Source organism: Leptospira paudalimensis, assembly GCF_026151345.1.
In the GTDB taxonomy this organism is placed as follows: Bacteria; Spirochaetota; Leptospiria; order Leptospirales; family Leptospiraceae; genus Leptospira_A; species Leptospira_A paudalimensis.
The window spans coordinates 230,915-288,585 of sequence record NZ_JAMQPR010000001.1 but is presented as its reverse complement, the minus strand read 5'-3'; the positions used below and the strand labels follow the sequence as shown (position 1 = coordinate 288,585).

Genomic DNA, 57,671 nt, shown 5'->3' with positions numbered 1-57,671 from the left:
AGAAAATTGGATGTTTTAAACTTTCGTTTGTGAATTTAACAAAACTGTAAAGATACAAAAAGAATACAAAGTGATTAATCGATAACAATAAGTAGTATGAGTGTGTGAAAAGATTGTTTCCGTTCCCTAATAGGGAGGACAATTCCTTTCCGTGGACTGAATAAACTAAAAAGAAAAACAATAAAAAATGAAAAAGAATCAGAAGGTATATTTTTTCTTTGGATTTAATGAATTCAGAAATTGCCCAACCAGTAGAAACAATCCCAACCATCAAAAAAAACAAAAAGGTTAAAAATCGAAAGAGTACGATGAAACGATAACTTGAATTGGATACTGTTCGAATGGGAAAATTTAGATTCTCATTGGATACCAGGAATAGATAAAAATCACGGGTTTCCTTTGCGTTTAAGGAAACATTAAAATGTGGGAAAGGAGACAAAAGTCCATGCCAATTTTCCCAAACATAACCATTGTATGTATTGGAAAATTCCCCTTTTTGGTTTTCCGAACAGATTTCAGCAGTGGGAATGTTGATCCATTGGATGAGAATGCTAAAATCGGAAGCCGTATCCATTTGGTTTTTCAATTGAAAATGGAGCCATTGACCATTTAGCGCCCGTTTGCTTCTCAATGAATCCTCAGATTCATTTTGGATCCAAAACATTTGTTTTAAAGTTTGGATTGAGTTTTTGGTACAGGAAGTAGGCAATTCACCTTTTACAGGTGCCAAAAATTCTACCGCATGACTGATATTTGTTCCGTAAAACGCTTCCGGTTTCCATAAACACCCTTCCATTCCTAGTAGAATGACTAAGGAGAAATAAACCCGAAAAAGAATGCGCATGGATTTCACCAATGTGCAAATAAATCATAAGCAAGAAAGCGAATTCAAGGTTGATGAATTTCGAATTGAAAGTATTTTTTGTCCAGTTTTATGATATTGGACAAATTGGGTGTCTAAAATCATGGAGAAAAAGAGGGACAAAAATGGATTTGCACAACGCTCTGAATAATATTTTAAACCCACCCGTACTATTTTTCTTTTTAGGAATGGGTGTTGTATTCTTTAAATCGGATCTCCGCATAACAGAAGGAGTATCAAAATTTCTCTCATTGTACTTGTTGTTCTCCATTGGTTTTAAAGGTGGTCATGAATTATTTAAATCACCTTTCGCTGAAGAACACTTACTCACACTCATAGCATGTATGTTTATGGCATGTTTTGTTCCCGTGTATTCATACTTCATCTTTCGATTGAAGTTAGACCATGCCAATTCTGCAGCACTTGCTGGAAGTTTCGGTTCTATTAGTGCAGTAACCTTTGTAACAGCGGGAGCTTTTTTACACAGTTACGGATTTGAATACCAAGGATTCATTGTTGCTGGAATGGCTCTTATGGAATCACCTGCCATTGTCATCGCTGTTATCATCGATCGCCTCGGTAAGAAAAAACAAAATGGAAATCCCTCTGAAAAAATCCAATGGAAACAATTGTTACATGAAGCTTTTTTTAGTTCATCTGTTTATATCTTAATTGGTGCTCTAATCGTAGGTTATCTATCAGGTGAGTCTGGATGGAATACAACAAAACCATTTACAGAAGATATCTTTAAAGGACTTCTTACATTTTTCCTTTTGGACAAAGGGATTGATGCCGCTAAACAAATGCGTGAGTTAAAAAAAGTTGGTTTTTTCTTAGTTGGATCAACTGTCATCATTATGTTTATCAATGTTGTGATTGCGATCTTTTTGACAAAAATCATTCAGATGCCAATTGGTGATGCATTAATGTTCGTTGTGCTATGTGCATCTGCTTCTTATATTGCTGTTCCTGCTGCGATGAAAGATTCAATTCCGGAAGCAAGTCCTAGTATATACTTAACTGTTGCTTTATCGATTGTTTTCCCAATCAATATCATCATCGGAATACCAGTTTATTTTTATTTATTGAAAGGATTATAAGAAAGAGTTAAATTCACCAAACAAATCGTTAGGAGAGATCAAAATGTGTCTGCCCCAAAATAGAGTTATCTTATTTTGTTTCATTTTGGTCTTTTCTAATGGTTTCCTTCTCTCAGAACCCGTAGAAGAAAAAACTCCCGAAATCCAATCAGAATCAAAACCATATGTTTCTCCTATGAAAGAGAAAGGATTGGATCCTGAATTCAATCGACATATGTTTGTGGAACCAACCTTATCGAAACATTCTGCAAATTCTTCCCAATTTTGGTTGAATGATGTTTTACGATTTGGATTGTACCTTCGCCCGCGCCAAGAGAGCCGTTATAATTTAGATTTTAATGCTTCTGACAAAGGTTATGTCGACCGAACCCTACAAACCTCATCTTTGTACTTTCTATTTGATCCAAGTCCGTATGTCCAAGCCAAGGTGACTTTACAAGATGCAAGAGTTTGGGGTGGAGAGTCTCCAGCGTCGACTGGTGACATTCGAGCCAATTTTTTCAATAATACTGCAGACGTTTATTCCCGTAACCAAACAAATGCAGTCTCAGTCAACCAAACGAGCGTTAGAGAGGCATTTGTAATAATCAACAAATTACCTTTTCAATCCAAATTCCAAGTGGGAAGACAAATTTGGGCTTATGGAGACCAAAGATTGATTGGTGGTGGTAACTGGACAGTGAATGGTTTATCCTTTGATGGTGCCAGACTCATGTTTCAATTTGAAAATGCCAAAATCCATTTTTTAATGGCTAGACCCTATTGGACACAAAGTGGACCCAATGGGGTTGTCTCTGCCAATGATCCAAAACTCAATTCAGCGGCAAATGGAACCGACACAACACTATTAGGAACTTATAATAGTTATACGATTCCTGACTGGGTGACATTCGATTTTTATAGTATAGGTATTGTTCGAAAATGGAAAAAAAATAATACAAATGTTATCACTGGTCTGCCTGAAACTTCTCCAGACGACCCCTTGGCATCAAATCGTAGCCGCCAAAACCAAAATCTGATCACAACTGGATTTCGAATCACAAATCGTACAAAAGGAAATTTTTTGCCAGAAGGTAAGTCTTGGGACTTTACTTGGGAATCAGCATTCCAATCAGGAACTTCTGGACGCAGAATCCAAGATCCTTACTTAAAAGAATACCTTCCAAATGAATGGGATAATACCAGAACCGAAAGAGAAAAATATACAGGACAAATGCACGTTTTCCAAACTGGATACACATTCTTTAGGAAACTAAGATTAGGTGGGCAAGTTTTATTTGCCTCCGGAGATAAAAATAGATCCGATGCCTCCGTCTCCACCTTCCAAATGCTTGCAAATCCAAGATTTGGAGTGATTCCTTATTTTAATAACGTGGCAGGAATTTCAGAAAATATCAATGCTCAAAATTTATATTCTAAATCTGTGAGTGTAACTTACACAACAGAAGGGTATGGAGAATTCCAAATCACCTATTTCCAAAATGATAAGGCTGAAAAACAAGATGCATGGTATGCAATCAGTGGTGCACCAAACTCTTCTTCTACGATTGGTGAAAAAAATCCAACCCCAGTGTCGTTTGAAAAAGGGAGTACAGAAAATTTCTCCAATCAATCGTATACTTCTCCCTATGCTTTAGGCAAACGAATTTACACAGAAGTGGATTTGACTTGGCACGGACAAATGAATGATTTTGTCTCACTTTGGTTAGGTGTAGGTTATCTGGAAGCTGGTGATGCGGTTAAAAATTACAGAAATAGCAAAATCCAATACAATCGCACCACCCAGTCCTTTGAATGGAACCAAAACTATTTACAGGGAAAAAACCAACTCGCAAGAGAAGCCTACATGGTCTATGCCCAGATCAATGCTGCATTTTAGGAAAAACGTTCGATTTTTCGCTGGATTATCATAGCATGGAAGCAAAACTGAGATTCGTCCATGTTGGAAGCCCACCACAAACAAAGAAGGATTCGCAATAGCCTCTCTCGCGAGGAAATTAGAGATGTATCCCTCCTCATTTTAAAAGAAGAAGGACTCGATGGGCTTTCCATGCGTAAAATTGCGAACCGGCTCGGTTGTAGCGTTGCAAGCCCCTATTCTTATTATGAAAGCCAAATTGACCTTGTCCAAGATTTGATCCGAACGGGAGAGGATGAGCTTCTCTCCATGTTAAAAAAAGCGAGTGCTGATGTCAAAACGGGATCTGCCTTTGACCAATTGGCCGCGATTGCACGTGCTTATTTCCATTTTGCCAGTAACAACCGAGAACTCCACAAAGTGATGTTTGTTACCGACTATGGTGGAGTTCATAGAAAGGCATTCCCTCAACTTCCCAAAAGTTATCGGTTTTTTTTAGAAACAGTTAGAATTGGTTTTGATTCTGGCGAGATTCCATACCCCAAAAACGAATACCCTGCCATTGCAAGGTTGATGTGGAGTTGGATGTATGGAGTAATCGTTTTGGATATGACAGGTATGCTCCGAAAAAGAAAAGGAGCAGGGAATCCGATTGAAGAAGGAATTTCCTACTTTCAGAAACTACTTAGCAAAAAACCAACCTAGCCAATGCTAGGTGATACTTCCATACCTTCTTCATCAGTGTCCAAAACATTTTGGACGACTTCTGTCTGAATGATTTGATTTTTTCCAACTTGGTTGAGTCTGATCAATTCCGTTTTGATAAATGCCATTGTTTCATTATTATCATTCACTTGCCAGACAGGATTTCCAACAGTTAACCGAATTGGTTTGTTTAAGTTGTATGCATCTAAATACAAAGGAACAATTGGCAAATTGTAACGTTTACTCAATACCACCATTCCTGGAAATAATTTTCGAGACTTACGAAATCCTCGGTACCAAGATCCTTCAGGAAAAATTCCAATTCCCAAATTCCCTTTTTTAATCCTTCTTTGGAAATCTTTGATTGTCACTGGGTCCGATTCATTTCGGTTTAAGGGGATTAAGTCGATTGATTTAACAATCCCTTTGACAATTTGTTCTTTTCGTTTGAGCCATTTTGACTTTCTGCCTTTCTTCCCCATTCCTGAATCATAACTTGTTAACGCAGTTGTATAAATTCCATATCGTTTGAGAACTCCACGAATGACAAATGCATCGTAAGGCATTGTGATGATTTTTAAAAATTTATTTCGTGGTTTGATATGATTTGAAATCAGAATCATAGATTTGCCGTTTAACTGGCGCAAAATGAAGTCGTTCTGAATTTCTACTTTTTTGTTTCCGTATTTTAATCTCATGGGTTTCACCACAATCCACATCAATACAAAACCAATAGACCTTCCGACATAATAAAACATATCTTTTCCTCTTAATTGGTATGTGTCTAAAATTCCTATTTGGTTGCAAAAGATTCACAAAATCTTTGGCTACAATTTGAATACATTTCTGTTTCAAATTGTACGAGGTTTGTTAGTAGAAATCCTGGATTTAAAAATTTGACAATCCTTGCCTTCACAAAAACCTGGAAAATACCTTCAGGGAGGAAACAGGTGTAAATCCTGTGCTGACCCGCAACTGTAATCCAAACAACTGTTTGGTGAGCCAGATCTTCCCCGTAAAGAATTCCTCGCGGAAATGGAACTTTACACACTGAATCCAAATGCCCACCATTTGGAGGATAGGGGCCCCGAAGGCATCGGGGCACCCGAAACAAGATTTACAAGGATAACTTTTCTATTTGGAGATTCACTCCAAAGGAATCACTCATTGTCTTTCATTGCCAAGGAGTTCCCTAAACTTTTAAAAATTTAGGAAACGTTTATGAAACGAACACACTTACAAACAACAGTCTTAATCGGACTACTCTTCTCTTTTTCCTTTTGCCAAATGGAAAAACAAGTTCCGGAATCTGAATCACAAACAAATCTTTTGGTTGGACTACTTGCAGGAAGTGCTTTATCAACTTCGTTTTTATTAGAATACAATGGACAATGGAACGCTGGTTATACGTATGATGCAAACAAACAAGTGACACAAGCTTCCTTAACAGGAAGGCTCATCATCGCAACAAATCCTGATGGTTCCGGTAGTATCATTTCAGGGTTTGAAAAAAACTCTGATTACTTTGGTGGTGGGGATACAACCTATCGCATTTTATCCTTCGACAAATCCACACGTAGAATGTATTACCAAAATACACCAGGAGGAAATAACTTTTCCAATTCCACTTTTGGTAGAATCGATTATACTCCAGTGACTACCACTGGTTGTGAACTAGGTGCCTCCAAATGTTTTTATTTTTGTGAAGCAGTTTCTGGTAAAACGACACTTGCAGAAGTGCAAGCAAGCACAGTAACAAGTAATGCAACGAATTTTGCATCCAATGGTTGTGGTGGTTTTACATTCAGCCGATCACTTTCTAGAACCCAAAACTCAACTTGGACTGGACTTTAAACAGATTTTTTTTTACACTGGAATAGACACCACAACCAAGATGAAAACTAAACTAATTCATTTCCTTCTCATTTTCTCCTGTTTGTGGACTTTCCATTGCAAACCTTCTCAGTCGTCCTCATCGGAGGAGACTCTTGCGGCACTCATTCCTTTACTTGGTGCAAGTGCCAATGCTTCTGTTTGTCCTAAATCAACACTCCCTTCCGACATTTTCCTTGCCAATACAGTGGTCAGTGCCTCCGCCAATGTATCTGGATTTTCTGATCCGAAAAAAGCCATCAATGGTGTTTGTGGTGCAGGAGAACTGGTTGGGTCACTCGATGTGTATGCTTTGGAGACCACTGGAGCCGGCGCTTCGATGGTCCTCAGTTGGGGTGGTCGGATTGTAAAAAACGTACAGGACAACGACTTCATTGTGTATGACAATAGCTTTCGGATCTCGGGGGAAACCAATACCTATGCTATGGATCCCTCTGTGATCCAAGTCTCCCTAGATGGAACCAAATACTGCGGTTTTAATCCAAGTTATACGGAAGGAAATATCAACCTGATTGCCAGCTGGACAAAGTTTGGTGGCTTAAGACCAGTGTATTACAATATGACCACCAATCCCTTGTCAAACGAGGATTTATTCAGTGACGTTGGAAGTGGCTTTTTATTGGGTGGTGGGGACGGATTTGATTTGAATGATTTAGATCCAAATGATCCAAACGATGTGAATTGTGATACAACTGCAGCCAATGATATCAAATCGAATGGATTTAAATTCATAAAAATCACATCTGCAAGTAACGTAGTCAACCCAGCAACCAGTTCCAATTTCCCTTGGCCACCAGGTAGTTATAATGGAAGTGATATCGATGGAGTGGTTGCACGCGAAGTCCAGTGATCCACACACCATTATGTCAGATGGGTTCATAGTTCTGAACCAATTGTAAAAAACAGTTCAAAATAGTTCGTATTTCAGTTGACCAATTTGGAAAAAGAGTTCTTTTTTTAGAACCACTCCTCTGGCGTATTCACTTTGAGCGAAAACCTATATACACAAAAAATATCCATTCAGGATGAGATGCCCAGGTTATCGGCACAGGCCAACCTCCTGAAGCTCCTGCTTGAGCCATATTTAGATTCCATCGAATATGAAAAAGAAGTGGGAACGGCTCTGGATGCGGGAGCAGGTCCAGGGGTACTCACCAGTTTTCTCATGAAGAAAAATCCAAACCTCAAATGGTCTGCTTGTGACATCTCCGAGGATATGGTCCAATATTGTAAGTTGGTGTATCCAAAAGTAGACTGGAAGGTCTCGGATGTTCGTTCATTGGATTACCCAGACAATCATTTTGATTTTATTTTTAATTCGATGGTGCTCATCCACATCAAAGAACCAGAAAAAGCTCTAAAGGAATTCTACCGAGTGCTAAAACCAGGTGGAAAGGTTCTCATCCATTGTCCAAATGACAAAACCTTCACAGGCCCACAGGTACTTTTGGATATGGTAGCCAAACATGCAACCATCCATCCAGCCGACAGGTTTGTGATGGAAAAAATTCCCGGAATGATGGAATCTTTGGGGTTCCAATTGAAACACCGAACAGACTTCATTGCGTCCAATGATGGCAATGATGACAAACCAACAGTCGATTACCCAAAAATTCATTTGGGAATGATGACAGGATGGTCTATGATGTCTTTTATGGGACATCCAGAAGGGATGCAGGATTTATATTCCAAATTACAATCCGAATACATGTCCAATCGTGTGAAATTCACGATCAAATTAGAAACACATTTGTACCAAAAATAAACGGAGGCAAAATTGAACCAAAAGGCACCCATCATCATCGGTGAATACCACATCATTCCAGAGAATTTGCCTGCGGATGGCCAACTGAGATTGGTATTCCAACCGATCGATATGACCACCTATTGGCGCCGATGTGGTCTCACAGCCAATTTCGTTGCGGGATTTTATTCGTATTGTTACGAAGCAAGTGAAACCAAAGCCAATTCACTTTCCACGATCATCAATGAACTTTTAGAAAATGCTTCTAAATTCTCTAAAGCAAGAGAAGGTAGAATCAATGTAGAATTAAAACAATATGGAAATCTTTTAAGAATTGATGTTTTAAATGTGGCGTCAAAAACCTTAAGAGATAGTTTTGAGCTTTTTGTGAACAAACTCATATCAGAAAACGTGGAGGAGATGTATTTTTCTACACTCGAAACCAAAGAAGATGGAGATACCAAGTCTGGACTTGGTCTTCTCATGATGTTAAAAGACTATCCGGTTCGTTTTGGTTATAGTTTCACTGAGATCGATGCCGATACTCATGAAATCACGGTAAGAGCAATTATCAACGTAGAAGAGATATAATAGGCGAAGCTTCATGGAAATCAAAGACTTAGATTACAATATTCAATACGACGAAGCCACTAAGACTGTCAAATTCACTGGATCCATCCGCTTGCAGAACTTACCCGCTTATGAACCTATTAAATTATTTTTAAGAGATGTTGCCAAACAATGCCAAGGGGCACTACTCACGATGGACTTTCGTGAACTTCAATTTGTGAACAGTTCGGGGATCACTACCCTTTCCATGTTCATTATTGATTCTAGAAAAAGTGCTACTTACCAAATCAAAATCCAAGGATCCCTCAATGTTTCTTGGCAGTCAAAATCTCTCTCTAACTTCAAAAAACTTTGGGACCAAGTGGTTTTGGAAATTTCCTAAACCACTAACGTTTCACGATTTACCTCGAACTTCCGCCCATCTCGTACAACCTTCTAAATTCGAGCATGCGGCGGGACATTTCGTTGAACCTCTGCGCTAAAATCACAAACAAATTGGTAAGTAATTTTACCGCTAATGTGGGACTTTGGATTTCCAATTTTTGAAATTCATTGGGTGTAAGGATGAGAAGTTTCGCATGATCTCTTACAATGATATCTGCGTTTCGGTTGGACTTCGCTACAAAACCAAGTTCTCCAAAGATCTCCCCTTGGTTTAAGATGGAAATGGTAGATCTAACTCCATCTTCTCTATTCACCACAACTTCTACACTTCCATCCAATACACAAAACAAACCTTGGCTTTCTTGGTTTTGGTGGAACACGACATCACCATCTTCATAATCAATTAAATCAAGCATGGAGAGAAGTTTTTTAGACTCTTCCTCCGTAAACCCTCGTAAAAACGAGAGAAACTGGCTTGGGGGAAGCATCATATCATGAACAATATTTTGCCAAACTTCATCTCCTTCCATTGAGAAGAGAGGTCGAATATCTTTATATTCAGGGAATTTGGTTTCAAACAAATGAGCAAGTTCTGTTCCGGCAGGAAACCTTTTCGCCAAACGAAGGAATGGTGAATGAATTTGTTTTAAGTATTCATTGTCGTCTAACAAGAATACCATGGGAATCACAATGCCATATTCAGGGTGGTGGATGTTTTTTTTGTACATCCGATATCCAACTTGGTTGTACAATCGCACCAAATGTGGATTGGTATCAATAAAATCGATGACGATTCCATTTTCCCTAGCATGTTCATAAATCTTCATACAAAGCATACTCGCAGCTGCCGTATGACGGTATTCACGTTTCACCATAAGTTTGGTCGACATGGAAACTTGGTCAGGGTAAAAGGGGCGGAAAAGATCCATTTCATATAAGTCTTCGCATTCCAAAATTCCATCCCTGCGGAAGTTGATACGAACGGTGCCGATGATCTCACCCTCTTCCGTTTCAGCGAGGAAAAGGTGGCCCGTTTCATCAAACGGTTCTTTGATCATTTTGGTGGTATGGTCCGCATATTCCTGGACCCTGTTCATTTCTTGAACATATATGTCGTAGCGGAGGTGGTAAATTTTATTACGATCTTCTTCCGTTGTTGCTAAATGGACTTTGATATGACTCATACGCGCCGTCCTCCTTAAAAATTTGAAAAATCATTTGCAATTTATGCAAAATGTATGACGTTATCAGTTAATTTTCCGCATTCTCTAGAACGAAATATAAAGAAAGAAACCTTTACTCTATGCCGCAATCCTCTTCCAACGAAAATCGCTTCGTCCTCTCGGACTACTACAAGAAACAACTTAAAGAGATTGCCTTCCAGGGGGAATTTAGGGCCGAAACCTTCGCCACAAAATTCCGATTTTTTTTCCTGGGGTTTTTGGTTATCTTTGCCACTCTCGGACTCCTATCGGGTCGTCCTCCTGTAGAGTTTTATTACCAAATCTCTGCCATCTTAGTTTTACTCTGTTACAACTTCGTTGTACTGTATTCATTAAAGAAGTCGGGTAAATATCTCAATATATTTAAATTCTCTTCTTCTTTTTTAGAGATCACTCTCCTTACATTTGTTACAGGGTATACGGCTTACTCCCAAAAAAACCCAAGTCTTGTGTATGCAGCACCGATGATTTATGTCTTCTTCATCCTCATCGCTCTTGCATCCATACGTAATAATACTAAGACTATCATCTTTGCAGTGATTGTACTCATTGTTGAGTATGCATCACTCACCATTTATTTTTATCCTGAGATGACTGACCTCAATGCAAAACTCATGGAGTTGTCACAATATCTCAAACCAAACTTCTTAGAAGAAAATAGTTCCTTCTTCCTTGTCAGTGCAGTACCGATGGGAATTTTTCTCATCTTACTGTACATGATCGTTACAGGTGGTTTGATTTTATACGCCATCCTCAATACATCCCGAACCACACAAGAACAAGCTGACTTAATTTTTAACACCGAAAAACAAGCCATCCTTGAAGAGAACATGCGTCTCGGTATGGAATTAGACGTAGCAAGGCAAATCCAAGCCATGGTACTTCCCCGCAATGAGGAATTAAAACAAATTGGAGAGTTAGAAATTTCAGCTAGGATGGACTCTGCAAACGAAGTGGGTGGAGACTATTATGATGTTGTCCACCATGAAGACGGAACGGTATACATAGGTATTGGAGACGTAACAGACCATGGACTTGCTTCTGGTGTTGTGATGCTCATGACACAGTCCGCATTTATCACAACCTTACGATCTCAAGTGATTTCTTTGCGCGAATCACTTCGGTCAATTAATTCTATTTTGTTTTCCAACATCCACATGAGGATGAATGACATTCGTAACCTAACACTCTCTTTGTTTTCTTACAAAAACGGAGTGTTTACGACAGCTGGACAACACGAAACCATCATGGTTTACCGCCATGCTTCGAAAAAAACAGAAATCATTGATACTGTCGACAATGGAATGTTAGTTGGTCTAACAGAATCCATTGATGAATTCATCCATGAAAAACCCATTCCTTTACAACCTAAGGATATCATCTTACTCTATACAGATGGGGCAACAGAAGCAGAAAATCCAAAACGAGAACAGTTCGGATCCCATCGATTGATTGAATCCTTGGAAAAACATGCGGACCTTCCATCAACGGATGAAATTTTAGCAGCTATCTTCCAAGACATTTATGTATTCATTGATGGAATGGATGTATACGATGACATCACTATCATGATCATGAGGAAACGAGGCTAAGACATTATGGAGAATGAAAAAGTTTTGGAAGAGGAACGAGCCAAATATGCGGAGTTGGAAGTTCTTTACCAAAACATCATTGATCATTCTACAGAAATTGAGAACGAACTCTTAGAGAATAACAAAAAGATCCAAATGTATTTGGATCGTATGCGCCGTTACCTTTCACCTCAATTGTATGAGATGATCACAGGTGCAGAAGTGGAAACATCGATTTCCCACCAAAGGCGAAAACTCACTATCTTTTTCTCTGACATTGTTGGTTTTACTACCATTACAGACTCAATTGAACCAGAAATCCTTTCTGATTGTCTCAACCAATACTTGGATGTAATGTCAAGTATCGCTATTAAATACGGTGGAACCATCGATAAATTCATTGGTGATGCCATAATGATTTTTTTTGGTGCACCAACATTTGAAAACGACAAAGCTCATGCATTAAACTGTGTTAAAATGGCAATTGAAATGCGTGATAGTTTGCCTGCGTTAGACGAGTATTGGAGAAAATCTGGTATCAACCACAACCTAACATGTCGAATCGGAATCAATACAGGTTATGTGACTGTTGGTAATTTTGGAACAAATGAAAGGATGGATTACACCATCATTGGTGGTCCTGTGAATGTTGCTTCTCGTTTAGAACATGCATCTGAGGCAGGAGAAATTTTGATTTCAAATGCAACCAAATCCTTGATAGACGAATATATTGATACCATTCCCAAGGGAGAAATTGTTGTAAAAGGTGTACACACTCCAATTGAAACGTTTCAAGTGATTGGACTCAAAGATGAAAAAGATAAAAAGGACAATCCATTCTTAAAATTTGATGGAAAAGGTTTCCTTCTCAAACCATTACACTTTGACAAACTCAGCACAAACCCCGAAGAACGCCGATTAATGCAAAATGCATTAGAAAAAGCGCTTGCGGCATTGAAGTAATTCCGCTACATTTCTTAGTTGAACTACGAATATGCGAAAATATGGCAATCTAACTCACACTGCTTTTTCTGAAAAAGAACCAGAATCCATCATTGAAATCCATTTAAAACCTTTGGATCTGATGCGTTACTGGCGACGTATTGGAATTCTCTCCGATTTTATCGGTTATTTCTATGGGTTTTCATTTTTACCCAATGTACCTACCGATTCGATGGACATGAAAAATTCGGAGATTGTCAATTCGATCTCCACTGTGTTTAACGAACTTTTGGAAAATGCAGCAAAGTATTCTTATGATAAAAAAGCAGATATTGAAATTTCTCTAATCCATCGTGGAAAATCCTTTGAGATGTTAGTCCGAAACAAAACGAATGAATCAAATGTATCGGCTTATGAATCTAGTTTAAAAGAAATTTTCTCTGCAAAAGACTTAGAAAAATTGTACTTCCAAAAAATAGAATCCAATGACCCTGATTCCAGTCGTTCGGGAATTGGTCTTATAATGGTATTAAAAGATTATCCTGTGGAAATGGAAGTGACTTTAGAATCGGAAGGTGATTCCACCATCATCACAAGCCGAATTGTTTACTTTACAGACGTGTCCCTTCAATCATAATTTCCAATATCTGTAAAACTTCCTTTTGAAAGGTCTTTTTTTCTTCCTCAGAAGATTGGATCGATTTCCATTTCCGTTCATTCAGTACGGCAAATCCATGAACACCACTCCAAAAACTCATCATGAGTGTTGCTGTTGGTACTGATTTTTTTAAGACCAATTGGTTTTGTCCATATTCAACTATTCGAAACATACCCATGTATGCTTCATTTCCACATTCTCGTAAATCATCAGACAATGGATCTCCAGAAACATAAATTTCACCACCAAACATAAGTTCTGTTCTACGTGGGTTATTGAGTAATAAATAAATGTACTCTTCTCCGGCCTTTCGGATTTTTGTTAACGGATCCTCTGAACTGTCCCAAGCCCGTTTCATCGCAAGTGCCAGTTCTCGAAAACCTTCTGCAACTAATGCTTGGAGCAGGTCCATTTTTTTGGGAAAATGCCTGTAGGGGGCCGTATGGCTCACACCTAAATCAGAAGCAATGTCCCTAAGGCTAAGCGACGAAACTCCTGTTTTTTCCAAAACCTTCCGAGAGTGTTCCAAAACCTCTTCTCGTAAATTCCCGTGGTGGTACCCAGCAGTTTGGGACATAGAAGGTTTTGGTGTGGGAGTTTTCGATTTTTTGGGAGTTGTTTGTTTTTTGAGTGGTTTCATAAAATGTTTACAATGTATACTTTTTATGTTGACAGAGCCTACATGCAGGTTTACACTGTCTACATTATGGAATACACCAACATCAAAAAACAACCACTTTTTTGGAATGGAATCTCAATGGCAGTGCTCACGATAACCATGATTCCCCTGCTTTTATTAGATACAAGAACCCTTTTGGGAGTAAATCTTTGGATCAAACCTATCAAGTTCTCTTTATCTCTTGGGATTTATTCGTTTTCAACCCTTTGGGTTTTGGAACGATTTTTGGCAGATTGGAAGTTCAATCGAAAAACTCAAATAACACTCACCATCACCTCCGCCATTGAAATTATCCTCATCACAATGCAGGCAGCTAGAGGAGAAAATAGCCATTTTAATGTTTCCAATACTTGGAACCAAATTGTGTTTTCTGTTATGGGAACCAGTATTTCCATTTTTTGGCTTTTCCACTTAGGTATGATCCTACCCATCTTCAAACAAAAACAGATTCCAAAGGCAGTGAAAGAAAGCCTACTTTGGGGACTTTTCATCGCTGGTTTTGGAATGATTATTGGTTTTTTTATGACAACTCCACGCCCAGAACAATTGGAACTGATGAAACAAGGAATTTACCAAACAAGTGGATCACATAACTTTGGAAAGGGGGAAGCAGGACAAGGCCTCTATTTTTTTGGTTGGAGTACGGTGATTGGTGACATGCGAGTCCCTCATTTTTTCGGAATGCATGTGATGCAGGTTTTCTTTGTATTGGCGGCTTTTCTAATGCCACTTCTGGAAAGGAAAGAACATAGGATGATCATTCGATTGATTGGATTTTTTTTACTCATGATGAATGGATTGATGGTGGTTCAAACATTGATGGGATACTCGATTTTCGGTTTCCATCGTTATTTTACAGGTAGTTATGGTTTAATTGTTTTAGTTCTGACGACACTCTTCATTCGTCTATTTTCCTCTCCAAAATTCTTTGTAACAAAGGTAACCACATGAACTCATCTCTTATGTTTACGATTGCAAATTCGATTGCACTCCTTTCCTGGTTTGTATTAATCATTACACCAAACCAAAATAAGGTGATACCATACCTTCGCGTTATGATTTCGGGTCTATTTCTTGGAGGGTTATACATTTTTGCCCTGTCTCTAGGTTTTGGGAAGGCAGAAGGCAATTTTTCAAGTTTGGAATCGGTGCGTTCTTTATTTACAAACGATGAATTTCTGTTAGCTGGATGGGTGCATTATCTATCATTTGATTTGTTTATCGGAACTTGGGAAGCAGAAGATGGAAAGTCAATTGGAATCCATCGATTGTACCTTGTTCCCATTCATTTCCTCACTTTCTATTATGGTCCAGTGGGACTCGTTTTGTACTTGATCGTTAAGGTGATCAAAACAAAACGATTTGGATTTTAACCACCATACACATCAAGGAGAGAAAGAACCCTTTGGTAACGGTTCTTTTTCTCTTCGTCTGATTCCAGTTCGGCAATTTCTAAATTTTCAAAGGCTAAATCACGGCCTGTTTTTTCCTCCAAGGTTTTCCCATTTGCTTTCGCTCCCGATTCGAGTAATAAAGCAAGGACAGAAGAATTTCCAAATTTACAAGCTTCGTGTAGAGCAGTACTGCCAATTTGATCCGTTATGTGAATGTCAACACCTGCTTGGATGAGTCGTTTTGCCAAACTTGGTTCTCCAAAAACAGAACACCAATGGAGAGGTGACATTCCATTTACCGATTGTAAGTTTACCATAGCTCCACGTTTGATGAGTTCATCCATGAGTGCAGTTTTTTCTTGCAAACGAAGTTTGTTGTCTTGGCATAATTTGAAGATGGCAGATTCTCCATTAGCATCTAAAATATTGGGGTTTGCACCTCTTTCCAATAATCGCATACAAGATTTGAATTTAGAACGTACAAAAGCCTCTTGTAATAAAGTAAAACCAAGAGGATTGCGAATGGAATCTTTAATGATATAATCTAAGGATCCAACTGTTCTTACAAAAGAATCTAATAAATAAACATCATCTTCATCTAACCAATCTAAAGTTTTATCTTCATTTTTAGTTTCTAATTGATTTCCTAAGTTTTGGTGGTATTCCTCTGGAAATTTTGATTTGAGAATGGGGATGAAGATTGGTTCGGATTCTGAATGGCAAACAACATCATGAATGATATGCCAATGGTTTGCATTTGGTTTTAATTGATTGGAAATTAAAAAAATAAAAGTTTCGTTCAGTTTTCTCTGAGTGAGTTGGAATTTTGCTTGGATGTTTGTTTCTTTGAAATGTACTTCCGAAACAGTTGTTTGGTTTTCGGGCCAGTGATACATCACAAGTGTGAGTAATTCATCTTTTTCTTTTTCTGTTAATGATGGATAATGTTTTTGTAATAATAATATATTACCAGACAACGCATAAATTTTGGATGCTAAATAACTTGAGATAAAATCGGGAAGTTCTTTGTTTGCTACTCCATATTCATCAAACTCAATTTTATAAATATGAGTAGCTGTAAAACTACCGTGTAAAAACGTATTCCACTCATCGGAAATTGCCAAATACAATTTTCCATTCACAAGTGCATGGTCATAATCTTCTACCGTTAAGGAAAGTCTAACAGGAGAAATGTTGACATTATGATTGATGATGATACTGAGAGTTTTGGAAGGTGTCGTTGTTGTGATATCATAATCAAAATTTTTTAAACGAACAATTTCAGGAAGTCCAGAGATAGAAATCCGAACATCATCATCGTTTCCCTCCTCATCTTTCAAAAAAACTAACTCTTCATTTGACCACTCGGATACAAAGTTTGTGGTATACCTTCCAAAAATTTGTCCTTGAAGGGTATGGTTGGGAATTTGACCTATAAAATTTAGATCAAATAACACGAGTGAGTCGGATCTTTCACCAGTGAGGTTCTTTCGAAAATCAAAATGGTTCCAAATGGAACATTTTTTACATCGGTATTTTCCTTTTTTGCCTTCCAGTTTGGATGAGGAAATGGAATGACCGCTGAGACAATTGGAGCAGGATAAAATCGTTTTCATATTTCGCTTGTTCCGATAAAGAATCTAAGAGACTTTACCATGATCAATCGAAAATTAGAACCTCTAAAACATTCAGGTAGGGATTCATGGGACAAAATCAATATTTAATCATAGGTGGTTCGGGGGAAGCCGGACAAAGTGCCATCCAAGCCATCCGTAGCTCAGATCCAGATGCCTTTATCATCACTTCCACAACAACTAATGAACCTGTGTCGAATTCAAACCTAACCTTATTTGGAAAACGAGCAGAACCTGGGCTTACTAGTTCTATCGTTGATGATTTTGAAAAACATGGTAGACCCAAACAGATTAAGGCTCTCATTTACACACCGGCTCTTGGTGAAGTAGGTTTTCCCATTGAAGAAAGTACAAACGAACAAATCAAGAATACCTTGGGAATTTGTTTGGATCCCATGGTGAGTTTGGAAAAGGAATTTGGACCGGAACTCACTGTCGCCTATTCAGCGTTTTATTGGTTAAGCCATACGTTGGCATTTTATGGATCCATGGGAATTGCAAAATACAAGGCTGATCTTTGGGCATTTGAGAATCCAACAAAACGACGGATTGTGCGAGCAGGGACATTTTTTTCTAAAAGTGTAAGAGGAATTTCGATCGTTTTACAAAGGACAATGAAAAAAACAAACCACCCTGACCTTCTACGACTCAAAAACAAATTTGAATCATCTAACGAGAAGTTTATGGACTTTTTCCTATCCTATGCTTGGGAACACGAAAAAGAATCCTTTCAAAAACAGTTTGGCACACCCTACAGACCTACTGTAAGAGAAGACCTTACACGTGGTCTCATAAATGCACTACAAACGAAATCACCGATTGTTACTGTCCTTGGTGATTGGACTTGGGAAGAAACAGAGATGCCAAAATTGCCAAACTGGTTCCAACAATTTTAGTTGCCAAATTTTGAGAAAAGGCTAATAGTAGACCGTTCGGTATACGGAGTGTCATATGTTACGACTAGTCTTTCGAAAAAAAGGAATCCTTGAATGGGAAGAAGTAGAAACACCTACTATCACTGGTGAAAACCAAGCGCTAGTGGAACCCATCGCCATTGCTCGTTGTGATTTGGATTTACCCATCGTGCGGGGAGAAACATTATTCCGTGCACCATTTCCCGTAGGACATGAGTTTGTTGGTCGTATCAAAACTCTATCGGACGAACTCATTGGACAATTCCAAATTGGATCAGTGGTTGCGATTCCTTTCCAAATCTCTTGTGGAACCTGTCCTGCGTGTTTATCGATTCATACCAATTCATGTGAAACAGTTCCTTATACTTCCGCTTATGGAATGCCACCTGGTGCTCACAATGTAGGTGGTGCAATTTCAGAACTCATCAAAGTTCCATACGCAAAACAAATGTTACTTCCTATGGATCCTAACATTAACCCAGTTGGCATTGCAAGTTTCAGTGATAATATTGCCGAAGTTTGGAAGTTGGCAGGTAGATTTTTAGAACGAAAAAAAGATCCTAAAACACTAGTGGTTGGTGGGAACGCGGGTAGTATTGGACTTTACACAGCTCTTTACCTCCACCAAACAAAAAAAGCTGAAGTGCTCTATGTGGACACTGACCGCAGTAGAATCGAACTTGCTACATCACTAGGAATCTCAGTGAATCATGTAACGACATTCCCAAAACCAAGTGAAAAGTTTGATTTGGTTTGTGATGCTTCTGCCACAAAAGAAGGTTGGGAATTTGCCACTCGTTCCATGGGAAAAAATGCAATCCTCAGTTCAGCATCGATCTTTTGGACCAATCGTTTTGAAATTCCATATTTGGAGATGTACAATCAAGGTGCGGAAATCCATATCGGCAGAGTGGAATCACTCGATTCTATGAAAGCACTTTACCCCGAAATCCAAAATGGAATGTTTACACCTGAAAAAATTGTCACAAAAATTGTTTCCTTTGCAGAAGCAAAAGAAGCATGGTTGGAAGAATCAATCAAACTGGTGGTAACTCGTTGAAATTGGAATTTGGACTAAAATTCAATTTAGATTTGCGATACGGATTTTGTTTCCTTATCCCTTTTCTTTTAGTTGCACCAATTTTTTCTGAATCCATACAAGAACGTTTAACGCCACCTAACGGATACAGTCGAATCACTTACCCAAAAGAAAGTTTTTCTACTTACCTACAAAACTTTCCATTAAAACCTAAAGGAAGCCCTGTGTTTTTGTACAATGGAAATAAAAAACAAAACCAAGTCCATGAAGCTGTGTTAGATTTTCCCTTACTGGAAACAGACCTCATCCAATGTGCTGATGCGGTCATGAAACTTCGGGCAGAGTATCTATATTCGCGAAAGGAATGGGAGAAAATCAATTTTACCATCAGCAATGGAATGTTAGTTCCCTTTTCTAGATTTGTAAAAGGTGACCGAGTGGTTGTGAAGGGAAATAAAACTAGTTGGAAAAAAAGGATTGCAAAAAAAGGAACTAACCGCGATGTGTTCGAAGTTTATTTAAAATTTATTTATAGTTATGCGGGAACCATTTCACTCCAATCAGAACTTAAGAAAAAACAACTCAAAAATTTGGAACCGGGGGATGTATGGATCCAAGCAGGTTCGCCTGGGCATGTGGTGATGGTTGTAGACAAGGCCCAATCAAAAGAGGGAAATACTTTATTTCTGTTAGCGCAGAGTTATATGCCTTCCCAGGAAATGCATATTTTAAAAAATACTACAACCAACTCTCCATGGTTTTCCTTACCACAAGGAGAATTTTTTCAAACACCTGAATGGGAATTTATGGCTAATGCCTTATACGGTTTTCGTAAATAACCTGACTCCTTTCCCAGTTTCAGATTCTAAATTACAGTTTTCACTTTTCAATTCCTATGGAACTTACATATTGTCTTTCAGATGGCTCTGATACAACACATCGCAATTTACTGTGGTTCCTCTTCTGGACTTAACCCTTCCTATCACAAAGAAGCTTTCCATTTGGGTGAAATTCTTGCAAAACACCAAATGGGAATTGTGTATGGTGGTGCGAGTGTCGGACTAATGGGAGCTGTGGCAAACGGTTGTTTGGAGAACCATGGTAAGGTCATCGGTGTGATCCCAACGTTTCTGAAACGAAAGGAAATAGAACATATGGGACTTTCAGAACTCATCCAAGTGGAATCGATGCACGAAAGGAAACGAATTATGTTTGAACGTTCGGATGCTTTTCTCGTGTTACCTGGTGGTTTTGGAACCATGGAAGAGTTTTTTGAAGTGGTCACTTGGTCACAACTGGGACTTCACAACAAACCCATTGTATTATTGAATTGGAATGAGTTTTATGACTCACTTGTCCAAATGTTCCACACGATGGTGGATTCTGGTTTTTTAAAAAAGGAAAATATGGATCTCGTGATTGTCCTAAGGGAATCCAAGGACTTACTCACTCATTTGCAGAACTATTCTCCGTCTAAGACAGAGAAATGGTTGTCGGAAGATTCCATCTAATGAAGATTCACCGGGAAGGAAACCTAAGTTTATGTTCTCTTGGTCGCATTCAAAACAGACTCTAAAAATACTCTTTGTCCTCATTGGGATTTCCGTTTCGACCGGACTCATTCCCTCTCTTTTTGCGAACCCCGATCAATTTGATGGAGACATTTACTATATCGATACAGTTGGCCAAAATCGTCCGAGACCACCACAAAGACCACACCCGGATTTACATGTTCCTTCTGTTCCCGTAAAACAAGATGTCACCGCATTTTCCAATTGGACTACCGATAAAACAGCATACCCTTATATCCAAACAACCATTAACTTTGTGGAAGGTCATTTGTCCTTTAAAGCATTTTTGTCCGATGGAACAGAAGTTTCATATTCCACAAGAGGGGAACATGTCCGTTACTCCAAATGTTTCGGTGACCTTTGTATAATAGTTTCTCAAAAAAACTTATTAGGTGTCAGTAATACAAGCACCGAATGGGAAAAGGGTCATATCTTTGGCGAAGAACGATACCAAGTTGCTATGGGTCACAAAGCCGCACTTGTTGCCAGTGAACGCAAACTCTACATATACAACAGTTATACGAACCATTGGGATACCATTAGCCTTGAACAAGAAAACCTTCGTGCCTTTGCTAACCTCCATGACAAAGTGGCCATTATCACCACACGCCGAATGATTGTGATGGATTTACCCACTGAGATGCAATTCGAACAGAATTTATTACTCCGAGGAATTTCACAATTTGAAATGCGAGATGGTTTTATCAATTTTTACTCTGGTGATAAACTTTGGATGTTTCGCCACCAAACAGAGGCATTCGAAGAAGTAGATTTGACGGATTAACCCCTCGGTAAACTAAAGGGTGGCACCTTTCGGTAAAGCGCAAGTGTTAAACAATTAGGAATCAATCCATGCAAATCATTCCCGAAAATGAAATCGCTCGCTTACTCCAATTAGCAGAATTAAACTTAGACTATGTTTCTTTAAAAGAGGAATTTAATGGACTTGCGGAATTGGCAGCAAGGATCACTGGAACACCCATTTCCCATATCAATCTGATTGATGCATTACACCAGTGGACAATTGGTGATTTTGGATTTCCCTCTACTCTCACTCCAAGAGAAGAAACTGTATGCCAATTTACGATCTTAAACAATTCACATCTAGAAGTAAAAGACCTAAGGTCAGACCCAAGGTTCCAAGAGAAAGGATTTGTCACTCAAAGTCCTTACTTTAAATACTATTATGGAATTCCAATTGATTTAAAAGGATATAATATAGGATCTCTCTGCGTAATCGATACAGAGGATAACTCAATTTCTCCAGATAAAATTAATCTTTTAGAAATCATCGCAAAAGAAGTGAAGGAGCGTATCAAACACAAAAACACCATTCATCTAATAACAGAAAAAAATCTCAAATTATTGAGAAATTATAAAATGTTAGCACATGATATTCGAAGCCCCATCGGTGGTATATCGGGTTTGGCTGATATCATCCTCCAAGAAGAACATATAGACATGATGGAATATCTTTCGAATATGAAATTGATTAAGGAAAGTAGTGATTCTGTTTTAAATTTGGTAAATGATCTAATGAGTGAATTTACGGATGAAAGTACACTTAACAATGATATCACGATAAAGGATTTTACCGAACAATTGTTAAATTTATTTCATGCACAGGCTCAAACGAAACAAGTTACCATCAATGTAAACATAAATCCCACTCTATCTACAAGGAAAATTCCGAAAAATAAATTCTTTCAAATGATTGGGAACCTAGTTTCAAATTCACTTAAGTTTTCACCAATGAAAAGTGAGATACAAATTCATTTTGAAATCATGAAATCCGAAAAACAAATATTTGTGATACGAATCAAAGATTTTGGAATCGGAATGACAGCGGATCAAATCAAAGACGTATTTTCAGACAAAGTAAATTCTACCTATGGTACTGCGGGTGAAGTGGGGAACGGATTTGGGATCCATTTTGTTAAATTAATTGTCGAGGAATTGAAAGGCACATTTTCAGTCACTTCTGAAGTTGGAAAGGGAAGTGAATGGATCATCAACTTGCCTATTGCCAATCCTTAAGATATGCAGCTTTGCGTTTTAGATAAGAAGGTAATTCTTGGAAAAACACTTGCCATGTTTCTAAATGGTAAAATAAAAATCAGGGGCCAAATCTTATGAATGTGATCAAAAGACAATCCATCCGATCTAAATTCATTCAACTGATTTGTTATCTTGTTTTATTTTTCTTTTCCTTTCAATCCTGTGATCAAAATACTTCACCAGAACAAGTTGCCTTTAAAAAAGTATATGATGAAAAAAAATGGGGTGATGGCTCAGGCATTGGCTCCAAACCTGAGAATGCAGTTCCCTATCTTAAATTATTGCAAGAATACTTAAATGACCCAAAGTATAAAACGATTGTAGACCTTGGTTGTGGAGACTGGCAACTTATGGAAACCATGGTCATCCCAGAAGGAAAAAATTATGTGGGATATGATCTTGTATCTGCCCTCATTGAAAAAAACACAAAAAAATATTCCAAAAAAAACATCAAATTCTTAGTCATTAGACAATTAAGTGACATACGGTATGTATCCGCAGACCTGTTAATCGTAAAAGACGTATTACATCATTGGCCAATCGCACATATAAACTATTTTTTGAAAGAAATATTGCCAAACTATCACTTTGCACTAATCACTAATGATTATAATTTATACGCTTTAAATAATGACATTGATTTTGCTGGTTTTCGGCCTATCAATTTACAAAAAGAACCATTCGTCCCGGTCAATGGCCTACAAGTGCTTTTTGATTTTCCTTCGCATGGAATCACAAAACGAATTTACCTCTATAAAAACCCTCACCAAACAGAGGTATTCGAAGGAGTGGATTTAAATAAGTAACCCTTCGACAAGCTCAGGGCGAGACCCTACGGTAAATGAATTGGGAAGTGGTTCACAAGTTTCTTAAAGAGATTTTTTCCATTCTTACTTTCTAGAATGTCCTACAAAAATCAGTTTGGAAGTATCAAAACCAAGAGAGGAAGCCTTGACCAATAGCTCGTCGGTGATTTTTTTCGAAATCTCTGGAGTCCTTGCCAATATCCAAAGATAAGACCTGTCAGGACCACAGACAAGGGCATAACTGTAATTGATTTTATCAAGTGCAACAATATTGTAAGTCCCATAAAACGGCCCAAAGAAGGAAACTTTGAGTAATCCCCTATCAGGTGTATCCTGAAAGAAAGCTTTTCCCTCAATTTCTTTCCATTCCTGCTTGAGTTGGTCATACCCACGATTAATGACTTTTACTCCGCCATCGTCTCGTTTTGTATATTCAGCGGTGACATCCACAAGCCCCCTTTCAAATGAGTGGTCAAGCCTTGCTACCTCGTACCACTTCCCAAGATACCTCTCAAGCTCAAAGCCCACCACGGTACCAACACCTTCAGGGACTGACAAACACCCAGTAAACAGAAAAGGTAATAGTAAAAAAAACTTCTTCATTTGAATACTCCGTACGTATATAAGACGATTCTTTATTCAATCCCTGACACGATTTAACTACTTCCTATGGTGAGTATTGTGTCAACACTGCCTGTGCTACCTTTTGAATTGGTATCCAAGTTTTTTCTGATTTTGCATCAAGGGTATAACGCGTTACTAGCGTAGAGTATTTTTTTTTGAAGTTTTTGATTTAAGCCATTGGTTATTTCATTTATAAGCAAAATTTTTTTAGAATCCAAACGCGATTCAGTCTTGGTTTGGTTCAAAGTATGACTTTGCTTGTGTGTCAGGAATGTTTTGAGTTGTAGTAGTGGGAACCTAAATTCAAACTCCCAAATAGTTATAATATAATTTCTATTCTATAAGCAAACGACCAAATGACTTTCAGCGTACGCCTATTCCCACTGGTCGTTTACCCATCTATCTAGGCTCTTATGTAAAGATAGACACTACCCAAGAAATTGCCTGACCAAAAATATTCTCAGTTAAGAATTTTTTCAAATCAATTGGATTTCTGTTCAGTGTATCGTAATACCAAGCAGTGTATTCACTCACTTGTGGGATTGTAAATCCGTAACGAGCGTTAATTGCTTTAATTAACTCGTTCGCAAATAGTGAGTGACCGTACATGTTCGGGTGAACTCCGTCAAGACCAAACACACCAGGTTGGTTTGGAATTGGCCAATTTGCACGTGCACTTCCAGGAGACCATCCAGAAGCACTCTGAATAGGTCTTCCGTTTTCTTTGATGTCGTCAAAGATCACACGTAAGTCAGCCACTGCAAAACGCATTGTTGCACCTTGCGCTTTGATTTCATTGTTCAACATGTTCAAAAAGTTTGAAATGGTTGTTATTTCGTTTGCATCCAATACTTGGTTCGGATCAGAAACTGAATTTCTAAAAAATGCTTTGAGTCCAGAATAGTTTGCTCTACCATTTGGATCTTTGTAACTTTCAAGGAAAGCAATTGCAGTTACGTTTGGAACTGTAAAGAGTACTCCACCTTGCAAACTTCCCATCGCAGCCATTCTTCGGAAAAATTCACGAATGTCTCTTTTGAATCGTGTTTCATCCAAACAATCGGTAGAAGTATGAAGTGCAGTACAAAGAACGTGGTTAGCACCAGCAGAACCAAAAAGGAAAGTTGGTTTTACTTTTTCCATAACTTGTGCTTGTGTTCCCGCATCTCGTAAACCGAATCGGTGAAACTTATCTGGTTCTTGGCAATCAGCAACAGTCACCCAGCGGTATGTGTACCAATACCATTCTTTCCAATACCATTCTTTCTCTTGTTTGGTGGCAGTGATGTCTTCACATTGACCTGAAGTTCTGAGAACAGTTGTGTATTCCGCTCCAGTGATACCAGCATGAGTTGGCAAGGAAACGGTCGACTGATTTCCCCCAATGATACTTTCAGCGATACAAAAAACACCGCAGTCCCATTTCAGGACATCCTCTAAGTTTACGAATGGTCCTTTCAGAACATTGTAAGATACTGAGGCACCTGCTTGTTTGGATACGAGTACTGGGTAAGCCCAATCTTGTGTTTTTTTCTCAACGGTCACACCGAAGAACCCTTGGCTCAAGGAATCCCCAATCACACCAACCTTTTGGAACATCTGGCTTTGTGTTTGCGCAGACAAAGAACCTGCCAATACCAAAGTGAGCACCAAACCGAATGCTTTTTTTGTGTTCATATTTCCTCCGAATCGGAACATTTTTCACATAATCTGAACAATTGAGACATTTTGGTGTCTTTTTGAACCAATGTCAAATAATTAATTTCCGAACCAGTGAGAATATTTGAACCAAGTTCAATGTTTTGGATCAATTTCTGAGCGCAAAATAAAGGTCTGTAATGGGAGTTTCATTTGGCTCCCGTTTCAAATAAACTTCGAAGGGAGCATGATTTGCCAAACGTCTGTGAAACTTTGGAAAGAATTCGTTGATCACTGCATTATATACTTCTGGCAGTTTTTCATAAGGCAGTCGAACCCGAATTTGAAGCCTCTCACCACCATGTACAATTTGTATGCCTAACCCGCTAGGACATTGTGTATGAGAAGAAACAGGAATACCAATATCAAATCTGATTTTATTTGGATCTGTGATGTCTGGATCGTCTTGAGAAATACCAATCCATTTTTGTTCTTTGGATAATTGTTTATGTTGGGTGAACCATTGTTCAAAAGGATTTAAAAAAGTTAAATCCTTTGGAAATCCAGGCATTTCTTCGTATGGTCCGATATGTCGTTTGTAAAGCAAATGGAACGAAGAGATCTTTTTTATACTGATATCTTCTCTTCCAATCCCGAAAATTTTTAATGCGTCTAAACCACCAAAGTTCCTTTGTTTTGTTTGGAATTTCTTTCTATAGGCAGCTGGAGTAATTCCCAATGTCTTTCGGAATGCTTTTGTAAATGCCTCTTGACTGGTATATCCAGTTTCTAAAGCAATCTCTAAAATTGGAAATGAAGTAGTTTTGATTTCAAAGGCAGATTTTTCTAAACGTAGTCGCCTAACGTAGTCCTTAACATTTTCCGACTGAAATCGAGAAAACAATCGATGAAAATGCCAAGGAGAATAGGTAGAAAAAAAGGCTAATTCGTTTAATGCAATTTCTTCGGAAAGATTAGATTCTAATTTTTCCCAGATAGGATATAGAAATGATTCTTTCTTTGAATACAATCCACAAAAGTTTAGCTTCTCATTTGTACGAAGTCAAGACCGATTCCATTTGGATCAATCATTGTAAAATGTAAATCACCCCATTCTTCTTTCGTGATTGGAAGATCGATTGGCGCTCCAGCTTTCACCATTTGCTCATAAAGTGACTCAATTTCTTCTGATTCGATGATGAGCCAAACTCCTTGACCAGTATATGCTTTCTGAAAATAAGATTTCCTTACGGCTGTTTGGTTAGGCAACATAAATGCAATCTCTCTGTCTTCTTTTTCGGGATGTGACAAAAGAAGGAACCATTCAGATTCAAACTTAACTTGCCACCCAAGCCATTTTTGGAAGAACTCCTTAGATTCGATCAATTTTTCGGTAATGATACCGATCTGGATGATCCCAGGTGTTTTTATGGTTGGATTCATACTTCTCTCCTTACGAATCCTATCATAAGCAATTTTAAAATATGTTTTGGATCGAAATTGCGATTTTTTAAAATTGAATCAGTGCACCTTCTCGAGACATACATCCCGCTAGGAGCGAGAATGTATGCCATTGTAAGTTAGTATTACTGTGTGAGTAAGTCTTGGAGTCCAAAGATTCCATCACAACTACCAGCGATGCGATTGGAAAGCTGAGCCCTTGGCAAAAATCCTTCTAAAGATTTCGCATTCGTTTCATTGATATGGATGAAACGAAAGGATGTCGCTTTTTTCTCTTTATCGATGAGACCGCAAAATGCGCCAGCTCCACCACCAGGGATGGTAAGAATCATTTCTCCAGCTTTTTTTGCCGTATAGGTTGTAATCGTATTTCCACTTCTTCTTGAAGTTTGGTACACACCCTTGATTCGGTAGGTACCAGGACTTAATGTTTTTACATTGGATTGGTTTTGAAAAATACTTGTGTATTCATCGTTGGCATTGGGAATTACATTTCCTTTCTCATCCAATTTCTCAATATTAACTGCACTAAGATTCGAGTATGTAATCACTACCGGAATTTTTGATGACTCATCTAAAACAGCTTTGTATTTTTTTTGAGTTGGTGAATTTAAATCAACCTTGTATTTTTCATCACGGATTAAATCTGCTTTAATATTGAGTGGAGTAAAACTTTCAAAAACACCTGCTAGATAATCAATTCCAAATCCGATGGGTGCTCCGAGTAAAAACAAAAAGTTTCCCCATATCCATTTATTTGTTCCCTTTTTTAATTCGATAACTTGCGGAGCATATCCAGTTTTTTCGATCCGTACTGTCTTTTTTTCTACAACATCTTTTTTCGGAAAACCAACATCTTTAATGATAAAGGATTCACCAATTTTTTCATCATCAAGAAAAATATGACTGTCTTCTGGTCCAATCACATTCAAATCTTGATTTCCTTGCATAGCATACTTCATGTAAGTTGCACAATTTCCAGTCAAAAGTATGCAAAACAAACAAAATATAGAAAGAAGAATATTCAATTTAATTTTCATAGAACTAGTGTTAATGATCAGTTCAATTCTGACAAACAAATAAATTTGTCTCTAAGGTAGAACATGTTACATCACGTTCGTCAGGCTCGATATAACCGGTTAACATTTGGTGAGTAGTTGTTAGGAGGGGGGAGTAGGTGATAGGTGGTTGGAAATTTATATTGAGATGAAATTTTGTAGCATTTTACATGAGTTTTCTGCCATGAATGAACTTGAATTGCATTCGCAATTGCAAAACCAAAGATAATGATTCCATGGCCTCACTTAAATTTCTTTCTTAATTTAAACCCTACTTCAAAATATAAATTTTCTTTTGAAGAAAAGAAAACACACCAAAACCCAGGGTTTTTTATGAATTTAGTAGTGAAAATTCCATAAATTTCACTTTTAAATTAGGGGAAAACATTCTTACATCACCTGACCCGTATTTTGCGGTAATTTCCCTTTGACAGAAAATATCATACATCAAAATGTTTGCATATATGAATAACCTAACATCTAAACTTTTTCTAATTTCAATATTTGGATTTTTGATTTGTTGCAACCAACCTGTGATTGGAGGTCTCAGTTCTAAAAACATCACCGGCAAAGAAGCACTCGAAAAACTGATAAGCGCAGGGAGACAAATTGACACTCTCTATTTTAGGTCAACATCCTCCTCATCTTCCTCTTCTTCATTCAGTTACACTTCTGCATCCTTATTAGCCAACTTATTAAATGGGGCACTGATTCCAATCGCTGCTGGACTTGAAGATAATAAATACTATCTAAAAGATGGAGTAGACAAATGTGTAACACAAATCTATGCCTTTGGTCTCGTAATAGATAATTTTGTGACTGTCGGTTTAAGTTGCGATATCAAACCTGCACCTGTACTTGCTCTTCCTTGATTGGATTGAAGTTTTTATAAATTTCCAAATAATAGAGATATCCCTTTCGTTGGAATTTTTGATTCAGGATTCCAACGAATCGAAAACACATAATCTGAACAGATGAAATAAAATGAATTGCAGTTCCTAGGAAAGTAGATTTAAGTTTCAACTAATCCTACGAACCAAACACAGACCCAAAACCATCGCACCACAATCATGATATTTCGATCCCTAAATGAAAAAAAAATTGTTCTTATACTCATTGTTTTTTCCACTTTTGTTTCATTTTTAATTGGAATCTTCCAAATCCATAAAATTCATAAAAAAAATCTGATCGAATTAAACATGGAAGTAAATCCACAATCGTTTTACGGATTTGATTTTCATTTTTACGGTGATGCTGGATTCAAATGGATCCAAATCCAAGATTTAAAAGCTCAAAATTTTAGAGATATTACCTGTTCCTATCCTGGGAAAGAATTTGATCCTGATTTTGTTCAGACAAAAAATTCAGGAGTGATCACAGTTCAAAATGGTTCCTGTTATTATCTTTTCCCATTCGCACTTTCTTATATTATGTATTTCCCAACGATTTTCGCAGGACAAATTGGGATCGTAGTTTTCCAACATATACTTGTTGCTTTCATGCTGTATTGGATGTATCAAATTGGAAAAATCCTCAAGTTGGATTTTTGGAAAATTTTGCTCTCATTGATTCTAATTCGATTTGGAACTTCCTATGGAACCGCAGTTTTTGATTTAGAAGAACATATACTGACAGGATTTTTGTTCCTATTTGCTATCTATAGGCTCTTGCTAAAACCTAACAAACACCAAATTTGGATGAGTGGTTTTTTCATTGGACTTCTCTTTTTATTCAGACCCGAAACATGTGTGAATTTATTGGTGTATCCATTGGCTATTTACAATCTTTCAGTAGATCGAATCAAAAAACCAATGAACCAAGTGATGATTGCAATCTTTGGTATCATTTCCAGTATCCTTCCGATTTTGATACTCAACCAAGGATTGGTACACCATCCCCTTGGGATTAAAGCATTTGATCCCATACATTATGTTTCGTTTGGAGAGAGAATTTCAGGTCTCATTCGAAATTTATTTTTTTATTCTCCATTTTACTTTAACCCTCTATTGTTTCAAATGCCAATTTTGGTATTGGCTTTGTTTCAGTTCCGATTCCATCAGTACCAAAAGGAAAGTTCTGAAATTAAATTTCTCTATACATTGCTCTTCTCTCTTCCTATCTTATTATTTGTTTCACCCACATCGGCAACGTATTATTTAGGATTACGATTTGCCTATTTTTTATATCCAATTTTAGTGATTTTGATTTTCCATACGGTTCATCTAGATACGTTAAATAAAAAAATCGGATTCGGTATTCTTTATGGTTGGAGTATAGTCACTTTCCTTATGAGTTTCAATTTTTCCTTTTCAATCTATAAGGGTTATGATTTAAATTATAAGTTATTAAAACAAAATAAAACTGAGCTTGTTTTTGTCCGTGATATGGGAGCTCTGATGAGTCTATCCGATTTGTATCTATCTGGTAAAAATATACTTGCCTTTGAAGACAAATCGTTCCGCGAAATGATCCAAGAAGTTGGTAAACGACAACCAGGTTCAGAGATCAGCATCATCCAAAGTAAATATTCTGGTGAACCAATTCCATTCACTCAAATTGCAAACGAGTACACCCTAAAATCAAAATTTGAAAATCCAAGCATATCCATTGTTCAGTATGCCCCATTCAAACATTGAAGATTCACTCCAAGATTTGAGTCACCTTGGTGCTCACGGGATTTCCTTTCGTCTAACAATCAATGTTTTCGGATAAACCAGTTTGGATCTGGAAGGGAAATCCAGAATTAGTTCTCCTACAACTGGTAGGTCTCATCTTATTTTTTTACTTTGCCTTTCGGATCAGTGCCTACTTCACGCACCGGTATGAACTCATCCAAATGCATCGTAAACGCCTCGACCGACTAGCGTTCCGAGCTGGTTGTAACCAAGTGGAACGTTCCCTCCTCCAAACCTTCTACAACCAGTTGGACCGTCACCACCGTGTACTCCTTGCACATAACCATGCGAAAGAATACTTACGGGCCCACCTCTTACAATTTGTTTCACAACTCGACCAAGATGAAGAACGAACCTTCTTATCCCTCGTGGCAAAATTTTTGGGAACTGCCCGTGAAAAATCACAAGTCTTTGGAGTCAGAGAGTTTGTTCTCGTCCACTGGGGAAAGGATTCTTACTTGGCACAAGTGGTCGACCCTGGACTCACAGAGGTCAGAATCAGGTTCAGTCCAACCAAACGAAACACGGGCGCACCGAACCAAACCAAGATTACGGTGTACAGGGAACCCAAAGGATTCCAATCCATCCATGGCAGTGTGGAAATGGAGACCGGTTCCACCTTCTTTTTCCGCCCCAACCAAAGGACAGAAACTTCTTGAATGAAAAACGGACCAATTCCGATTCTCGCTTGAAATATTCTTTCCACGAAAATTAATGTGACATAAGTCCATGAAGTGGAATCGCATCAATCAAAATGACGAATTGTTCTCCCTACTTTTCGTATTCCTGTTTTCCTTTACTTCCCTAATTTGGAACGGCAACTTCATGGTAAGAGGGATTGCCAGCTTTCAGGGTGTAGGCGACTTTTTTTCTGGGTCCTTTGATTCCTTTGGATCCCTCATCAAAAGTAGTTATAACAAACTCGAGTCCTTCGAACGGGTTAGAGAAGAGCGTGATTCTTGTTTGAACGTGATGGAAGAATACCGACAACTCTCCAAAGACGTAGAACGCCTCAAAGCAGAAAATGCAATCCTCAGACAAGAGTTAAACTTTCCTCTCAGATCCGAGTATCCATCGGTTCGTGCAGAAGTGCTAAGTGTTCGTTTGAATGCCATTTATCGTACGATCATCATCAATAAAGGGTCAGAATCTGGAATCAAACCTTATATGCCAGTCGTAGCACGTGCGTTAGACGAAAAAGGTAAATTCACTGAAGCCCTTGTTGGTAAAATCATTGCCGTCTCAAAAGGATCTGCCGTCATCCAACCCATCATCAATTCCAATTTTTCCATGGGTGTCTCCATCCCTGGAACCAATTTATGGGCTTCCCTCAATGGAAACAGTGGTCGCGGAACAGATGTTTTGTTAGATTATATTGACTCAGGGATTGTGATTGATCCAAAAGCAATTGGCAATTTCCCAATGGGACCAAACCCTCCACCAACTTCACAGAACACCATGTTTACAGAAGGGTTTAGTAAAATTGGAAAGGCCGTATTTAGTTCCGGTGGATCTGGAGTTTTCCCGCCAGGCATTCCTGTAGGAACTATCATCGAAGAAGGACCAAGGAATGGTTCCTTTAAAACAGCCATCTTACGTCCGTTTGTTGAATTTGATAAATTATTACACGTGATTGTCTTAAAAAAATTACCTGAAAAGTGGCGAGAAGAGTGGCCAGCTGAAAAAACAATTCAAATTGAAGGGCCATACTTTGGTGAAATTGATTTCCCTAAAGAAAAAGATTATAATAAAAAAGAGAAAAAACAAGGAACCCAAGGATTTGGAAACCCAAGTACATTTGGCACACAAAACACAGGTCGTACGAACCCTAGCTCAAATCCTACTTCACCGTCAGAACCTTCTCCTTCTCCCCAAAACTTGGAAGGACCTAGGGAGGTGAATCCATGATTTTAGATAAATTATTTATCATCATAGGAATGTTACTCGCTCATTTTCTAAATGGCTCAAACGTATTCGAATTAGGTAATGCAATCCGTCCTGATTTTATGGTCATTTTTGTTGTGTTCTTTGCACTTAGAAAAGGACCTATGTACGGACTTTGGTTAGGATTTTTCGGAGGCTTACTCACCGATACTGCACTTGGTGGTGAAATTGGTGGAGACAATATTGTGTATTACAAAATTGGACTTCATTCTTTTTCCTATGCAATCATTGGTTACATCGTTGGGAAAGGTCTTAGAAGTTCTTATACAGAAAACTATATCTCCATCACAATTTATGTTTTGGGACTTACCTTTGTATCAAGACTCATCACTTATTTGTTATTCTTAATGTTCTTTCACTCAAACCATAGTTATTCCTTTTTGTATGTTTCTCTTTATAATGCGTTCTTAGGACCTGCATTATTCTTTTTATTCTCTTGGGCATACCGATTGGATGGAGATGAGGTGCGGCAATGAGCCAGTCGGCATCTGAGTTTCGTTTAGAAGCAAGTTTCCGTAAACGATTGTACTTTTTTACAGGGATGATTGTATTTACGTTAACTGCTTATATTTTACAATTATTCAACTTACAGATTGTACAAGGGAGCGAAAACTCTCTCAAAGCCGAACGATTTGTCCGCAGAAGTGAATCCATTCCTGCAGATCGTGGTAATATTTTTGATCGTAATTTTTTAACACCAGAAACAAGCCAACCTCTTGTCTCCAATTCCGCATCTCTAGATGTGATTTTGAATACTAGTTTACTCAAAAACGATGCCAAAAAAGTAAAAGAGTTCATCTACAAATTTTGTGAAGCTCTTTCGATTCCGATCGTTTATTATGAAAAAGAATTACAAGAATCACGATTGATTAAAAAAATCCGATCAAGAGAACCTTTTGTGTTACTGGAAGGGATCTCCAGGGAACAACAAGAACGAATTTTAGTTTTAGATAATATCAATCGTTATGTGTATTTAGTTTCCTCACCTGCGCGGGTATACCACATGGGACCAGCTCTTTCGCATGTGACCGGTTATGTGGGAAAACCTACAACAAGTGACTTACAAGAAAAAGAAATCAAAACCTACCAATTGATTGGAAAAGGGGGGATAGAATCCCTTTACGACACTACACTTCGTGGCCAAGACGGATTTCGCATACAGAAACGAAATACAGAAGGTAACATCGAAGAAGAACGTGTCATTGAACACTCTGTCCCTGGAAATAACTTAATCCTCACAATCGACAGAGACATGCAAATTGCTGCTTACAAAGCACTAAAGGGTGTTAGGGGAACAGTCCTTGCGATCAAAGCAACTACTGGTGAAGTTTTAGCCATGGCTTCCAACCCTTCCTATGATCCAAATATTTTGTCTGGGAAAAATAAACTCGAACGTTCCAACCACTTCACTCGTGTCACAAACAATGGTGGGTTTTTGAATTTAGCTATCCAATCTAGGTTCCCACCAGCCTCCACATTCAAAACCTTGGTGGGACTTGCTGCAATGGAAAGTGAACATAAAATCAATTTTGATCCCAAACAAACCTTTTCTTGCCCAGCAAGTTTTACCTTAAAGTCAACCTTCAAAGGGGTTCCAGACCAAGTGTTTTACAACTGGGACAAAAAAAACCATGGGGATCTTAATTTAGCACAAGCACTTGAAAAATCAAACTCAGTGTACTTTTACCAACTTGGTTATAAATTGGGTGCGGAACCAATCCTCGCCTACTCTCGGTTATTTGGTTTAGACAAAAAAACAGGAATTGATTTACCTGGAGAAGCCACTGGCTTTATCCCAAGTTCCGATTGGAAAAAAAGAACATATGGCAACAAATGGTTTGATGGAGATACAGTAAACTTATCCATCGGACAAGGATTTATTTCAGTCACACCAATTGAGATGGCATTGTTTTATATGGCAGTGGTCAATAATGGAAAAATATACAAACCGTACGTTGTGTCCGAAATTAGAAGCCCACTTGACAACTCTCTCATCCAAAAAACAGAACCAACCATTTTACGCGATATTCCACTTAAAAAATCCACTGTGGAAGCTTTGAAAGAAGGATTGTATTTGGTTGGGTATTCAGGAACTGCATCTGGTGTTCTCAATTCACCAACGTTACCTGAGATTGCAGGTAAAACAGGAACGGCACAAACAAGACGTAGAGGAGCATCTTCCTCAAACCACGCTTGGTTCATAGGGTATGCTCCCGTAAATGCACCTGTCGAAAAACAGATCTTAGTTGCGGCATTCGTTGAATATGGAGTTGGTGGTGCAGCATCAGCAGCTCCTGCGGCAAGGGAAGTTTTTAAAGCAGCTTTCCCACCAGGATCTTTCCCACGAACTGATAGATCCCGTGCCAAAACCATGGAAGAAGAAGCACCAGTCGAACAAGAGGCATTTTAATGGCTGATCGTAATACAGAAAAACTCGATTATTTTTTAATCTTCTCTGTTGTGTTAGTTGCGATGGCAGGAGTCCTCACACTTTACACGCAAGAAGCAAATACAGCTGATGGACTTGGACGATGGTACAAACAATTTTCCTTCGTATTTGTCGGTCTCATTGCAATGTGGTTTATGTCTAGGATCAATTACCAATTGATTGGTTCCTATGCTCTATTCATATACCTATTTTCCATTTTCCTTCTGATCATAACACTCATCCCTGGGATTGGTTACCTACCTTCTGGTCGTGGTGCCAGGTCTTGGTTAAAACTTGGTCCAATCACTCTCCAAGCTTCTGAGTTTTCAAAATTGGCAACTGTGATTTTACTTGGCCAGTACTTAGTGATGAAAGAAAAGGAGATGCACAAAATTACAGTTTTGATCATTCCGTTTATCATTTGTTTGGTGCCAATGTTATTCATCATTTTACAACCAGACTTTGGAACTGCTGTTTCCTTTTTACCAATGTTATTTACTATGTTGTACTTAGGTGGTGCAGATATTCTCCATGTTGGATCCCTTCTTACCTTCGGTGGAATTTCCCTTATGGTTCCAATGTACTTAGCGTACTCACAACTTACTCTTGTCCAACCTCTCATTGACTTACTTCGTAAAGACAACAAAACAGAACTAGTATCGTTGGTGAACCAACTCCAAGGAAAAATTTGGCTGATTCTAGATGGTAAAAAAGTATCTGGTCTCACTCTCCCAGGCATTGAAAATCCAAAAAACTTACAAATGATCCGTGAAGCAGCAGAAATCGTAAAAGATGAATACGCAAGTATTGGATATAAAATTTTATCCAATGAAGCTTTTATGTTTGGTCTCGGTGGAACGTTAACACTCATTAGCCTTGTGATGATTTTTATACGGATTGCTCGTGGTTCACGTCATCTTAGAAATTATTACATCACGATTGGTATCCTCGGGCTTTCGGTTCTTTCCGCCATTGCTGTTCACAAATCCATTCCTTTCCGAGAAAACCAAGTGATCCGACTCACTGCATTTTTAAATCCAGACCAATTCAAACAAGGAGCGGGGTACCAACTCCGTGCCTCCAAACCAGCTGTAGGTTCAGGGAAAGTTTTTGGTAAAGGTCTCTTCCATGGAGAGATGACAGAGGGAAGAATCCCTCATGTTCCCGAATCAGGAACTGACTTTATCTTTGCTTCTTGGGCAGAACAAACTGGTTTTTTTGGAAGTGTTCTGTTACTTTTCTTTTTGATGTCCATACCCTTACGTGGTTTGCAAATCAGTTTTGAAAGTAAGGATAGGTTTGGATCTCTCCTTGCCGCGGGGATTGTTGCCATGATTTTTTTCCATATTGCCATCAATGTTGGAATTGTAATTGGTCTCCTCCCAGTAACAGGTGTTCCACTTACCTTTATGAGTTACGGTGGATCCCACTTAGTGATGGCAATGACTGCTGTTGGAATCATTTTATCGATTAAAAAACGTAAGTTTGCGAATTAAGATTTCGAATGAAACCTACCAAAAAAATTCTGGATGTAGATGAGTTCTTCCAAACTAAAGTGAAGTTGGAAGATGAACTCATCCATTTGGAAGTTTTGGAACGGCAAGTGAACGAACAAATTTCCAAGTTAGTGGGTTTGTCTGAAAAACTGATCCAATGTTCAGAATCAAATGAGTCTCCTTATTTTTTACAACGAAGCAAACGCCTCAGTGCTGAAATCATCAAATTCAAAATCAAAAATGATTACAAACAAAAAGAATTTGATTCCCTTTACCACATCTTAGATAAAATCAAATCCGAAGACAAAATAGAATTTTTAGATTCTGCCTTAAAAAATCGAATCGCTAAAATTGCTAAGCGATTGGTGAATCAAAAACAAAACGAAACGGATTCCAATCAAAAAAACATAAGTTTATCCTTCACCGAAAGAGTGAAGAATGCATCCAATTTGATAAAAACAAATCCAACCAAACCGTCCCCAGGAAAACTTGTTTTTATCTGTTATGTGTTAGAAGGAGTCAATTTCTTATTACCTAAAAAATCCTATCGCATTCTTCGAAATATTCCTGCTTTTAAAAAACAAATCAAAATCAAAGACAAATTAATTCCAATGTTTCCAGGACCTGGATTTATCCTCATGGAAGAAGGGGAATCCAAAGAGAAACATGTCATCCTAATGAAAAATTCTGACAAACTGGAATGTGGTTTTTACTTTGATGAGTTAAAGGAAGATTGGGCCGTTTCTAAATTATCCTTGGATTCCATTTTAGAAAAAGAATCTAATCACAAATCAATTCTAGGTAAAATCAAACGGAAAGGAAAAACATACCACGTTGTCAACCTTTGACTTTCACCGACCTTCACCACATTTAGTTATGAGTTTACCGAAGTGCCAATATCGACAAACTAGTGTCTTTGTCTTTGTTAAGTTGGTTTTTTAAAGCATCAATACCATCAAACTTTTGTTCTTCTCGGATTTTTTTTACCATTTCCAGTTCAATTTCTTTGCCGTATAAATTTCCGTCAAAATCAAAGATGTTTACTTCTACATGTAAACCTAACCCATCAAAGGTGGGATTAAATCCAATGTTTACCATTCCTTTGTGGTCTTTTCCATCAAACTTCACAAAACAAGCATACACACCCACCGAGGGTAAAAGTTTATCACTTGGAACTTGGAGGTTTGCCGTTGGAAATCCAATGGTTCGACCACGTTTGGAACCTTCTACCACGGTTCCAGAGATATGATAATTTCGTCCGAGTAAAATCTTTGCTTCTTCCATTTCTCCTTTGTCGAGGAAACCTCGGATAAGAGAGGATGAAATTTTACTGTCTTTCTTTAGAACTGCTTCTCTTAACTCAACCGCATAACCATAATTAGATTTATGTAAATCAAGAAGAGTAAAATCACCTCTTCTTTCAGCACCAAAAAAATGGTTATAACCAATCACTATGTGTTTGGCATGTAAGGTTTGGATCATGATTTTTTCTAAAAACTCTTCTGCAGACATTTTCGAGAGAGAGATGGTAAAATCTAAAACGATGAGGTAATCAATCCCAAACCCGCGTATGAGTTCCTCTTTTTCTTTTTCCGAGGAGAGGTATTTAAAGTTTGGTTTTTTCCCAAGCACAACTGCTGGGTTTGGATAATAGGTAACCACAACCGAAGGGATTCCAAGTTCCTTGGCTTTTTCCACAGTCCGTAACAAAAGTGTTTGGTGACCCACATGGATTCCGTCGAAATTTCCAAGTGTCAAAGAAGAGCCGAGTTGGAATTCATTTTGGATCGATTCTAAAGAGCGAATAATTTTCAAAGGGGGACTTGTCTCGTAATCCGATACTTGGTATAGGTGCTACCATTGAAACTACGAATCCTTCTCTTTACGGCAATCTTTTTATCAACGATAGGTGCACTCTTCGCAGACGATTCCAAAATTCCCAAACAAGAATTTGGATTGGAGGAAGGATTGTTACCCGAAGACATTTCTACCTTCCCCGAACTGAAAACATGGGCCATCTACCAGTCCTACGAATTGGAACCGGATGGACCCTACTTGGGATTACAAGATTCCATTTGTCGGATGGTGCCTGAATCGGGACTTCGTTTTTTATTAGAAAAACCACGTGATACAAAATCCACAGTTTACCTGTATTTGGACTTAACGATGTACAAACCACTTAAGGGATCAAAGTTCAAACCTAGAAAGTTACAAATTTTTGTGAACGGAAAACCCAAACGTGCCATCCTAACAGAACGTACGAAGGGTTTTCAGAATCCTGTGGAAATCCCATTGGAACCTTCTGAATACCCAGATGGCAAAATTTACGTCGATTTAGTGCCGAGTCAAAACTCAGTCGGCCGTTTTTGGGGGATTTGGGATGCGTTTGTAGTCGAAAACCGTTTGGACGAGAAGGATTGATTATACCGCGTATTTTTCGCGGTATTCGTCTTCTCCAATGGTTTGGAAGTAACTAGTAAGCCCTGCTACCTTAAACACCTTCTCAATTGCTGGTTTCATATTGGCAATGGAGAACTTCCCTTGCAATTCTTGGACATAATTCAGCTGTTTGATGAGCATTCCAATCCCAGAAGAGTCAATGTAGTTCAATTTCTCTAAATTGATGATGACGTGGAGGTTGTTCGAAGGTTGGCTTGGGATATTGGTTTCGAGGAAGTTTTTAAAATCCAAGGAAGTGTAAATGTCCAAACTTCCGGAAATGCTGATCACAAAAGCGTCTGCATTCTTTTTCAGATTTATTTCCATGGGAGACCTACCGCTAGCGTCCTGTTTTTACGTTTTTTGTTCAACCTTATTTTTAACAAATTAATAATTTCATTTCAAAAGTCGAAAATAGATATAGAGTTTACTATCTGGGAGTTCGTATGCGTACCTCGTTTGTCTTAATTTTTACCTTCCTCTTCACCGTTGGTCTTTTTGCCGCGGATGAAAAAAATGAACCTGTGAGCCAAGCAGATTCCCATAAATTGAATCCAGATGGAAGCATCGCTCTCATCCCTTATAATGCCAAACAGCAACAAAAAATCGATCGTATCGGTAAGGAAGTGGATGATTACCATGCCATGATCAATGAAAAGATCAAGTTCCTTAGCTTTGAGAAAAAAATCAAAGATAGTCGGTATGGTCAAGTTTCGAGTGCACGTGAAATCCACTTACCTTATGAGCCACGTTATGTGATGCACAGCCGTTTTGTAATGAAACTAAAAGGTGGCGGTGGTGCTGAAGGTGGTGGTTTTTCCCTTGATGAACTTTCCTTTTGGTCCCGTAAGTCATTAACGGATAAAGGAAAAGACCCAGTCACAACCTACCGCGAACTCAAAAACAGTACAGCTGGCGGAGTGAAAGGACTAATCCTTTCCGTACGCACTGTTACAAACGCTGACGACAACACTCTCAATTATGAATTGGAAAAAATCCAAAGCCCTTGGGAACGAATTCGATTGGCAACCGCTTACCGTGACAGGCTCCGTGAAGTAGCAAGAAACATTGATCGTTACATCCAAGCAAAAGGAAAACTCGAAACAAAAATGGTTTCTGAATCTGTAATGGAAATCTCTGTGAGTGGAGATTTCGAAGAACCTTAGTTGAATTTAGGTGGGATTTGTTAATTAATGCCACCGCAAAACACCAATTTATACGAAGTATTAGAAATCCCTTTTGGAGCAACGACGGAAGAAATTAAATCTTCTTTCCGTCGTCTCGCTAAACTGTACCACCCCGACAATCCCATCTCTGGCTCCTATGCCAAGTTCCAATCCATTCATTTTGCGTACCAAACTCTAACTGGTAATTCACGAAAACAGTATGATGATGAGTTCAAAAAAAATTATGCAAAAGCTTTTTTAAAACGCAAACTAGAAGAACATCCTATTGTTTTACCAGTATCACGCGTACGATTTACAACAGGGATCATTGACCTTGCCAAACGTGGGCTGATGAGAAAAGGTTTTCGCAATAAAGATCGTAGGAAGGTTACGGGCATTGATTATGATTTGGTGATTGATTTAAAAGAATCGGAAACTTTGCGACCCGTGATTGCCGTGATCCCACTTACCGTTCGAATTGTATGTCGTGATTGTATGGGAAGTGACCCACATTGTCCTGCGTGTAATGGCCGAGGTAGTTATAAAGGATACCGAAAACTCAATGTAGAATTTCCAGTTTCGACTCTAATCCCATCCAAAATCTTTGAATTTGATCTTTCCAAATTTCGCCCTGATTCTTTCACACATTTTAAGAAAAAAATCCTACGGGTGAAACTTCTCATCCATAAAAATATCCCTTTACGGACAAAGACCGCTGTCTAAAAAGGAAACCAATGGAGAGGATTCCAAAAATCGTATTTCTATCCCCAATTTATAAAGAAAAAATTTGGGGTGGCAGGAAACTGGAATCACACATGGGACGAAGTATCCCTGAAGGATTGATTGGAGAATCATGGGAAGTTTCCGTTTATGGTTCTGACGTTTCTAAAATCCAAAATCCAGAATTTTCAAATCTTCCGTTAACTGAACTCATTCAAAAAGCACCCAACGAAGTTTTAGGAAAACCATTTTCGAATTCAGGGTTACCCTTACTCGTAAAAGTCATTGATGCAAAAGAAAAACTATCTGTCCAAGTTCACCCAAACGATGATTATGCGCTCAAATATGATCCACAGTCCAATGGTAAAAAAGAATGTTGGTATGTTTTATCAGCAGATCCTGGGGCAGAACTGGTTGTAGGATTTGACATTCATACAAACCGCAATGAATATGTAGCACTCGTTAAAGAAAATTTAGGAGAATCAGTTCTCAAAAAATGGAAAGTAAAACCTGGCGATGTATTTCTTTTAAATCCAGGGACCATACATGCGATAGGTGGTGGAGTTTTACTTTTAGAAGTGCAACAATCCTCTGACTCTACTTACCGAGTTTATGATTACGGCAGAATTGGAGATGATGGTAAACCAAGAGAATTACATTTAGAAAAAGCATTCTCCGTGTTAAATTTTTCAAAATCGAATGGCGACGAAAAACTAAAAAAAGAACTGATACATTACCATCCATTCCCTAGATTTTTATTCACTTCAAATGACAAATTCAGGCTTGAATCTTGGGAATTCAACCAAGCTCAAAACTTCACCTTTTCTCCGTTATCTGATCCAGTTTGTTTTGGAATATTTTTCACGGTTTCCGGATCCATTTATTTCCCAGAACTCAATCGAACGGTTGGAACTGGAGAAACTTTTTTTGTGACTGCTTCTGGTTTTACTGAGACAATTCAAGCATGTGTTACCCCTGGGACAAAACTTGCTTTTATGTCCAGTGGCACCGATACTGTAAAATATCAATAACAAGACCTATTGACTTTTCTATTCATTTGGTATAATGGAGTAAAGAGAGGTTCTATGAAAAAACTTATTTCCATTTTACTCGTGTTAGCTTCCACTTCGCTATTTGCGTTGTCTGATCTTGAGAATTTGATGATAAAAGAGGCAAATTCCCCAGAAAGTAAACAAGCAGCACGTTCTTACCTAAATGCAATGGCAAAAGAAAAAGAAGAAAATGCAAAACGCCACGAAAAGATGGCTGGCAATAAAGGTGGGAAAGCAGTTTCCGAAGCAAAATTCAAAGAACATTGTTTGAATCTTGCAAAAGAATTCCGTGCGGAAGCTGACGAATACAAAAAAGCAGCAGATGCTTTAAAATAAAAAATAAAATTTAGTTGGGTAAAGGAATCCGATCTGTTTCGTTTGGAACTTTTGGAAATTCATCCTTTGCCCATCTTTCCTTAGCAGAATCAATCAATTCCTGGCTAGTTGAGACAAAGTTCCAATACAAATGACGTTTTTCCTTCATAGGTTCTCCTCCAAGTAACATCAAACGACTGTTTTGTTTTGCTTTAAAGGATACTTTCGTTCCCTTTTCAAATAAAACCATACTTCCAACCGAGTAAGATTCCCCTTCTGATTCTATGGCACCTCTGGCAATGTACAATCCAGCTTCTTCTTCAGATGAAAGTTGCCATTCTACTTGGCCAGCATCCATTTTTATATCGATGTCTGCATAAAAAAGTGGTGAATGTACAACTGCAGATGATTCTAAATCCAAAAATTTGCCACCTAACAAACGAAATGTTAATCCTTTTTGTTTCATCACAGGGATTTCTGTTTCAGAAAGTTGTTGGAAACTTGGAGGTATCTGTTCTTTCTCTTTTGGGAGTGCAATCCAAGTTTGTATTCCTTCTAATACTTCATATTTAGGATCAAACTTAGATCGTTCACTATGAACAATACCAGAACCTGCGACCATCCAATTGGTCTCATTGGGTCGAATGTCCATCTCTACTTCTAAACTATCTCGGTGTGTAATCACTCCATCATACAAAAAAGTAATGGTAGCAAGTCCAATATGTGGATGGGCTCGGACAACAAGTTCTTCACCAGTGACCACAGGTACAGGTCCAAAGTGATCAAAAAAAACAAAGGGGCCTACTGACCTTTTTTCTAAGGCAGGAAGAACACGACGAATGATAAAATTATCTCCTAAGTCTTTTGAATGTCCGATCAGTGATTTTGTCATTTGGATTTAGACTTCTTTGATTTAGGTTTTGATAGAATCTTTTTTGTGGCCACTTTCACTTTCTCTTTCGGTTTGTTTTTAAGCGAACGACTCACTTGTTTTTTTGATTGGGAAGTGGACTTAAATTTACGATTCTCTTTTGTTTCTTCCACCTTTCCAACAAACAGTCCAATGGCTTCTTTTCCCTTTGTCCAATGTGCTTTGTCTCTTGCGTTAAAGTAGAGAATAAAAATATTTTCGGCTTCCGAATACTTCACATCACAAGCATAGACATGGCTTGCTTTCCAACCACGCCCAGTGGGCCCAAGGATCGGAGTTTGGTTGATTCGTTCAAAATTGATTCCATCTTCACTTTGTAAAAATAGAATTGCCGAACAAGATTCTTTCCTAACGGGATTCCAAAAAATTCCATTTTGAAACCCTAAGTATCTACCTTTCCAAGGGATCACTTTAATGGAACCTGCACCCAAATTACAAAATGGATCCATATCGTTAGGTGACAAAATCGGATCTGAAAAATACGAAAATGGACCTAGTGGGGAACTGGCTTCTGCAACCGTAATGTATTTTGGTTCACAAAACCCACAATCCGGAATCATTACAAGTGATGATGAAAAGTACATTCTGTACTTATTTCCAAATTTCACAAGGCAAGGGTTACTCACGGATTCACCAAAGTTTGGATCTTTATGAAATGGAAATTTTGGTACGATAACGGTTTTAGGAGCTGACCAATGGACTAAATCTTTGCTCGTTTTCACTTCAATTTTTGATTTCCATTTTCGATATGGAAACCAAGACATGAGGACATGTAAAAATTTGTATTTTTCATAATACAAATAATACGTTCCATCTTCAAAATAGATAAAAGGTCGCATTGCATTTCTAACAATGGATTTCTTTTTTTTCCAATGGATACCATCCTCAGAAATATACTCTAACACACCGAAGATGTTATGCGCAAAGAGATGCCACAGACCATCTGGGCAAGATTCAGGAAATAAAAAACTAGGATCTGCCAGGATCGGAGATGGAAATCCTGGTTTGATGATGGGATCCTCTTGGTAGAGTTGCCAATAGATATTTTGTTTGTTCAAAGGGGAAATAAACCTTATTTTTCTAATACTTGTTTTAAGTTGGAAAGACCTTCTTCAAAATCATTTCCAATCATTTCTTCAAAATTCATAAAGAGTAACATTAAATTAAAAGGATAAGGCATGGATCCATCAAAACCCCAAATTACTTTTGATTTTTTGGGATCTAAAGAAGAAACTTTCATATAACTTCTTTCTGTTCCTTCAAACGGTTCAAAAAATCGAAGTTCGGTTTGCATTTCTAATGTTTCCGCATTGATCATTTTGATCTCTTGTTCACCGACACCAACGTCTTTCACTTGGCTTTCCCAACGAGAAACAAAACCAACTGTTCCGTCTTCTCCTTTAAAAATCTTTTTCATATCGGGATCCCGTTTTGCCCATACACTGTATTGGTCTTGGTTCTTTAACAAACGAATGAATGCAAATACATCACTTGCTGGTTTTGATATGTCAACTGTCCTTTCTACTTGGTAATTCGAAGGTAAAAATATTGCCAAGACAAGGGGGACTGCGATGATTCCAATGATTCCGATTGAGATTTTTTTGCCTAGATTCATAACACGTAAATTGAATTCCAAACAATTCGTTCGTCAATTGATTTAACCTCTTGGACGCAGATTCCAACTAAAAATCAAAAGGAAAATTGCGATGAGAGTGGAAACAAGGATTGCTCCAAGGGCAACATCCCAGGAATAATTTGTTGATAAAACAGCAATTCCTTTCCCTTGTGCGGTGCGTCCGAGTGATCCAAATAACCCAATAAAACCAGCGGCCGTACCAACCGCTTTTTTGGATGTAAAATCCATACCCGCTACACCTAACAACATCACTGGTGGGTAAATAAACAAACCAATCAAACCAAACAGAACATAGTCGATCCAAATATTACCTGGAGGATTGAATAAAATTCCTAAAAATGCAAAAAAGATAGGAATGATACAAAGTAAACTAACCATTCCCCTTCTTCCGTCAAACTTGTCGGATACCCATCCCATAAGAATAGTAGATCCAATTCCACCAAATTCTAAAATCAAAGTGGAATAACCTCCTCCGAGTAAATCAGCACCTTTTGTTTCTTTTAAATATGTTGGACCCCAATCAATTAAACTATATCGGACGATATAAACAAAAAAATTGATGATGGCAAATAACCAAATGTATTTGTTCAATAATACTTGCTCAACAATCAGTTGTTTGGTGGTTAATTCTGATTCATGATTTTCTTTTTCTTCTGGTGGATAATCATTTCGATACTCTTCTATTGGCGGAAGTCCTTCAGACTGAGGTGTGTCCACAAGTCGAATGTACAAATAAATACTTCCGAGTAAGGCAATCACACCCGGCACAAAAAAAGCATATTGCCAACCAAATTTTGCTGCAGAATGAGAAGCAACAACTCCTACAATCCCCCCTCCAATATTATGTGCAATATTCCAAAAAGCAAATGTAGTACCCCTTTCCCTAACCGAATACCAATGCCCCAGGGATCGACCACAGGGAGGCCAACCCATTCCTTGTACAAGTCCATTGGCTCCCCATAAAATTAAATGGATCCAATAATGATTCGCAAATCCAAATGAAAAATTTAGAATGGCGGTGAGTAATAATCCTACTGCCATAAATTTTTTAGGATTGGAACGATCGGATAGTGCACCCATAAAAAATTTTCCAATTCCATATGTGATGGCAGTTACAGCTAAGATATCACCCAAATCAGATTTGGAATATGACAATGCTTCCCCAATTTCTTTCGAAACGGGAGAAAAATTATTACGTGTTAAGTAGTATACCGTATAACCAATGAAAGTCGACTCTAATACTTGGAACCTTAGTTTTGGATAAAGAGTTGAAATTTCATCTTTCGATTTTTGTGGGATCGCGGGTGCTGGTGCAAACCACTGACGAAGGGACTTGTACATAAACTTGGAAATTGATGTCTAATGATAAGGAGTCAAGTGTATTCTCATGAAAACAGATATTAGAAACGGATTTATTGGCACAATTGGAAATACACCCCTCATACGTATCAATTCATTAAGCGAAGAAACTGGCTGTGAAATTCTCGGCAAAGCAGAATTCTTAAACCCAGGTGGTTCTGTCAAAGATCGGGCAGCTTTGTACATCATCGAAGATGCAGAAAAAAAAGGCCTTCTCAAAAAAGGTGGTACGGTTGTCGAAGGTACGGCTGGGAATACAGGCATCGGGCTCACTCATATTTGTAATGCAAAAGGGTACAAAACGATCATTGTCATTCCAGAAACCCAATCGAAAGAAAAAATCGAAATGTTACGAACATTAGGTGCTGAGGTGATTCTAGTTCCAGCAGTTCCTTATACAAATCCTGGAAATTATGTACGTGTCTCAGAACAAATTGCAAAGGAAACACCCAATTCACTTTGGGCGAACCAATTTGATAACCTTGCCAATCGAAACGCACATTTTGAAACCACTGGTCCTGAAATTTGGGAACAAACCCAAGGGAAAATAGATGTGTGGACCACATCCATCGGAACTGGTGGTACGTATGCTGGAACCGCTTTGTATCTTAAGTCCAAAAATCCAAACATCAAATGTATCGTTTGTGACCCACTTGGATCCGGTGTGTATTCTTTTGTGAAAACAGGAACCATTACCATTGAAGGTTCTTCTATCACAGAAGGAATAGGCCAAGGAAGGATCACAAAAAATATGGAAGGAATGCCAGCCGATGACGCGGTTCGTATCCATGATAAGGAGGCACTTAGTATCTTACAAAAAGTACTCCGAGAGGATGGATTGTTTATGGGAGGGAGTGTGGGGATCAATTTGGCAGCAGCATACCAAATTGCGAAACAATTGGGACCAGGGCACACCATCGTGACCGTGTTATGTGACACAGGAACCAAATACCAGTCCAAAATTTACAATCCAGAATTTTTAAAATCTAAAGGTTTATATGGAAACATAGATTGAACAAAATCAGGTGGATTGTGAGAAGATATTAAGAACATTCCCTAAATTAAAATTCCCAAACGGTGTCTGTACGAATTGAACTAGGTTCATATTCGAAAGAGCATGAATCTTATTGGCATTCGAAATTTCTTGTATCTTTATGAGTTTCTCTTGAATGGAAACAGATTCTATTTTCTAAAAATTTAGATTTTCTCTAGACGAAATCACCTCTCAGTTGTTACTCTTCATTAGAAATGAAATTATTAGATCGGATGGATTGGATCAAAGGAAAAAGGTTCCTTCAGAAAATCATCATATCCTTATGTTTCCTTCCTACCTTAGGATGTTCGTTTCCTACAATCAATCGTTCCTTACTCGAAACGTTTACAACCTTTCGGTTTCTCCAAGCAAATACCCTATCTTATTCCATTAGTTTTCAAGTCTCTGGTTTACTCGGAACTGGTTTACAAATCGAAAATAACGGTGACGTGATGGATGTCAGTACGAATGGTACATATACCTTCACTAAAAAAATAAATTCTGGTGCCACTTATCAAGTAACGGTCAAAACCCCTCCGAGTACCCCCATTCAAAAATGTATTGTTTCTTCAGGCCAAGGAACAGTCCTCAGTGGAAACATTGAAGGGATACAAGTAGTTTGTGGGAGTGCATTGTATCTCATCAGTGGAACGACAACTGGACTTTCAGGGAATGGATTACAATTGCAAAATGTGACTGGTGTTGGAACTGATGTTATCAATGTCAATAGTGCAAGTTTTTCCTTTCCACCACTTCCTGTGGGTGAGACTTATGATTTCAGTATTATAAGCCAACCGACTAACCCTAGTCAAACTTGTTCCATTACAACACCTGTTGTCACAAATGGTACGATGGTTGCCTCACCCATATCCGTTAGCATCAATTGTACAACCAATTCCTATGCCGTTAGTGCCCAAGTCATTGGGATTTTAGGTACACTCACAGCAGGAAATGAACTAAAACTGACACTTAATGGTTCCAATACAATCAATGTAACAGCTGATGGGACTTATGCCTTCCCCGGCACCTATTTAAGTGGTGGGAATTTTACTGTAACCGTTGATAACCCAGGAGGAGTCATCACTTCTGGAGTTTGTACATTATCATCAGGTTCAGTAACAATAGGAAACGGACCTACAAACTTTGCTGTCAATTGTAGTAACGCATTTTTAGTCAGTGGTACCGTTTCAAGTCCCGGAGGTACAACAACTAGTGTGTTAGGTGGGACAGTGACTTTAGATTTGGTGCAAACAGGAGGATCTCCCGTTTTTCCTACCCAATCAATCACGATTAACCCAGGTGTCACAAATTTTACATTCCCAAGTACCATTCCAGGAGGTGTGGACTATCAAATTGTCGTATTTGCTAATCCACCTAACCAAACTTGTACGATTACTGCTGGAGCCACTCATTCTGGGATTGTGTCCAATATGTCGAATGTTGTACTCAATTGTAGTTTAACACTTCCTAGTTTTTCTCCTGTTAGTGGCTCTCTATTTAATGATGATGGGACTGTTACCATTTCCAGTTTGATCCCAGGGTCAGAGTATCGATACACAATTGGAAATGGATCTCAAGCGGATCCAACCTGTGCCTCAGGAACAATGACAACATCCACAGTCACGATAACCGATAACAACCAAGCAGTGGTCAAAGTGATCCATTGTAAGGTGGGTTGGGTGGAATCACAAGTTGTCACTGCTTCTTATACACTCAAAGTAGCGACACCTACTCCTAGTTTGGCGACTGGATCTTTTCTGGACTCAGGCCAAAATGTAAGTTTCTCAAGTACAACAACGGGTTCCACATGGGTTTGTCATACTTCGGCAGCAGCGGTCCCAACTGATCCAGATTGTGGCCCTACACTCAACACATGTAATACTGGTGTTCTTGGGAATTATATTTTTCCAACACCAGGTGTTTCTCAAAATGTAAAGGCGAGAATGTGCAAAGTAAATTATGCACAGAGTGATGTTTTGAGCACCAATTACCAACCAAATGTTTATACTGTTGGTGGAACGATTAGTTCTCTCACAACACCCTTTGGAACCAATACTTTTGTTTTACAGAATAATGGTGGTGATGATTTAATCATTGCAAGTAATGGAACATTTACATTCAATACGGCTTTACCAACCGGTACAAATTTTACGGTCTCAGTCTTATCAGGTCCACAAAATCCTTGGCAAACTTGTAATATCACAAATGCAAATGGTACAGTTTCCAATACTGCGATCACTAACATCGCGATCTCATGTTCCGTAAATCAATACAACATGAGTGGAAACGTTACTAGTTCTGTCACTTTACCTTCAGGCCTAACTGTCACCAATGGTGTTGATACAATCAATGTTCCTGCAGGTGCAACTTCTACTCCCATTTCTTTTGCGACTCCGATCAGCAGTGGAACTGGTTATGAAATCCAAATCACCCAAGAACCTCCAGGATTTGTTTGTGCAGTTCAATCAAACATGCAAGGCACTATGTTAGGTGCCAACATCACCAATGTCGCAGTGAATTGTGTAGCAGGGTTTCGATATGGGAATGCAATCGGATTAAAAAAACAAGCACCTGTGCAAATCCATTATTATAAAGGAGATGTCACAACGGCAGCAGGTGTAGCAGGCAGTGGATCAAGTGATGGCCCTGCTCCCGCATCCAGTTTTAATGATATCGGTGGCATCACCTATGATGGAACAAAAGGTTTTATCGTAGATTCTGGTAATCATAAAATTCGTGTCTTCAATCCAATGACCAATACGGTTTCCTCTCTGGTAGGAAATGGTGCCGCGGGAAATACTCCTGGATCAGGTATGAGTGGAACATTCAATCTTCCTAAAGGAATCACTACAGATGGCACATATTTGTATGTCACAGAAACATTGGGTAATCGTATCAAACGTGTTCTAATTAGCTCTGGTTATGCGGAGACGTTTGCAGGCGATGATACCGTGGTTTCACCAGCGAATGCAAATCTTGATGCAACAGATCCACTTGCTGCTAGATTTGCATCACCTGCTGGCATTGTGATTGATGATAACAAACTTTACATCGCGGATCGGAATAATTCAGCAATCCGTGTCATCAAGTTAAGTACGCGTGAGGTCACGACACTTGTTACCGGAGGAGATATCAGTTTTCCAGAAGGACTTACCATCATCGGTGATTACCTATATGCTACCAATTTAGGAACCTACAACATCACAAAAACACACAAGATAACAGGCGTTACAACGATTTTGTGTGGGAATTCAACCAATGGGTACATTGATGCCGTTGGAACGGATGCTTCTTTCAATTTACCACACGGGATCACTTCCGATGGTATCTTTTTGTATGTAGCCGATTATGGAAATCATTTGATCCGAAGGGTACATAGTGTCACTGGAGAAGTGATCACAATTGCAGGTTCTGGAAACACTGGACTCATCAATGGAGTTGGTGTATCAGCATCCATTCAATCACCAAAATACATTTCCAACCTTGGTGATGTAATTGTTTTTGGAACTGTAAATGCGCTTCGAACCATAAAGTCTGAAAGTTTGCAATCTTATTATCCATTAAATGGTTCAAATTACAATTTTGTAAATAACCAAACAATTACTTCGATCGGAAGTCCAACCTTTGGAAATGGTAGATTTAATGAACTAACTGGAGCAGCGAGTACATCCATAGGAAATGCAGGAACTGCACCTTCTCCCAGTTTGTCGGTCAATAAAATCACTATGGCAGGATGGATTTTATGGGATGGAACAAACTCTGGAATTGGAAAAGTAATTTTTTATAACGGTGATTTTACAACCAACGGCCATGGATTGTTTATAGATTCAAAAGACCAATTAGCAATCTACCGCGGTGGTATGCTCCCTGATTCTACAAATGTGACTGTCATACCTAACTTCTGGACCCATGTTGCATTAACTGTTGATAGTAACGATTTATACAAAGTCTATCTTAACGGAAATTTAGTGTTTGAAAAAACCTTAAGTACAAATCCCGTTTCTGGAAATTTTACAATCGGTGTTTCTTCAGCTGGCTCTTTTTTCTTTCCTGGCAGACTTGCTGATTTGCGTTTCTACAACAGGGAACTCAATGAAGCAGAGATCAATGACTTAGCAAAAAATGCAGAAAGTACGTTGGTTGGAAATTCCTATGCATCTCGACCAATCCAATTGGCAGCTCAATACCAATTTTCAGGAGACTCCACATCAAAAGGACCTTTTGGTGGAAGTTTGTCTTTTTATGGTCCATTGACAAACTATTCAACTGGAATCAACAAAACAAATAATACTGCCGTCAGAATTTCTGCATCTTCTGGTGGATACTTACTTGGCTCGGAACAAGGTTTACCGCATGGATCACAACCAAGGAGTATCTGTGTCTGGGTAAACCTAGAAACCTATCCTAATATGGGAGACAATGCCCCTCTCATCACATATGGAAGTGCAGGGCCTTCCACTGAATTCATTTTAAATGTCTACAGAGCATCACCTACTGGTGACCTGAAACTTCGGTTTGGTGGTCTCGGCGGCGGAGAATTGTATCCGTCTTATACACTGCCATTAAATCGATGGACTCATATTTGTGGTACATTTGACGGTAACAATGGTTGGTTATATGTTGATGGAGTGGAAATCAGTGGACCAGTGAACATTGGTTCGTCTATCAATACAACAACAGGAACTGGACTCTATGTAGGTCGAATGGCTTCGTTTCCTGGTCATATGTTTGGGGGAAAAGTAGATGAAATTAAAATTTATGCAAAAGCACTCTCTCAAAAGGAAGTCAGAACTCTCTCAGCACAAATCCCCAATGGTTTAATTGCCCGTTACGATTTTAATAAAAATTTTGATGATGTAAGTGGTTTCGGAAATCCAACCACAAGTGTAGGAGCAACTCTTGTTTCCGACAAATATGGAAATGGAATTTCCGCTTTGAATACAAATGGAAGTACTTACCTAAATGTAACCACTACAACCTCATCCCTACCAAAAAATTCCCAACCACGAACAATTTGTGTTCAGTACAAATCAGCGACCCTCAATTCAGGGACTATGGTTAGTATTGGGCCCAATTCAACAGATCGCATGATTGCGTTAGGTGCTGGTAATACAAGTTCTAAATACTTTTTTTCAGGTTATCTAAACGATGTAGAAGAATTTTATTATAACCATGAAAATGTTTGGCACCACCTTTGTGGTGTATTTGAAGGTCCTGCAGGAAGTTATGCTGCTACTATCTACCATAATGGAGCAAAACTCATCAGCCAAACCAAAAATACTTGGGATACAAATCCCAATGTTTTTACGATTGGAATTCGATCTGATTTAACCAATGGATTTAATGGTCAATTGGATGAAGTTCTAGTTTATAACCGCGCATTAACACTGATGGAAATCCAAGCTTTATCAGGTTATGATCCAAAACAAGTGATTACTTGGAATGCAAATCCGACAACAAGCAGTTTGAAACTTCACCTAAGTGCTGATAGTTTTTCAAATCAATCCAATTATTCACCGATCACCACTTGGCATGACAGAAGTGGGAATGCAGCTTCTTTTTTCACAGGAGGTTCCTCTCCAACCTATAATAACGCAGGATTCAATAATAAACCTACTGTGAATTTTAACGCAGGCAATTCTGAGTATTTATTCCGTGGCAGTGCTGCAAACATTCCTTCCAATAGTTCTACTTTTTTCATCGCCCTATCAAGAACAGCCAACGCCAATGATACATTTTTTGAATCAGCATCACCTGGTGTATCATATTATTTTGATGGAGACAATATTCGAATGGCAAAACCATCGGATGGAATTGTTGGCTCGAGTAACATCCAATTTCCTTATACAAACATTCCTTATTTGATTGCAGCAGAACAATTAAATGGAATTTCCTTTGGTATGTATTCAAGTGGATATGCAGTAGGTATCCCTACAGATCCAAGTAAAACCTACTCACAAAATAATCTTTATTTAGGTTCTAACTCTAGCCCAGGTAACTTTTTCTCTGGAAATATCAGCGAAGTACTCTATTACAATGTCAGTTTATCCAATCCAGGTCGTACCATTGTATTCTGTTACTTATCTCAAAAATACAATATTGATTTGTCTGCTGCTTCGGTGTATTGCGATTGAAGATGCAACATTATCACTACCGGTATCTTTTTTTCGGACTCTTTTTTTGTATGATTCTATATGGTTGTTATTCAGAAAATGATTCTATCACCAAAGAACCACCCCCACCGAAAGCAACCACAGTCCCTTTACCTGAGGCGATGTACATTCAAAATGGATGTATCTCTTGCCATGGACCTGAAGGAAATGGAAGAGGTACTCGGACACATTTACTTAAAGGAAGTCGGATTCCTAATTTCCAAGATCGTACAACATATCTGAATGGTTCCTCCAAAGAATCCATTGCAAACAGTATCAAAAATGGAATCCCTGGAACATACATGAAAGCATATTCACATATGCGTAAAAACGAAATCAATGCATTGGCAGAATATATTCAAAAAATGCAAAAAAACAATCGTTAACGTTTCAATGGAAACGAATTCTATCGTCCCACATTCATCAAATTTGAGAATAATTCACAAGCGGTCATGGATCCAAGCTCACAGGCATCGTCTAACTCACCCAATGCAATTGAAATTTCCTCAATTTTTTTAGTCTTAAGTCGAGTATCTGCATTTGACTCCAATTGTTTTGCTTTCATCATTTGTTCACTCACGGTTACAAAGTTCCATGGCGAAATTCTTTTTTCGTAGGCCAATGTTTTTAGGAATATTTTGATATCCTTTTCGATCTGAGGGTAAACTGATTCAAAACAAGTTACTATGATTACAAATCCAAATTCTTCTGCAGTGGAGGTGATATAATGTTGGACAATTGTATCTTCCTTGTCTTTAAAACTTCCAACCATTCCAAGAAATTGATAAACTTCTTTGTCTTTAATTTCCGTTAATTTTTGTAAATTATAATATTCCTTCACATTTGAAACAAGAATATATCGTTTGGACTCTAAATGAAAAAGGATTGGATCAAGGTATTGTTGTTTTTCTGATTCTTTAAAAAGAATCACTATCGCTGGAATGATTTCTCTACCTGTCTCCTCCTTCAAAGGACTCGTTCGAAAATGATCAAACTTAGTTGAACTTCCGTTAGACTTTCGGTTCGTTAAATACCAATTCGAAGGTAATTGGAAGGAGATACAATGTGTCCTTAGGCAGGTATTCCATTTTTCAGCTTGGACACTGATTGGGAAAGTCAAAAGGACAAATCCAAAAATGATGGAAAAACGGATTTTGGAACCATTCATTGCATTAACTCTTTTCTATCTTTGAAAAAATCGAGTGCATTGGGATTTGCCAAAGCATTTTTATTTTTTACTTCGAGACCAGCAACAGTTTGTTTAACAGCAATTTCTACTTTTTTCCCATTGATCGTATAAGGAATTTCTGGTACTGTTAAAATGATTGAGGGAACGTGCCTAGGTGAAGTTTCATTTTTAATTTGTTCTTTGATTTTTTTAACCAAACGATCATCCAGTTGGACTCCATCTGCTAAAACAACAAATAATACAACTCTCACATCATCTTTGTAGTCTTGCCCAATGATCACCGAATCCTTAATTTCTTCAATTTTAGAAACGACAGAATAAATGTCTGCAGTTCCGATACGTACTCCTCCGGGATTCAGTGTAGCATCTGATCTTCCGTAGATAATGACACCATTCTCTGGAGTGATCGAAGCAAAATCTCCATGACACCAGATATTATCATAAGTTTCAAAATAAGCTGCCTTATATTTTGCACCTGATTCATCATTCCAAAAGAATAATGGCATAGAAGGGAATGGAGTGGGACAAACCAATTCACCCTTTTCTCCAGTGACAGATCTTCCCATACTGTCAAAAACTTGGACATCCATTCCCAAACCCTTACACTGAATTTGACCAGCATACACGGGTAAGCTGGGATTACCTAAAGCAAAACATCCATTTAAATCCGTTCCGCCTGAGATTGAAGATAATTGAACATCTGTTTTTATTTTTTCATATACATAGTGAAAACCAGAAACTGGCAAGGGAGAACCTGTCGAAAGAATCACTTTTAAATCTGGAAGTGAGTATTTCGATTTTACAGAAATTCCTTCTTCTTCCAATACAGATAAGTACTTGGCACTGGTTCCAAAAACTTGAATGGATTCTTTTTCTGCCATACTCCAAAGGGTTTCCCAATTGGGATAAAATGGATTCCCATCAAACTGGTATAAGGTTGCACCCAATGCCAATACAGATTGAGACCAATTCCACATCATCCAACCACAGGTTGTATAATAAAAAAACCGATCTCCTTCTGATACATTACTATGTAACGCCAGTTCTTTAGTATGATTGAGTAATACTCCCCCACCTTGGACAATGCATTTAGGAAGACCAGTTGTTCCAGATGAAAACATGATGTAAACTGGATCAGAAAAACTGATAGGAACATAATCGATTGATTCGTCCTTTGTTGGTGATAAATCTTGGTAACGAATCGGATTATAAATCTTACCAAAATCTTTAATAGGATTCAAAAACTCATATAAGATTGTTTGTTTGAATTCGGAATTTTTTGCTGAAAATAAAGTTTGGGTGATCTCTTCCAATTTTTCAATGATCGAAATTTCCTTTCCTTTGAATGAATAGGATTCCACAGAAATCACTACCTTAGGAAAAATTTGTTCAAATCGATCCAATATCCCTTTCACTCCAAAATCAGGTGAAGCACTGGACCAAATAGCACCTAACGATGTTGTTGCCAACATGCCAATCGTAGAAATGGGAGCATTCGGAACAATTCCTACAACGCGATCACCTTTTTGAATTCCTAACGAAAGTAAGTGTTTACGTAATTTAATGACCTCTAATTTTAATTCATGGTATGTTAACCTTTGTACACCTCCGTCTTCCCCATAAAACACAATCGCTTCTTGTTTTGGATTCCCTTTCTCCAGTAAGTTTTCAGCAAAATTGAAAGTAGCACCAGGAAACCATTTTGTTTCAGAAAACTGTTTCCCCATCATAAAAGTTTGGGTAGTCGGGGTTTTTAGAATCAGCCCTGATTCTTGTAGCCACTCCTTCCAAAAAATTTGAGATTCATCGGTAGAAAATTGATGGAAGGAAACATAATCAGGAAAGGATTTCCCCAATTTTGTTTCAAGACGATGTTGGAAATTGATGAGGTTGTTAGAATGGGAAACTGGAGTCCATAGAGGATTTTGCGACATCTTGAGAACTGATCTTGTCCAATTTCAATATTAAGGCAAGTATGTTCCATAAATGAGTAGTAGAAAAAAATATTCGAGAAATTCTAGGGAAAATGCTGTTCAATTCGATTGATTATTTCTTTTTCTTTATTGCTTGTTATATCACTTATTGGATCTCACCTTCTCGGTTTCGCAAATATATCCTAATCGTTTTCTCATTATTATTTTATGGATACTGGAGTGGTTCGTTTTTAATACACTTCGTACTTTTTATCATTATTACTCACCTTTGTGTGATTGGAATTCTAAAAACGAAAAGGAAAATATTCCTTATACTGGGAGTATCCATAAATTTATTAAATTTATGTTTTTTTAAATATGTATTAACCTATTTAAAATACCTAATGTCAGAAGGTGAATTAACCATTCCCTTTTTCCAATCTTTATCCGAATTTGTATTACCTCTAGCAATTAGCTTCTATACGTTTCAAATGATTGCTTACCTCGTTGATGCTTGGAGAGGTAAATTCACGGAATCACCTTTCGTTAATTTTTTACTATTTATTTTATTTTTTCCACAACTGATTGCTGGGCCCATCATGCGTCATGACGATTTTTATGACCAAATTGACCACGCAAAACTTACATTAGATTTTGTACAACGTGGGATCTTTCATATACTTTCAGGACTTATCAAAAAGGTACTAATCGCAGATCAAATCGCAAAATTAATCAATCCTGTTTATGCCAATCCAGGTGAATATGATGGGGTCTCGATTTTTTTATCAACATTTGCCTTTTCATTCCAAGTTTATGGTGATTTTTCCGGTTACACAG

General features: G+C 38.2%; 55 protein-coding genes (2 of these 55 running past the window's edge). 37 read left to right on the top strand and 18 right to left on the bottom strand.

What is annotated here, in order from left to right:
• On the bottom strand, positions 1-844 hold the 5' portion of the coding sequence (locus tag ND855_RS01445; protein WP_265356864.1) for an AraC family transcriptional regulator. The gene continues 728 nt to the left of window position 1, outside the view; the window shows 844 of its 1,572 coding nt (coding positions 1-844); its start codon is at positions 842-844; its stop codon lies off the left edge, out of view.
• Between the two features lie 143 nt (positions 845-987).
• Between ND855_RS01445 and ND855_RS01440 the strand changes: the two genes are divergently transcribed.
• Genes ND855_RS01440 through ND855_RS01430 form a run of 3 tightly spaced genes read left to right on the top strand, consistent with a single transcriptional unit; the run spans position 988 to position 4,525 of the window.
• Complete coding sequence (locus tag ND855_RS01440) at positions 988-1,962, top strand: sodium-dependent bicarbonate transport family permease (protein WP_108961017.1); 975 nt, start codon at positions 988-990, stop codon at positions 1,960-1,962.
• 43 nt (positions 1,963-2,005) lie between these two features.
• The gene (locus ND855_RS01435; RefSeq protein WP_265356863.1) at positions 2,006-3,841 is read left to right on the top strand and encodes an alginate export family protein; all 1,836 of its coding nucleotides are present in this window, start codon (positions 2,006-2,008) and stop codon (positions 3,839-3,841) included.
• A 60-nt stretch (positions 3,842-3,901) separates the two neighbouring features.
• Complete coding sequence (locus tag ND855_RS01430; RefSeq protein WP_108960707.1) at positions 3,902-4,525, top strand: TetR/AcrR family transcriptional regulator; 624 nt, start codon at positions 3,902-3,904, stop codon at positions 4,523-4,525.
• Here the strand turns inward: ND855_RS01430 and ND855_RS01425 are convergent.
• Positions 4,522-5,283 (bottom strand): lysophospholipid acyltransferase family protein, encoded by a 762-nt coding sequence (locus ND855_RS01425; RefSeq protein ID WP_265356862.1) that lies wholly within the window; start codon positions 5,281-5,283, stop codon positions 4,522-4,524. The two genes, ND855_RS01430 and ND855_RS01425, sit on opposite strands and share 4 nt — an antisense overlap.
• A gap of 463 nt (positions 5,284-5,746) precedes the next feature.
• On the opposite strand from ND855_RS01425, the gene ND855_RS01420 reads away from it, so the two are divergent.
• The 5 genes from ND855_RS01420 (at position 5,747) to ND855_RS01400 (ending at position 9,114) form a co-directional block, all read left to right on the top strand.
• On the top strand, positions 5,747-6,379 hold the full coding sequence (locus ND855_RS01420) for a hypothetical protein (protein WP_265356861.1): 633 nt from the start codon (positions 5,747-5,749) through the stop codon (positions 6,377-6,379).
• Between the two features lie 40 nt (positions 6,380-6,419).
• Complete coding sequence (locus tag ND855_RS01415) at positions 6,420-7,268, top strand: LIC_13355 family lipoprotein (protein ID WP_265356860.1); 849 nt, start codon at positions 6,420-6,422, stop codon at positions 7,266-7,268.
• 135 nt (positions 7,269-7,403) lie between these two features.
• On the top strand, positions 7,404-8,183 hold the full coding sequence (locus ND855_RS01410) for a class I SAM-dependent methyltransferase (RefSeq protein ID WP_246834646.1): 780 nt from the start codon (positions 7,404-7,406) through the stop codon (positions 8,181-8,183).
• Between the two features lie 12 nt (positions 8,184-8,195).
• Positions 8,196-8,753 (top strand): slr1658 superfamily regulator, encoded by a 558-nt coding sequence (locus ND855_RS01405; protein WP_108960702.1) that lies wholly within the window; start codon positions 8,196-8,198, stop codon positions 8,751-8,753.
• Positions 8,754-8,766: 13 nt separating this feature from the next.
• Positions 8,767-9,114: a slr1659 superfamily regulator gene (locus tag ND855_RS01400; protein WP_100725912.1), complete on the top strand. Its 348-nt coding sequence runs from the start codon at positions 8,767-8,769 to the stop codon at positions 9,112-9,114.
• A 19-nt stretch (positions 9,115-9,133) separates the two neighbouring features.
• Here ND855_RS01400 and ND855_RS01395 read toward each other — a convergent pair whose 3' ends face one another.
• Complete coding sequence (locus ND855_RS01395; RefSeq protein WP_265356859.1) at positions 9,134-10,300, bottom strand: GNAT family N-acetyltransferase; 1,167 nt, start codon at positions 10,298-10,300, stop codon at positions 9,134-9,136.
• A gap of 257 nt (positions 10,301-10,557) precedes the next feature.
• Between ND855_RS01395 and ND855_RS01390 the strand changes: the two genes are divergently transcribed.
• Genes ND855_RS01390 through ND855_RS01380 form a run of 3 tightly spaced genes read left to right on the top strand, consistent with a single transcriptional unit; the run spans position 10,558 to position 13,489 of the window.
• Positions 10,558-11,931: a PP2C family protein-serine/threonine phosphatase gene (locus ND855_RS01390; RefSeq protein WP_265356858.1), complete on the top strand. Its 1,374-nt coding sequence runs from the start codon at positions 10,558-10,560 to the stop codon at positions 11,929-11,931.
• A 6-nt stretch (positions 11,932-11,937) separates the two neighbouring features.
• On the top strand, positions 11,938-12,873 hold the full coding sequence (locus ND855_RS01385; protein WP_265356857.1) for an adenylate/guanylate cyclase domain-containing protein: 936 nt from the start codon (positions 11,938-11,940) through the stop codon (positions 12,871-12,873).
• 31 nt (positions 12,874-12,904) lie between these two features.
• Positions 12,905-13,489 (top strand): DUF6272 family protein, encoded by a 585-nt coding sequence (locus tag ND855_RS01380; RefSeq protein ID WP_265356856.1) that lies wholly within the window; start codon positions 12,905-12,907, stop codon positions 13,487-13,489.
• On the opposite strand, the gene ND855_RS01375 is transcribed toward ND855_RS01380, so the two are convergent.
• Positions 13,464-14,150: a TetR/AcrR family transcriptional regulator gene (locus tag ND855_RS01375; protein ID WP_265356855.1), complete on the bottom strand. Its 687-nt coding sequence runs from the start codon at positions 14,148-14,150 to the stop codon at positions 13,464-13,466. The genes ND855_RS01380 and ND855_RS01375 overlap by 26 nt on opposite strands.
• Positions 14,151-14,153: 3 nt before the next feature.
• Here ND855_RS01375 and ND855_RS01370 point away from each other — a divergent pair, with 3 nt between their 5' ends.
• On the top strand, positions 14,154-15,140 hold the full coding sequence (locus ND855_RS01370) for a hypothetical protein (RefSeq protein ID WP_322113511.1): 987 nt from the start codon (positions 14,154-14,156) through the stop codon (positions 15,138-15,140).
• Positions 15,137-15,562, top strand: a complete 426-nt coding sequence (locus ND855_RS01365) for an ABA4-like family protein (protein WP_265356854.1) — start codon at positions 15,137-15,139, stop codon at positions 15,560-15,562. The genes ND855_RS01370 and ND855_RS01365 overlap by 4 nt, the downstream gene beginning before the upstream one ends.
• Here the strand turns inward: ND855_RS01365 and ND855_RS01360 are convergent.
• Positions 15,559-17,199, bottom strand: coding sequence for an ankyrin repeat domain-containing protein (locus ND855_RS01360; protein WP_265356853.1), 1,641 nt, complete (start codon positions 17,197-17,199; stop codon positions 15,559-15,561). The genes ND855_RS01365 and ND855_RS01360 overlap by 4 nt on opposite strands.
• Before the next feature lie 86 nt (positions 17,200-17,285).
• On the opposite strand from ND855_RS01360, the gene ND855_RS01355 reads away from it, so the two are divergent.
• From ND855_RS01355 to ND855_RS01325, 7 genes are all read left to right on the top strand, one after another.
• Positions 17,286-18,113 carry a hypothetical protein gene (locus ND855_RS01355; protein ID WP_265356852.1) on the top strand — a complete coding sequence of 276 codons (828 nt, stop codon included), beginning with the start codon at positions 17,286-17,288 and terminating at the stop codon, positions 18,111-18,113.
• 55 nt (positions 18,114-18,168) lie between these two features.
• Entirely contained in the window at positions 18,169-19,191 is a 1,023-nt protein-coding gene (locus ND855_RS01350) for a zinc-dependent alcohol dehydrogenase (RefSeq protein WP_265356851.1), read from the top strand.
• A complete protein-coding gene (locus tag ND855_RS01345; RefSeq protein WP_265356850.1) occupies positions 19,188-20,009 on the top strand; it encodes a DUF4846 domain-containing protein in 822 nt (273 codons plus the stop codon). Before ND855_RS01350 ends, ND855_RS01345 begins: the two co-directional genes overlap by 4 nt.
• Before the next feature lie 81 nt (positions 20,010-20,090).
• Positions 20,091-20,681 (top strand): LOG family protein, encoded by a 591-nt coding sequence (locus tag ND855_RS01340; RefSeq protein WP_265356849.1) that lies wholly within the window; start codon positions 20,091-20,093, stop codon positions 20,679-20,681.
• A 31-nt stretch (positions 20,682-20,712) separates the two neighbouring features.
• Positions 20,713-21,525 carry a hypothetical protein gene (locus tag ND855_RS01335; RefSeq protein ID WP_265356848.1) on the top strand — a complete coding sequence of 271 codons (813 nt, stop codon included), beginning with the start codon at positions 20,713-20,715 and terminating at the stop codon, positions 21,523-21,525.
• Between the two features lie 68 nt (positions 21,526-21,593).
• Positions 21,594-22,778, top strand: coding sequence for a GAF domain-containing sensor histidine kinase (locus ND855_RS01330; RefSeq protein ID WP_265356847.1), 1,185 nt, complete (start codon positions 21,594-21,596; stop codon positions 22,776-22,778).
• 95 nt (positions 22,779-22,873) lie between these two features.
• Positions 22,874-23,605, top strand: coding sequence for a class I SAM-dependent methyltransferase (locus tag ND855_RS01325; protein WP_265356846.1), 732 nt, complete (start codon positions 22,874-22,876; stop codon positions 23,603-23,605).
• Between the two features lie 84 nt (positions 23,606-23,689).
• On the opposite strand, the gene ND855_RS01320 is transcribed toward ND855_RS01325, so the two are convergent.
• The 5 genes from ND855_RS01320 to ND855_RS01300 all read right to left on the bottom strand — a co-directional run bounded on the left by ND855_RS01320 (position 23,690) and on the right by ND855_RS01300 (position 28,290).
• Entirely contained in the window at positions 23,690-24,208 is a 519-nt protein-coding gene (locus ND855_RS01320; RefSeq protein ID WP_291879905.1) for a lipocalin family protein, read from the bottom strand.
• Between the two features lie 432 nt (positions 24,209-24,640).
• A complete protein-coding gene (locus ND855_RS01315) occupies positions 24,641-25,906 on the bottom strand; it encodes a hypothetical protein (RefSeq protein WP_265356845.1) in 1,266 nt (421 codons plus the stop codon).
• Positions 25,907-26,036: 130 nt separating this feature from the next.
• A complete protein-coding gene (locus tag ND855_RS01310; protein ID WP_265356844.1) occupies positions 26,037-26,897 on the bottom strand; it encodes an AraC family transcriptional regulator in 861 nt (286 codons plus the stop codon).
• Positions 26,898-26,908: 11 nt separating this feature from the next.
• Positions 26,909-27,310: a VOC family protein gene (locus tag ND855_RS01305; RefSeq protein ID WP_265356843.1), complete on the bottom strand. Its 402-nt coding sequence runs from the start codon at positions 27,308-27,310 to the stop codon at positions 26,909-26,911.
• Positions 27,311-27,453: 143 nt separating this feature from the next.
• Positions 27,454-28,290, bottom strand: coding sequence for an LEPBI_I2678 family protein (locus ND855_RS01300; RefSeq protein WP_265356842.1), 837 nt, complete (start codon positions 28,288-28,290; stop codon positions 27,454-27,456).
• A 548-nt stretch (positions 28,291-28,838) separates the two neighbouring features.
• On the opposite strand from ND855_RS01300, the gene ND855_RS01295 reads away from it, so the two are divergent.
• The 8 genes from ND855_RS01295 (at position 28,839) to ND855_RS01260 (ending at position 37,777) form a co-directional block, all read left to right on the top strand.
• The gene (locus ND855_RS01295) at positions 28,839-29,258 is read left to right on the top strand and encodes a TIGR04452 family lipoprotein (RefSeq protein WP_265356841.1); all 420 of its coding nucleotides are present in this window, start codon (positions 28,839-28,841) and stop codon (positions 29,256-29,258) included.
• A 198-nt stretch (positions 29,259-29,456) separates the two neighbouring features.
• The gene (locus tag ND855_RS01290) at positions 29,457-31,022 is read left to right on the top strand and encodes a hypothetical protein (RefSeq protein ID WP_265356840.1); all 1,566 of its coding nucleotides are present in this window, start codon (positions 29,457-29,459) and stop codon (positions 31,020-31,022) included.
• Between the two features lie 62 nt (positions 31,023-31,084).
• Positions 31,085-31,720 carry a hypothetical protein gene (locus ND855_RS01285; protein WP_265356839.1) on the top strand — a complete coding sequence of 212 codons (636 nt, stop codon included), beginning with the start codon at positions 31,085-31,087 and terminating at the stop codon, positions 31,718-31,720.
• Between the two features lie 70 nt (positions 31,721-31,790).
• Entirely contained in the window at positions 31,791-32,969 is a 1,179-nt protein-coding gene (gene mreC / locus ND855_RS01280; protein ID WP_265356838.1) for a rod shape-determining protein MreC, read from the top strand.
• Entirely contained in the window at positions 32,966-33,481 is a 516-nt protein-coding gene (gene mreD / locus ND855_RS01275; RefSeq protein ID WP_100725885.1) for a rod shape-determining protein MreD, read from the top strand. Before mreC ends, mreD begins: the two co-directional genes overlap by 4 nt.
• Complete coding sequence (gene mrdA, locus ND855_RS01270) at positions 33,478-35,415, top strand: penicillin-binding protein 2 (protein WP_108960677.1); 1,938 nt, start codon at positions 33,478-33,480, stop codon at positions 35,413-35,415. Before mreD ends, mrdA begins: the two co-directional genes overlap by 4 nt.
• Positions 35,415-36,929 (top strand): rod shape-determining protein RodA, encoded by a 1,515-nt coding sequence (rodA, locus tag ND855_RS01265; RefSeq protein WP_100725883.1) that lies wholly within the window; start codon positions 35,415-35,417, stop codon positions 36,927-36,929. The genes mrdA and rodA overlap by 1 nt, the downstream gene beginning before the upstream one ends.
• An 8-nt stretch (positions 36,930-36,937) precedes the next feature.
• Positions 36,938-37,777 carry a hypothetical protein gene (locus tag ND855_RS01260; protein WP_265356837.1) on the top strand — a complete coding sequence of 280 codons (840 nt, stop codon included), beginning with the start codon at positions 36,938-36,940 and terminating at the stop codon, positions 37,775-37,777.
• Between the two features lie 34 nt (positions 37,778-37,811).
• Here the strand turns inward: ND855_RS01260 and ND855_RS01255 are convergent, their stop codons facing one another.
• Positions 37,812-38,744 carry a bifunctional riboflavin kinase/FAD synthetase gene (locus ND855_RS01255; protein WP_265356836.1) on the bottom strand — a complete coding sequence of 311 codons (933 nt, stop codon included), beginning with the start codon at positions 38,742-38,744 and terminating at the stop codon, positions 37,812-37,814.
• A 36-nt stretch (positions 38,745-38,780) separates the two neighbouring features.
• Here ND855_RS01255 and ND855_RS01250 point away from each other — a divergent pair, with 36 nt between their 5' ends.
• Positions 38,781-39,350 (top strand): LIC10729 family protein, encoded by a 570-nt coding sequence (locus ND855_RS01250; protein WP_265356835.1) that lies wholly within the window; start codon positions 38,781-38,783, stop codon positions 39,348-39,350.
• Here ND855_RS01250 and ND855_RS01245 read toward each other — a convergent pair whose 3' ends face one another.
• Positions 39,351-39,695, bottom strand: coding sequence for an STAS domain-containing protein (locus tag ND855_RS01245; protein ID WP_265356834.1), 345 nt, complete (start codon positions 39,693-39,695; stop codon positions 39,351-39,353).
• 119 nt (positions 39,696-39,814) lie between these two features.
• Here ND855_RS01245 and ND855_RS01240 point away from each other — a divergent pair, with 119 nt between their 5' ends.
• The 4 genes from ND855_RS01240 to ND855_RS01225 are packed head-to-tail and all read left to right on the top strand — an operon-like array spanning position 39,815 to position 42,642.
• A complete protein-coding gene (locus ND855_RS01240; protein ID WP_265356833.1) occupies positions 39,815-40,534 on the top strand; it encodes an LIC_12936 family protein in 720 nt (239 codons plus the stop codon).
• A 27-nt stretch (positions 40,535-40,561) separates the two neighbouring features.
• Positions 40,562-41,257 carry a DnaJ domain-containing protein gene (locus tag ND855_RS01235; RefSeq protein WP_265356832.1) on the top strand — a complete coding sequence of 232 codons (696 nt, stop codon included), beginning with the start codon at positions 40,562-40,564 and terminating at the stop codon, positions 41,255-41,257.
• An 11-nt stretch (positions 41,258-41,268) separates the two neighbouring features.
• Positions 41,269-42,285 (top strand): type I phosphomannose isomerase catalytic subunit, encoded by a 1,017-nt coding sequence (locus tag ND855_RS01230; protein ID WP_265356831.1) that lies wholly within the window; start codon positions 41,269-41,271, stop codon positions 42,283-42,285.
• 54 nt (positions 42,286-42,339) lie between these two features.
• Positions 42,340-42,642 carry an LIC_10421 family protein gene (locus ND855_RS01225; RefSeq protein ID WP_265356830.1) on the top strand — a complete coding sequence of 101 codons (303 nt, stop codon included), beginning with the start codon at positions 42,340-42,342 and terminating at the stop codon, positions 42,640-42,642.
• A gap of 10 nt (positions 42,643-42,652) precedes the next feature.
• On the opposite strand, the gene ND855_RS01220 is transcribed toward ND855_RS01225, so the two are convergent.
• From ND855_RS01220 to ND855_RS01205, 4 genes are read right to left on the bottom strand one after another with little or no spacing between them, the layout of a single operon-like run.
• The gene (locus ND855_RS01220; RefSeq protein ID WP_265356829.1) at positions 42,653-43,513 is read right to left on the bottom strand and encodes a pirin family protein; all 861 of its coding nucleotides are present in this window, start codon (positions 43,511-43,513) and stop codon (positions 42,653-42,655) included.
• Positions 43,510-44,610 carry a family 43 glycosylhydrolase gene (locus ND855_RS01215; RefSeq protein WP_265356828.1) on the bottom strand — a complete coding sequence of 367 codons (1,101 nt, stop codon included), beginning with the start codon at positions 44,608-44,610 and terminating at the stop codon, positions 43,510-43,512. Before ND855_RS01215 ends, ND855_RS01220 begins: the two co-directional genes overlap by 4 nt.
• A 14-nt stretch (positions 44,611-44,624) precedes the next feature.
• Complete coding sequence (locus ND855_RS01210; RefSeq protein WP_265356827.1) at positions 44,625-45,167, bottom strand: SRPBCC family protein; 543 nt, start codon at positions 45,165-45,167, stop codon at positions 44,625-44,627.
• Between the two features lie 42 nt (positions 45,168-45,209).
• Positions 45,210-46,529: an MFS transporter gene (locus ND855_RS01205; protein WP_265356826.1), complete on the bottom strand. Its 1,320-nt coding sequence runs from the start codon at positions 46,527-46,529 to the stop codon at positions 45,210-45,212.
• A 46-nt stretch (positions 46,530-46,575) separates the two neighbouring features.
• Between ND855_RS01205 and ND855_RS01200 the strand changes: the two genes are divergently transcribed.
• The 3 genes from ND855_RS01200 (at position 46,576) to ND855_RS01190 (ending at position 54,118) form a co-directional block, all read left to right on the top strand.
• Positions 46,576-47,562, top strand: a complete 987-nt coding sequence (locus tag ND855_RS01200) for a cysteine synthase A (protein ID WP_265356825.1) — start codon at positions 46,576-46,578, stop codon at positions 47,560-47,562.
• A 233-nt stretch (positions 47,563-47,795) separates the two neighbouring features.
• Complete coding sequence (locus ND855_RS01195; protein ID WP_265356824.1) at positions 47,796-53,714, top strand: LamG-like jellyroll fold domain-containing protein; 5,919 nt, start codon at positions 47,796-47,798, stop codon at positions 53,712-53,714.
• Between the two features lie 50 nt (positions 53,715-53,764).
• Complete coding sequence (locus ND855_RS01190; RefSeq protein WP_265359321.1) at positions 53,765-54,118, top strand: c-type cytochrome; 354 nt, start codon at positions 53,765-53,767, stop codon at positions 54,116-54,118.
• A 20-nt stretch (positions 54,119-54,138) separates the two neighbouring features.
• On the opposite strand, the gene ND855_RS01185 is transcribed toward ND855_RS01190, so the two are convergent.
• Both ND855_RS01185 and ND855_RS01180 read right to left on the bottom strand, forming a co-directional pair.
• Positions 54,139-54,900: a hypothetical protein gene (locus ND855_RS01185; protein WP_265356823.1), complete on the bottom strand. Its 762-nt coding sequence runs from the start codon at positions 54,898-54,900 to the stop codon at positions 54,139-54,141.
• On the bottom strand, positions 54,897-56,855 hold the full coding sequence (locus tag ND855_RS01180) for an acetoacetate--CoA ligase (protein WP_265356822.1): 1,959 nt from the start codon (positions 56,853-56,855) through the stop codon (positions 54,897-54,899). The genes ND855_RS01185 and ND855_RS01180 overlap by 4 nt, the downstream gene beginning before the upstream one ends.
• Before the next feature lie 92 nt (positions 56,856-56,947).
• Between ND855_RS01180 and ND855_RS01175 the strand changes: the two genes are divergently transcribed.
• Positions 56,948-57,671, top strand: the 5' portion of a protein-coding gene (locus ND855_RS01175) for an MBOAT family O-acyltransferase (protein WP_265356821.1). 647 nt of this gene lie beyond the right edge of the window; 724 of the gene's 1,371 nt are visible here — the first part of the coding sequence; it begins with the start codon at positions 56,948-56,950; its stop codon lies off the right edge, out of view.

Excerpts from the sequence above, each read along its gene's own strand:
- ND855_RS01440 (WP_108961017.1), top strand. The coding sequence starts at position 988 with ATGGATTTGCACAACGCTCTGAATAATATTTTAAACCCACCCGTACTA.
- ND855_RS01435 (WP_265356863.1), top strand. The coding sequence starts at position 2,006 with ATGTGTCTGCCCCAAAATAGAGTTATCTTATTTTGTTTCATTTTGGTC.
- ND855_RS01430 (WP_108960707.1), top strand. The coding sequence starts at position 3,902 with ATGTTGGAAGCCCACCACAAACAAAGAAGGATTCGCAATAGCCTCTCT.
- ND855_RS01425 (WP_265356862.1), bottom strand. The coding sequence starts at position 5,283 with ATGTTTTATTATGTCGGAAGGTCTATTGGTTTTGTATTGATGTGGATT.
- ND855_RS01420 (WP_265356861.1), top strand. The coding sequence starts at position 5,747 with ATGAAACGAACACACTTACAAACAACAGTCTTAATCGGACTACTCTTC.
- ND855_RS01415 (WP_265356860.1), top strand. The coding sequence starts at position 6,420 with ATGAAAACTAAACTAATTCATTTCCTTCTCATTTTCTCCTGTTTGTGG.
- ND855_RS01400 (WP_100725912.1), top strand. The coding sequence starts at position 8,767 with ATGGAAATCAAAGACTTAGATTACAATATTCAATACGACGAAGCCACT.
- ND855_RS01395 (WP_265356859.1), bottom strand. The coding sequence starts at position 10,300 with ATGAGTCATATCAAAGTCCATTTAGCAACAACGGAAGAAGATCGTAAT.
- ND855_RS01385 (WP_265356857.1), top strand. The coding sequence starts at position 11,938 with ATGGAGAATGAAAAAGTTTTGGAAGAGGAACGAGCCAAATATGCGGAG.
- ND855_RS01380 (WP_265356856.1), top strand. The coding sequence starts at position 12,905 with ATGCGAAAATATGGCAATCTAACTCACACTGCTTTTTCTGAAAAAGAA.
- ND855_RS01375 (WP_265356855.1), bottom strand. The coding sequence starts at position 14,150 with ATGAAACCACTCAAAAAACAAACAACTCCCAAAAAATCGAAAACTCCC.
- ND855_RS01370 (WP_322113511.1), top strand. The coding sequence starts at position 14,154 with ATGTTTACAATGTATACTTTTTATGTTGACAGAGCCTACATGCAGGTT.
- ND855_RS01365 (WP_265356854.1), top strand. The coding sequence starts at position 15,137 with ATGAACTCATCTCTTATGTTTACGATTGCAAATTCGATTGCACTCCTT.
- ND855_RS01360 (WP_265356853.1), bottom strand. The coding sequence starts at position 17,199 with ATGAAAACGATTTTATCCTGCTCCAATTGTCTCAGCGGTCATTCCATT.
- ND855_RS01355 (WP_265356852.1), top strand. The coding sequence starts at position 17,286 with ATGGGACAAAATCAATATTTAATCATAGGTGGTTCGGGGGAAGCCGGA.
- ND855_RS01350 (WP_265356851.1), top strand. The coding sequence starts at position 18,169 with ATGTTACGACTAGTCTTTCGAAAAAAAGGAATCCTTGAATGGGAAGAA.
- ND855_RS01340 (WP_265356849.1), top strand. The coding sequence starts at position 20,091 with ATGGCTCTGATACAACACATCGCAATTTACTGTGGTTCCTCTTCTGGA.
- ND855_RS01335 (WP_265356848.1), top strand. The coding sequence starts at position 20,713 with ATGTTCTCTTGGTCGCATTCAAAACAGACTCTAAAAATACTCTTTGTC.
- ND855_RS01330 (WP_265356847.1), top strand. The coding sequence starts at position 21,594 with ATGCAAATCATTCCCGAAAATGAAATCGCTCGCTTACTCCAATTAGCA.
- ND855_RS01325 (WP_265356846.1), top strand. The coding sequence starts at position 22,874 with ATGAATGTGATCAAAAGACAATCCATCCGATCTAAATTCATTCAACTG.
- ND855_RS01320 (WP_291879905.1), bottom strand. The coding sequence starts at position 24,208 with ATGAAGAAGTTTTTTTTACTATTACCTTTTCTGTTTACTGGGTGTTTG.
- ND855_RS01315 (WP_265356845.1), bottom strand. The coding sequence starts at position 25,906 with ATGAACACAAAAAAAGCATTCGGTTTGGTGCTCACTTTGGTATTGGCA.
- ND855_RS01305 (WP_265356843.1), bottom strand. The coding sequence starts at position 27,310 with ATGAATCCAACCATAAAAACACCTGGGATCATCCAGATCGGTATCATT.
- ND855_RS01300 (WP_265356842.1), bottom strand. The coding sequence starts at position 28,290 with ATGAAGTATGCTATGCAAGGAAATCAAGATTTGAATGTGATTGGACCA.
- ND855_RS01295 (WP_265356841.1), top strand. The coding sequence starts at position 28,839 with ATGTTTGCATATATGAATAACCTAACATCTAAACTTTTTCTAATTTCA.
- ND855_RS01290 (WP_265356840.1), top strand. The coding sequence starts at position 29,457 with ATGATATTTCGATCCCTAAATGAAAAAAAAATTGTTCTTATACTCATT.
- ND855_RS01285 (WP_265356839.1), top strand. The coding sequence starts at position 31,085 with ATGTTTTCGGATAAACCAGTTTGGATCTGGAAGGGAAATCCAGAATTA.
- mreC (WP_265356838.1), top strand. The coding sequence starts at position 31,791 with ATGAAGTGGAATCGCATCAATCAAAATGACGAATTGTTCTCCCTACTT.
- mreD (WP_100725885.1), top strand. The coding sequence starts at position 32,966 with ATGATTTTAGATAAATTATTTATCATCATAGGAATGTTACTCGCTCAT.
- mrdA (WP_108960677.1), top strand. The coding sequence starts at position 33,478 with ATGAGCCAGTCGGCATCTGAGTTTCGTTTAGAAGCAAGTTTCCGTAAA.
- rodA (WP_100725883.1), top strand. The coding sequence starts at position 35,415 with ATGGCTGATCGTAATACAGAAAAACTCGATTATTTTTTAATCTTCTCT.
- ND855_RS01260 (WP_265356837.1), top strand. The coding sequence starts at position 36,938 with ATGAAACCTACCAAAAAAATTCTGGATGTAGATGAGTTCTTCCAAACT.
- ND855_RS01245 (WP_265356834.1), bottom strand. The coding sequence starts at position 39,695 with ATGGAAATAAATCTGAAAAAGAATGCAGACGCTTTTGTGATCAGCATT.
- ND855_RS01240 (WP_265356833.1), top strand. The coding sequence starts at position 39,815 with ATGCGTACCTCGTTTGTCTTAATTTTTACCTTCCTCTTCACCGTTGGT.
- ND855_RS01235 (WP_265356832.1), top strand. The coding sequence starts at position 40,562 with ATGCCACCGCAAAACACCAATTTATACGAAGTATTAGAAATCCCTTTT.
- ND855_RS01230 (WP_265356831.1), top strand. The coding sequence starts at position 41,269 with ATGGAGAGGATTCCAAAAATCGTATTTCTATCCCCAATTTATAAAGAA.
- ND855_RS01225 (WP_265356830.1), top strand. The coding sequence starts at position 42,340 with ATGAAAAAACTTATTTCCATTTTACTCGTGTTAGCTTCCACTTCGCTA.
- ND855_RS01220 (WP_265356829.1), bottom strand. The coding sequence starts at position 43,513 with ATGACAAAATCACTGATCGGACATTCAAAAGACTTAGGAGATAATTTT.
- ND855_RS01210 (WP_265356827.1), bottom strand. The coding sequence starts at position 45,167 with ATGAATCTAGGCAAAAAAATCTCAATCGGAATCATTGGAATCATCGCA.
- ND855_RS01205 (WP_265356826.1), bottom strand. The coding sequence starts at position 46,529 with ATGTACAAGTCCCTTCGTCAGTGGTTTGCACCAGCACCCGCGATCCCA.
- ND855_RS01200 (WP_265356825.1), top strand. The coding sequence starts at position 46,576 with ATGAAAACAGATATTAGAAACGGATTTATTGGCACAATTGGAAATACA.
- ND855_RS01195 (WP_265356824.1), top strand. The coding sequence starts at position 47,796 with ATGAAATTATTAGATCGGATGGATTGGATCAAAGGAAAAAGGTTCCTT.
- ND855_RS01190 (WP_265359321.1), top strand. The coding sequence starts at position 53,765 with ATGATTCTATATGGTTGTTATTCAGAAAATGATTCTATCACCAAAGAA.
- ND855_RS01185 (WP_265356823.1), bottom strand. The coding sequence starts at position 54,900 with ATGAATGGTTCCAAAATCCGTTTTTCCATCATTTTTGGATTTGTCCTT.
- ND855_RS01180 (WP_265356822.1), bottom strand. The coding sequence starts at position 56,855 with ATGTCGCAAAATCCTCTATGGACTCCAGTTTCCCATTCTAACAACCTC.